Origin of the sequence: Corynebacterium vitaeruminis DSM 20294, assembly GCF_000550805.1 — a bacterium.
GTDB lineage: Bacteria > Actinomycetota > Actinomycetes > Mycobacteriales > Mycobacteriaceae > Corynebacterium > Corynebacterium vitaeruminis.
In genome coordinates, this window is sequence record NZ_CP004353.1 from 1132334 (window position 1) to 1190004 (window position 57671).

Sequence of the window (57671 nt, forward strand, 5' to 3'; positions counted from 1 at the left end):
CTGGCCGCCGGAAACCTGGATGACGTCCGCTTCGACGTGAGCGTGCGCGGGTATAACCAGGCGCAGGTCGATGCCGTGGTGGAGTACCTGTTCGCGGAGCTGCGCCGGGCGCGGGCGGGCGCGGACCGCGAGCAATAGCCCCGGTTGTGCCGGTGGAAATCGGAGTACACTGGATCTAGTTGGGTCTGGCCCATTGATGGTTCCAGCCCACACCACAACGACACGAGACGCGCCACGTCTTTAGCTTTGAGGAACACGGTGATCTTACATGGCAGCAATGAAGCCCCGCACAGGAAACGGTCCGATGGAAGCGGTCATTGAGTCCCGAAAGATCGTCATGCGCATTCCTACCGACGGCGGCGGAAGGCTCGTCATCGAGCTCAACAAGGAAGAGGCCGCGGAGCTCGGGGCGCTGCTCACCGAGGTGTCGCAGTAGCCCTCCCGTCACCTTTTCATTACCCTCATCGCAAGCCCGCTTGGATGAGGGTGTTGCTCGTCTTAAGCTAGTTGCAAGCCGCTTTGAAGTTCTACAAGGAGTTCGCCCACGCATGTTGTCGCACGTCATCGATCTGCTCGCCGATCCCATCGACCTGAGCCCGCTCCACGGCGAGGATGACTTTTCCCGCCTCGTCTCGGAGTCCGGCCACAGCTACGACGTGGCCCGCCAGGGCTACGTCACCCTCGCGGGGGGCGCCGGGCTTCGCTACGGCGGCGATGACACGCAGATGATCAACGACCGCGAGACCTTCCTCGGCCGCGGCCACTACGCGCCCTTCGTCGAGGCGGTCACGGAGGCCGTGGGCGAGGTCATCGATGAGGCCGGAATCCCCGACGACGCCGAGCCCGCCATCTGCGAGGTCGGCGCCGGCACCGGCTACTATCTCTCGCACATGCTCGACTCCATCGACGGCTCCCGCGGCATCGGGCTGGACGTGTCCATCCCCTCGGCGAAGAAGCTGGCCAAGTGCCACCCCCGCGTCGGCGCGGTGGTGGCCGACGCGTGGGCGACTCTGCCCATCCGCGACAACTGCATCGACGCCATCGCCGTCGTCTTCGCCCCGCGCAACGCCAGCGAGTTCGCGCGTGTGCTCAAGCCGGGCGGGCAGGTCGTGGTGCTCACCGCCGACACCGGCCACCTCGACGAGCTGCGCGAGCCGCTCGGCATCATCGGCGTAGAGAAAGGCAAGGTCCAGCGCATGATCGACCAGGCGCGCGACCACCTCGTGCCCGTGGGACCCAGCGAGCCGGTGCAGTTTAAGATGCAGCTGGATCAGGGCTCGATCGCCACCCAGATCGGCATGAGCCCGTCCGCGCGCCACATCCACCCGGACGTGCTCGCCGAGCGCATCGCCACGCTGCCGACGACCATGGAGGTCACGGCCAGGGCGATGATCACGCGGTTTAAGAAGGTCGGGGCCTAGGCGCCGAGCTTCGACTCGGGGAACAGGCTGTCCTCGCGCAGGATGGTCGCGCCCTTGCTGGCGGTGCCCACGAACTCCTCGCACTGGCCGTTGAAGTAGACGCGGCTGGCCATGGCCGCCTGGCCGCCGTCGGCAAAGACCTCCACCGTCGAGCCGTCGACGATGATGGTGACGGCGTCGGTGTCGTCCTCGTGCAGGGGAGCCACGGCCACCGGGTCGCCCGAGTGGAAGGCGTTCATCGAGCGGTCGAGCTCGAGGCGATCGCCGCGGTGCGTGATGACGGCCGCCACCTGGCCGATGGAGTCGACGAGCTCCACGCGCAGGTACTCGCCGGTGGGGACGTCGCCCATGCCCACCCACATGCTTGCGGCATCCGAGTGCATGATGGCGGTCGGGATGCCCGCGATGGGCGTCTGGTAGAGCTGCCCGCCCTCGAGGGTCACGCGCCGGGGCAGGGAGAGGCAGTTGGCCCAGTCCTCCTTGATGAAGCTTTCGTGCTTCGAGCCGTCGTCAAGCCTGCCGATGCCGTTCATCAGCCCGAAGAGCGTGGCGGCGTCGTAGCGGTGGTCGGGATCGATGGCGCTGGACGGGCGGTTGGTGTTGCGGGGCCGGGTGAAGTCGTGGCCGTAGTCGATGCGGGTGAACGGGGTGGTGACGGCGAACTCGTTGCCCACGAGCGAGCCGACCAGGTAGCCGGAGATGTCGATGCCGTCGCGCTCGACCGTGACGATGAGGACGTCGTAGATCTCGCCGTCGACCTCGTCGCGCAGGCGGACGATGCGCGGGGAGACCAGCCGGGCGTCGGTGATTCCCATGTCGCCGGTGATGACCAGCGGCCCCAACAGCGCCCAGTCGCGGCCGTTGTGGGACTGCGCGATGACCAGCCGGGGAGCCTCAGAGTCGCCGGTGACCGCCAGCATGATCCAGCCCTCGTGCCCGTCCTCGCGGGCGTCGTCGAGCTTCCAGTCGGGCACCACGCACGGCGAGCGGAAGCGGGTGAACCCGTCCTGGTCGCCGAGGATCTCGCCCGCGCGGTGGACGTGCGGGTCGACGCTCGAGCCCTTGTCGTTGACGTCCTCGGTGGTGGCATCGAGGTCGTCGATCGTGGCCAGGTGGATGGAGGCCGAGTCCGCGGTCACCGAGGTGAAGTACAGCGCCGCCTCGTCGCCCACCGCGGTCACCGCGCCCGCGCGCAGCCTGGTCTCGCGCGTCAGCGGGGCGAGCACGTCGTCGCAGATCTCCCAGCTAAACGGCGTGCCGTGGGAGACCTGGTGCGCCCAGCGCGCACCCGCCTCGGGGGTCGGGCGGAACTGGTGGAAGACGTGCCAGCTGTAGCCGTCGTACAGCGCGCCGGCGGGGGCGTCGAGGATTCCCTTCTCGGGGGTGACGTGGAGTTCGGGGCGGAAAGTCATGGGGAGTGAGGATTCCTTTGGTGAGTTCGCGGCTAGCTTTTGACTTCGGTGGCGTGGATCTGGCGGTCGAGGTCCTCCGGCGCGAGCTGCGCGCGGGAGAAGTCGTGCGTGAGCGGCAGCTTGAGGTTCAGATCGGTGCCGGGGCACACCTCGACCTTGCCCTGATGCAGGACGAAGTCGAGCACGTGCCCGCCCGAGGTGCGCTTGTCGTCGATGAAGTGGACGTGGCAGCCCGGCACGCCGATGCCCTTCTCGTAGACCGGGGTCCTAAACCCCGCGATGACGCCGGTGACGTCGTGGAAGACGAGCTCCGCGTCGTCGCCGGTGGCCTCCATCATGGGCCGGTAGGGGCGCTGCTGCTTGGTGACGGTGCGCACCGTGACCTCGCTGAACACACCGGAGATGCGCACGGCGTACATGTAGTTCTCGCTGGGCAGCAGGGAGGAGATGAACTCGGAAAGCTCCGCGCGGCGCATGCCCTCCGGGGCTTGGGCGACGATGCGCGGGACGAAGTTGGTGGCCACCGCGAACGGGCTGCGCTGCTCGAGCGAGGCGACCTCGGCGGTGCCGTCGCCGCGGACCTGGTAGGCGACGCCGTCGACGATGATCATCTCGCCGTCGAGGGCGTCGAAGGTGCCGATGCCGAAATTGCCGTGCCCGAGGATCTCGCCGACGGAGATCTCCCCGTCATAGATGCCGTCGAGCAGGGCGGTCATGAGTGAACTTTGGAAAATCGTGTGGCGTTCGATGGGTAAGACATGCTCCTCGTTCATGTCCGCCCAGAATAGTCGCGCGCGCCGGTTCCTGCAGGCAGGCTTCCCCCCCGCGCTTTGCGCTTGCCGACGACAAGCCTTCGGCGCGGGAGGGAGGGTGCCTAGATGAGCGAGGAGTAAATGTCGACGGTCTGCTGGGCGATGGTGACCCAGGAGAAGGAATCCACCGCGCGCTGGCGCCCGGCCATGCCGAACTTCTTGGCGCGCTCGCGGTCGGCGACCATCGCGTTGACGGCCGCGGCGAGGTCGCGCTCGAAGGCCTCCGGGTCGTTTTCGTCGTAGTGGACGAGGTTGCCGGTGGTGCCGTCGACGACGACCTCCGGGATGCCACCGACGTCCGAGGCGACCACGGCGGTGCCGCAGGCCATGGCCTCGAGGTTGACGATGCCGAGCGGCTCGTAGATGGACGGGCACACGAAGGTGTCCGCGGCGGTGAGGATCTCCTGGATCTTCGGCTTGTCCAGCATCTCCTGGACCCAGACGATGCCGTCGCGCTCGGCCTGGAGGTCGTGGACGAGCTTCTCGGTGCGGGCCGCGATCTCCGGGGTGTCCGGCGCGCCGGCGCACAGCACCAGCTGGACGTCCTTGTCGAAGCTGCGGGCGGCCTTGACTAGGTGCTCCACGCCCTTCTGGCGGGTGATGCGGCCGACGAAGGCGACGATCGGGCGGTCCGGGTCGATGCCCAGCTTCTTGAGCACCGAGTCCTCGGCCTCGTCGAAGGTGGGGCGCGGCTGCCAGAGCTCGGTGTCGATGCCGTTGAGGACCACGTGCACCTTGTCGGCGTCGATGCGCGGGTAGGCCGCCAGGACGGCGTCCTTCATCTTGGCGGACACGGCGATGACGGCGTCCGCGTACTCCATGGCGTTCTTCTCGGACCAGGATGAGATGTCGTAGCCGCCGCCGAGCTGCTCGCGCTTCCACGGGCGGTCGGGCTCGAGCGAGTGCGCGGTGGCCACGTGCGGGATGCCGTGGAGGCGGGCGGCGAGGTGGCCGCCCAGGCCTGCGTACCAGGTGTGGGAGTGGACCACGTCGACGTTGGTGGCGGCCTCTGCCATGCGCAGGCCGGTGGACAGTGTCTTGATGGCGGGGTTGGCGTTGGCCAGGGCCTCGTCGACGCCGTGGACGTAGACGTTGGCCTCGTCGCGCGGGGCGCCCATGCAGTGAACGTCGACGGGGACGATCTCGCGCATGTATCGGGTCAGTTCGGTCACATGAACACCGGCGCCTCCGTAGATCTCCGGCGGGTATTCCTTGGTCATCATCGCAACTCTCATAACCCAAACCTTAACGCGTATTTTCCCTCCGCGTGTGGGTGTTGAACGGGTGTCATTCGTCGCAATCATCACCAATGCCAAGCAAACATTGTGCAAAGCATATAAATTGGGCGGGGTGAGGAGTCAAAGTAATGTTCTAGCAATCGTGCTCGCCGGTGGCGAAGGAAAGCGCCTGTTTCCTTTGACCGAAGACCGTGCGAAGCCGGCCGTCCCGTTTGGTGGCACCTACCGTCTGATCGACTTCGTGCTGTCGAACCTCGTCAACGCGGGTTACATGAAGATCTGTGTGCTCACGCAGTACAAGTCTCATTCCCTCGACCGCCACATTTCCCAGGCGTGGAACTTCAGCGGCTCGACCAGCCAGTACATCGCCTCCGTGCCCGCCCAGCAGCGCCTCGGTAAGCGCTGGTACCAGGGCTCGGCGGACGCGATCCTGCAGTCGCTGAACCTGATCTACGACGAGAACCCCGACTACGTCATCGTTTTCGGCGCGGACCACGTCTACCGCATGGATCCCTCCCAGATGGTGGAGGAGCACATCAAGTCGGGCGCGTCGGTGTCGGTTGCGGGCATCCGCGTCCCGCGCTCCGAGGCGAGCGCGTTCGGCTGCATCCAGTCGGACGACGAGGGCAACATCACCGAGTTCCTCGAGAAGCCCGCGGACCCGCCGGGTACCCCCGACGACCCGAACATGACCTACGCCTCCATGGGCAACTACGTCTTCACCACCAAGGACCTCATTCAGGCCCTGAAGGAGGACGAGGTTAACGAGGCCTCCGCGCACGACATGGGCGGGGATATCATTCCCTACTTCGTGGCCAAGGGCGCGGCCCACGTCTACGACTTCAACGACAACCAGGTCCCCGGCTCCACCGACCGCGACCGCGGCTACTGGCGCGACGTGGGTACGATCGACGCCTTCTACGAGGCCCACATGGACCTCATCTCGGTGCACCCGATCTTCAACCTGTACAACCAGCAGTGGCCGATCCGCTCCACCGACTTGGGCGAGCTGCCCCCGGCCAAGTTCGTCCAGGGCGGCATCGCGCAGTCCTCGATGGTCGCCCAGGGCTCGATCATCTCGGCGGCGACCGTGCGCAACTCCGTGCTGTCCACCGACGTGGTCGTCGAGGAGGGCGCGACCGTGGAGGGCTCCGTCCTCATGCCGAGCGTGCGCATCGGCAAGGGCGCGGTCGTGCGCCACGCGATCCTCGACAAGAACGTGGTGATCTCCGACGGCACCCTCATCGGCGTGGACCGCGAGCGCGACGCGCAGCGCTTCGCCATCAGCGCCGGCGGCGTGGTCGTCGTGGGCAAGAACACCGTGGTGTAGCGGCGTAACAGGCGCGAAAAAGGGGCCCTCGGGCCCCTTTTTTCATGCCTTGCGCGCCTAGAGCTTGGTGATCATGGTCAGCCCCGCGCCCAGCGGCAGGCGGGAGACGATGACCCCGTCGAGGGAACGGATGTACTCGTCGGCCTCGCGGGCGGCCACCGTGTCGCGGTCCTTGCGCGAGAGGTCGGCCAGGGTGCCGTCGAGAAGCGCGTCCGCGAGTACCAGCACGCCGCCGGCGCTGAGCAGCGGGAGCGCGGCGTCGACGAACGCCTTGAGCTCGAGCGGGGAGACCTCGCCGTAGACCAGCTGGTAGGAGGCGTTGGCCAGGCGCCCCATGACGTCGAGCGGGCGCGAAGGGAGAAAGCGGATGCGGGAGGGGGAGTAGCCCGCCTCGCGGAAGGTGACCTTCGCGCGCTTCTGGTGCTCCGGCTCCGGGTCGATGCAGCTGATGATGGCGTTGTCGCCGAGACCCGCGAGCAGGTAGAGCCCAACCACCCCGGCGGCCGGGGTGACGGCGATGACGCCCTGGGCCTTGGTGGCGGCGGCCAGCGTGGACAACAGCTGCCCGGTCATGGCGTCGGGAATGGTGAGACCAAATTCGGAGGCGTCCTCGCACGCTGCGGTGAGCGCTGCGGACGCGACGGTGGTCTCCTCTACGTAGGAGCTGAGGGCGGAAACAGAAGAATCGGTCACAAACGCCTATGTTAGGCGATCAGCGCGCCTTCTAGACCTGCCAACACCAAGTTGTGAAATCTGTGGTCAAAGTGGCACGAGTTTATTCGTACATCGCCCCGCCGGCGACGGAGTAGAACCAGTGGATGTGCTCGCGCACGGCGTCGGCGGCCTCGGCGGGCTGCCGGTTGCGCACGGCCTCTAAAATGCGGCGGTGCTGCTGTTGCAGGTGGAGGCGGATCTCGCCCCAGTCGTTGCGCTCGGCGATGGCCTCGCGGACGTAGCTCATGGTCGCCTCGCGCAGCGATTCCATGATGGTGTCCACCACGAGGTTTCCGGCCATGGAGGTGATGAGGATGTGGAACTCGGTGTCGAGCGAGTGGTACTCCTCGGACGGCAGCGCCGGGTCGTCCATCATTTCGATGAGCGCGTCGGCCTTCTCGATCGCCGCGTCGCGGTCGGGGGAGTTCTGCGTCAGGGCCGCGGCCGAGGCGGCCTGGGACTCGATGACCACGCGGGTGGCGACGATGTCGCCCATCGGCAGTGCCTTGGTGTAGACGTGCATGCGCAGCGCCCACTTGAGCGCCGAGGAGGGCTCGGCGACGACGATGGCGCCCGCGTTGGGGCCGGAGCCGGTGGAGGAGCGGACGAGCCCCATCGCGTCGGCCACCTTGATGGCCTCGCGGACCGAGGAGCGCGAGATCTCGAACTGCTCAGCCAGCGCGCGCTCGCCGGGGAGCTTGTCGCCCACCGTGATCGTGCCCTTGCGCAGCTGCTCTTCGAGCCAGTCGAGCACCAGGTTGTAGGTACGTGCGTGTGAGGCGGGCATGAGGGCCGTGCTCCTTCGCGAGATTCCGAGCGCCCGTATGAATGTATAAATAAGGCGCGAACGGGTTCATTATTCCATGAACGCGCCCGCGCCTTGGGAAAAAGGGGCTATCCCGGCAGCATTCCGGCCAGCAGGTTGGACTGGAGGAACACGAGGGTGCACAGCACCACGAGCATGCCCACGGACCACTTGACCACGCTGCGGAAGATGTCGGACTCCTTGCCCTCCAGCCCCACGGCGGTGGCGGCGATCGCCAGCGACTGCGGGGAGATCATCTTGCCCACCACGCCGCCGGAGGTGTTGGCGGCGACGGTGAGGCTCGGGTCGATGCCGATGTGCGTCGCCGCGGTCTTCTGCAGGTTGGCGAACAGCGCGTTGGCGGAGGTGTCCGAGCCGGTCACCGCGGTGCCCAGCCAGCCGAGAACGGGGGAGAAGAAGGCGAAGGCGCTGCCGATGCCGGCCACCCAGGTGCCGATGGAGACGGTCTGTCCGGAGGAGTCCATGACGTAGGCCAGGGACAAAACGCTCGCGATGGTGAGCGCGGAGTAGCGCATCTTCCAGAAGCAGCTGCCCAGTTCGGCGACGGCGGCCGCCGGAGTGAGCGCGAAGCGCCCGCGGCCGTCGAAGATCGAGTAGATGATCGTCAGGAGGATGCCGGAGATCAGAAGGAGCGTGCCCGGGCTGGACAGCCACTGGAACTTGTACACGGTGTTGGTGCGCGGCGTGCCCGCTTCGGTGAGCAGGTGCCCGTCGAGCCCCGGCCACGGAACCTTCACGTCGGTGGCGCCGAGAGCCGCGGGCACGTCGACGCCGAGCGTCCAGAGCTTGGCCACACCGAAGACGGCCACGACGAGGATGTAGGGCAGCACTGCCATCCATACGCGGGCGGGGCCCAGCTCGGTCTTTTCCCGCTTTTCGACGCCCAGGCGGGCGGCCGCCTCTGCGGCGCCCTTCGGGCGCCAGAAGCGCAGGAGCACCACGGCCGCGGCCAGTCCGACCAGCGAGGCGACGACGTCGGTCAGCTCGTAGGAGAAGTGGGTGGCCGACCACCACTGGGCGACGGCGAAGGAAAGGCCCACGACGAGCGCGGCCAGCCACGCCTCCTTGATGCCGCGCCAGCCGTCGATGATGAGCAGCAGGATGAACGGCACGAAGACGGCGAAGAACGGGGCCTGGTGGCCGACGATGGCGCCAATGTGGGCGGCGTCCAGGCCGGTGAGGTTGCCCGCGGTGGTGATCGGGATGGCGACGGCGCCGAAGGCGACCGGCGCGGTGTTGGCGATGAGGGTGACGGTGGCGGTCTTGAGCGGCTTGATGCCGAGCGCCAGGATCATCGTGGCGGTGATCGCCACCGGCGCGCCGAAGCCCGCGAGCGCCTCGAGCAGGCCGCCGAAGCAGAAGGCGATGAGGATGGCCTGGATGCGCAGGTCGCCGCCGCCGATGGCGTCGAAAAGCGAGCGCATGTCCTCGAAGCGGCCGCTGCGGACGGTGATCTGGTAGAACCACAGCGCGAGAACCACGATCCAGACGATGGGGAAGAGTCCGAAGACGGCGCCCTGGCTCGCGGTGAGCAGGGCCAGGTCCCACGGCATGTGGAATCCGATGACGGCCACCGCGATGGCGGTGGCGAGTGCGACGAGGCCCGAGACGTGGGCGCGGGCCTTGACGGCCAGGAGCATGACGAAGAAGGCGGCCAGCGGTAGTGCGGCCACGAGCGCGCTGAGCGCGAGGCTGCCGCCGACGGCGTCTACGTGTGCGGTGAAGTTGTGCATGCGCGTAGAGGTCTCCAACGAGTAGGTGTGACAGGGGAGAGGTGACTACCCAACAATGGGTCCTGGTCAGACCATAGTGGTAGGTCCACATGAAGATATATGGCGCAGCTCACAAAAGTCAACCCGTTGTTGCCTGCGGAACCCCAAGATATGTGACTAGCGGCATATTTGCGGTCGGGGGCCGTAGGCGTCGGAAAGCGGAAACCGCCCTCATTACGAAACCGCAACGATTGTTCACTGACAGCAATCTTTCAGCCTGCTCGCTGGCAATCCCAACCGATATCAGGCAGAATTGGCCACATGAAACGTTCGGCACATGAAAGCGCACTCGCACCGACAGAGGATCAGCTCGACCTCACCGGTACCGCGGCGTTTGACGCTGGAACCGGGGACATGCCCTCCTGGGGTGAGCTGGTGGAGGAGCACGCGGACAGCGTGTACCGCCTGGCCTACCGCCTGTCGGGCAATCAGCACGACGCGGAGGATCTCACGCAGGAGACCTTCATGCGCGTGTTCCGTTCGCTGAAGAACTATCAGCCCGGCACCTTCGAGGGCTGGCTGCACCGCATCACCACCAACCTCTTCCTCGACATGGTCCGCCACCGCAGCAAGATCCGCATGGAGGCGCTGCCGGAGGACTACGAGCGGGTACCTGGCACGGACATGACCCCGGAGCAGGCCTACTCGGTGGCCAACCTTGACCCGGCGCTCCAGGCGGCCCTCGACGGGCTCAGCCCCGACTTCCGCGTCGCGGTCGTGCTCTGTGACGTGGTCGGCATGAGCTATGACGAGATCGCTGACACCCTCGGTGTGAAGATGGGCACGGTGCGCTCCCGCATCCACCGCGGCCGCTCGCAGCTGCGCGCGGCGCTCGAGGCCGCGGCCCAGACCGATGAGGGCGCCTCGCTGCTCATCCCGGCCCAGCACTAGACTTTTAAGACCGCAACCCTTCGTCGCTTCTCACGGCTTCGGAGGGTTGCCCCATCTCCGGGGAACTTCGCTCTACACTGGGACGTTAGGAGCGTGTACCTCAGAAACTGAGCTGCCCGTGACGATGCCGAGTGAGAAGGAGGTTGAGGCACCGTGAATCAAGCCACCGGACCGTCCGACCCGCGCTCGGATTCTCCGCGGCATATGCGCTTCGACCGCGACTACCTGCGCGCCGAGGCCACCAAGCTCAAACAGCGCGCCGCGAGCCGCAAGAGCGCGGCCAAGGAGTTCGCCTCGGTAGAGCACCTCAACCCCGAGGCCGTGGCGGCCTTCGTGGACAACGAGCTCAGCCCCATGGCCGCCCACCGCGCGCGCATCCACATGGTCCACTGCGAGGAGTGCCGCGAGGAGGTCGCCCGCCAGCGCGTCGCCTCCGAGCGCCTGCGCTCCGCCACCTGCCGGGAGGTGCACGCCTCCTCCGACCTAGTGGCCAAGCTCACCCAGATCGCCCAGTCCTGCCCGACGGGACCGTCCGCCGAGGAGCTGGAGGAAAAGAGCAAGTCCTTCCTCGCCAAGCTGGACGCCATGACGCGCACCAAGCCCAAGGTGCGGGGGAAGAAAAAGAAGCACGGGAAGTAGGCCCTTAGCGCGGGGCACCAACGACGGAAAGGGTCTAGAGTAGATCTGTGTTTGACTCCATTGGTTGGCCGGAGATCTTCGCCATCGTCGTCGTTGGCATCATCGTCATCGGCCCTGAAAAAATGCCGCGCGTCATCGAGGACGTGCGCGCCGCCATCTTCGCCGCGCGCAAGGCCATCAACAACGCCAAGGCCGAGCTGAACGGGGAGTTCGGCGAGGACTTCGACGAGTTCAAGAAGCCGCTGTCGCAGATCGCGAACATCCAGCGCATGGGCCCGCGCGGCGTGCTCAGCAAGGCGCTGTTCGACGGCGACGACGAGTTCATGGAGTCCTTTAGCCCGAAGAAGCTCTTGGGCGACGAGAAGCCGGGTTCCGCCCAGGGAACGGCACGCCCCGCGAGGGCGTCGGAGACCGGAACCCCGCAGCCGGCGCGGCCGACCTTCAACTACGCCGAGATCTATTCGGATAACAAGAAGAAGCAGCAGCCGGCCCAGCCCGAACAGCCCCCGGAGGGCGGCAGCTACAAGGACATCACCTAGAATCGCACAACCCCCAGCACCGAGGCCGGTGCCGGGGGTTGTTGAGTAATTTGGGGCTAGTGGCGGGTCACGCCGAGACCCAGGGACTTGCCCGCGAGCGACTCCTTGCGCACGACCAGCTGGTCGGCGATGGCGCGGATGGCCTTGCCCGTGGGGGAGTCCGGCGCACCGATCGCGATCGGGGTGCCCTCGTCGCCGCCCTCGCGCAGCTTGGGGTCGAGCGGGACGCTGCCCAGGAGCTTCACCGGGGTGCCGGTGAGCGCGGTGAGCCGGTCGGTGACGGCCTGGCCGCCGCCGGAGCCGAAGACGTCGACGACGGTGCCGTCGGGCATGACCATGGCGGCCATGTTCTCGATGACGCCCGCGATCTTCTGGTGGGTCTGCATCGAGATGGTGCCCGCGCGTTCGGCGACCTCGGCCGCCGCCGCCTGCGGGGTGGTGACGATGAGCAGCTCCGCGTTGGGCACGAGCTGCGCCACCGAGATCGCGATGTCGCCGGTTCCCGGCGGGAGGTCGAGCAGGAGGATGTCGAGGTCGCCCCAGAATACGTCCGCCAGGAACTGCTGGATGGCGCGGTGGAGCATCGGGCCGCGCCAGACGACCGGCGCGTTGCCCTCGACGAAGTGGGCGATGGAGATGAGCTTCACGCCGTGCGCCTGCGGCGGCATGATCATGTCGTCGACGGCATGGGGGCGCTCGGTGGAGCCGAGCATGCCGGGCACGGAGTGGCCGTAGATGTCGGCGTCGAGGACGCCGACCTTCAGGCCGCGGGCGGCCAGCGCGGTGGCGAGGTTGACCGTCATGGAGGACTTGCCCACGCCGCCCTTGCCGGAGGCCACCGCGAACACGCGGGTGGTCGATCCCGGCTGGGCGAAGGGGATGACCGGCTCGGCGTCGCCGCCGCGCAGGCTCTGGCGCAGCTCGCGGCGCTGCTCGTCGCTCATGACGTCGGTATTGACGGTGACGGCGCCCACGCCCTCGATGTCCTCGATGGCGGCCTTCGAGTTGTCCACCAGGGTGTTCTTCATGGGGCAGCCGGCGATGGTGAGGTAGATCTCCACCTCGACGTCGTTGCCGCTGAGGCTAATGGACTTGACCATGCCGAGCTCGGTGATGGGTTTGCCGATCTCGGGGTCCTCCACCCGCGAGAGCGCGGAGCGGACTTGTGCTTCGGTGATGTTGTCAGTGCTCATTGCTAATCAACTTTACGCCTTACGCGCCCGCCGCTTCCAACGGGCGAGTACCTGCTGTTTCGGCGGCGGCAAGGCTATGCGTACAGGGCTAATCGTCGTGTCGGTGTTCCTCGACGACGTCGCCCTGGATCGGGTCGGACAGCTGCTCGACGGCGGACTCGTCGAGTTGGTGGCGGGCGGCGATGCGCGCCGCGGCCTCGTCGTCGAGCTTGGCCTCGATGCGCTCGAGCAGGTTTTGCAGGTCGTCGAGCTCGTGGCGCAGGTAGTCGCGGGAGACCATGTCGCCCACGGCCAGGCGCAGGCCCGCGAGCTCGCGGGTGATGAACTCGGTGTCGGCCTTCGTCTCGAAGGCCCGGCGGCGGTCCTCGTTGAGCGAGATGCGGTCCCGGTCCTCCTGGCGATTCTGCGCGAGCAGGATGAGCGGCGCCGCGTAGGCGGCTTGCGTGGAAAACGCCAGGTTCAGCAGGATGAACGGGTACTCGTCCCAGCTGAACCACCAGCCGCCGACGTTGAGCAGGATCCACACGGCCACGAAAACCGTCTGCCACATGAGGTAGCGGCCGGTGCCGAAGAACCGAGCGATGCGCTCGGCGTAGGCGCCGACGGTGTCGTCATCGATTCTGATGAAGCGCCGCCGCTGCTGGATAAAGGGGGTGTCGAGCTGGGAGCGGTTGTAGTCTGCCATGGGCTAGGCCTCCTTTCGCTTGTGATCGTGCGGGCGGATGCCGGCGTCGCGCCAGTCGTCGGGGAGCAGGTGGTCCAGGAGGTCGTCGACGGCGACGGCGCCGAGAAGGTGGCCGTCATCGTCGAGGACGGGGCCGCACACCAGGTTGTAGGTGGCGAAGAAGCGCGCCGCCGTCTCCTGGGAATCGTCGGCGTACAGCGGCGGAAGGTCGGGGTCGAGGATGCCCGAGACCAGCGAGCTCGGGGGCTCGCGCAGCATCTTCTGCAGGTGCACGCAGCCCAAGTACTTGCCGGTCGGCGTGGCCGTCGGCGGGCGCACGACGAAGACCATCGACGCCAGCGAGGTGGGCAGGTCGGGGTTGCGCGCGAGCGCCAGGGCCTCGGCCACCGTGGTCTGCGGGGACAGGATGAGCGGCTCCGGGGTCATGAGCGCGCCCACGGTGTCGGGGCTGAAGCTCATGAGTCGGCGGACCGGGGCGGACTCCTCGGGGTCCATGAGCTCGAGGAGGACGTCGGCCTTGGCCTCGTCGAGCTCGCCGAGCAGGTCGGCGGCGTCGTCCGGATCCATCTCCTCGAGGACGTCGGCCGCGCGCTCGATGTCGAGGGTCTCCAGAAGCTCGGCCTGGCGGTCCTCGCTCATCTCCTGCAGGACGTCCGCGAGCCGCTCGTCGTCGAGCTCGCTGGCCACGCTCACGCGCTGGTTCTCCGGCAGCCGGTAGAGCACCGTGGCCACGTCGGCCGGGCGCATGTCCTCGAACTCGGCCAGCAGCTCGGCGGCCTCGTCGGGCAGCCCCGTGCCGCCCGCATAGAGCCCGTGCACGTGGTTCCACGGGATGGTGTGGAGGTCGGGGCGTCGGCCGAACTTCGGGCGCTCGCCAATGACGGCCACGCGCGAGATCGCCCAGTCGCGGGTGCGGGTGCGCTCGATCTCGATGTCCGCGATCTCCAGCGGTTTGGAGTGCAGGTGGTCGAGCTCGGGGTCGTCGACGTGGACCTTCGAGCCGATGATCTCGCCCAAGACGGCGACCTCGCCCGCGCGGGGCTTGAAACTTCGCAGCGACACGCTACCCGAGACGAGGTTGATCTCCTGCGGTTCGATGGTGCCGATGCGCAGCATGGGCAGGAAGATTCGTCGCTTGTTGGTCATTTCCACGACGACGCCGAGCACGCGGGAGGTGTGGTGCGCCGGGCGCACGTTGACGATCACGTCGCGCACGCGGCCGATCACGTCGGTATCCGGCCCGCGAACGACCATGCCAGCCAGCCGACCAGCGTAAACACGGGTAACTTCGCTCATAGGGCTTTAGTTTACGACAAAATCGGTTTTTGCCTTTGCTTGCCGACGATCACCTTCGGCGAGCGTCGAGAAGCGAAGCGGAAACAATCGGCGGCGACGGGGCGTTGGGTAAGTAGAAACGAATAACAAAAAGGATGATGCCCGATGAGCTTTTCTCTGAATTCCACCCCTGCCAACCAGACCGGCCAGCGAGCCGGGCTGGGGCAGGAGCGCAAGAAGCCCGAGGGGTGGCCGGTGGGTAGCTTCGAGACCTACGCGGAGGCGCAGGAGGCGGTGGACATGCTCTCCGACGCGCAGTTCCCCGTCGAGGAGCTCACCATCGTCGGCGTCGACCTCATGGAGGTGGAGAAGGTCATGGGGCGGCTGACGTGGGGGCGCGTGCTGCTCGGCGGCGCGGCCTCGGGCGCGTGGCTGGGTCTCTTCTTCGGCATGCTGCTGGGCATCATGTCGAGCCAGTGGCTCTCGGCGATCGCGACCGGCGTGGTCATGGGCGTCATCTTCGGCACCGTCATGGCGGCCGTGCAGTACGCGATGACCGGCGGCCGGCGCGACTTCAGCTCCCAGACGCAGATCGTGGCCGGGCGCTACGACGTCCTGTGCCTGCCTTCCCGCGCGCGCGAGGCCCGCGACAAGATCGCCGAATTCACCCAGCGCAAGCGCCTGGGCTAGGGGCGCTGGGTTAGACTGGTCACGGCAATTCGTTGGGGCTAGACGCGACAAGGGGTCGACACATCGTGAAGAGTAGGTTCATTCAGCTGGGCGCGCTCTGTGGCGCCGCAGCGCTCCTGGCCGCCTGCTCCTCGCAGATCCCCGCCAACGACGAGGTTCCCGACCGCACCGAGCTGCTCACCATCGCGATCGCCCCGAACAGCTACGAGCAGGTCATCCTGGGCGAGGTCTACAAGCAGGTGCTCCAGCGCAAGGGGCGCGATGCGACGGTGGTGACGATGGCCGCGAGCGAGGACTCCCTGCTCTACACCTTGGGGCGCAGCTCCAACGACATCGTCATCGGCTGCTCCGGACGGCTCCTCCACGACACCAACCCGTCCAAGGCCGCCGAGCTCGCGGCGCAGTACCCGGACTTTAGGAACCCCACGCCGGAGCAGCAGGACGAGCGGCGCGAGGCCACCTACAAGGCGATGGTCAGCGGACTGAGCAACGGCCTCGACGCCGCCGACCCCTCCAACGCCTCCGGCTGCGCCGACGCCACCGACGGGCTCGCCGAGAACTTCGTTCCCATCTTCCGCTCCGCCGCCGTCCCCCGCGAGACCCGGCTCATGCTCAACAACGCCTCGGGCGCGATGACCACCAAGGAGGTCGCGGAGCTGGTTTCCGAGGCCCAGGCGGGGGAGTCGCCCAAGGACCTGGTCTCGGAGTACTTGGATTCCAAGGACGTCTAGGCGCGCGGACCGGCTCGTGGCGCAAAAACCCGCTTTCTTGACGGGGCCCTGCTTGGGGGCACAGGCGCGCGGATTTCGGCAAGGTGTGGCCTAGATCCGCGCGTTTGTGGGTTTTCCGGGATCGCGAGCTGCGGAAATTCCTCGCCGCGATGCACAGATGCGCGGCCTTTCGCCGTACTGATCCCACAATCCGCGCGTTTGCAACGCAAAAGGCGGGGCGTACCCCGGTTGGGTGCGCCCCGCCTTCGGCTTCGGCGGCTAGCTGTTAGTCAGCGAATGCGTCGTTAAGCAGCTGCGCCTGCTCCACGGCGTGGACCTTGGACAGGCCGGTCGCGGTGGACGCCTGGGCGCGGCGAGAGACGCGCTTGAGCGGGAGCAGGCCCGGAATGAGTTCGCGCAGGTGCTCGTTGAGGAACGGCCACGGACCCTGGTTTGCCGGCTCGTCCTGGCAGAAACGGATCTCCTCTGCGTTGGCGTAGAGGTCGAAGGTTTCCTTCAAGCGGTTGAACGGGATCGGGTGGAGCATCTCGATGCGGACGATGGCGATGTCGTCGCGCTTCTCCTTCTCTGCGCGCTTGGTGAGCTCGTAGTAGAGCTTGCCGGAGACCAGCAGGATCTTCTTCACACCGGCGCGGTCCTTGCCGCCGGTGACGAAGCGAGGATCGTCGATGACGGACTGGAACTTCTCCACCTGGGTGAAGTCCTCCACCGAGGAGGTGGCGGCCTTCATGCGCAGCATCGACTTCGGGGTGAAGACGACCAGCGGGCGGCGCAGGTTGCTCAGCGCGTGGCGGCGCAGCAGGTGGAAGTAGTTAGCCGGGGTGGACGGCTGGGCGACGGTCATCGTGCCCTCGGCGCACAGCTGCAGGTAGCGCTCGATACGCGCGGAGGAGTGATCCGGGCCCTGGCCCTCGTAACCGTGCGGCAGGAGGAGGATGACCGAGGAGGTCTGGCCCCACTTGGCCTCGCCGGAGGAGACGTACTCGTCGATGATGGTCTGGGCGCCGTTGGCGAAGTCACCGAACTGAGCCTCCCAGGCGACCACGGCGTCGGGGTTGCCGACGGAGTAGCCGTACTCGAAGCCCATGCCCGCGTACTCGGTCAGTGCGGAGTTGTAGACCAGGAACTTGCCGCCGTTGCCCTTGCGGTCGGCCAGGTCGTTGAGCCCGTTGAACTCGGCGCCGGTGTGCGGATCGTAAACGACGGCGTGGCGCTGGGTGAAGGTACCGCGGCGGGAGTCCTCGCCCGCGAGGCGGACGGTCTTGCCGGTGTTAGCCAGCGAGGAGAAGGCGATGAGCTCGCCCCAGCCCCAGTCGATGCCGCCGTTCTTGACGGCCTCCATGCGCTTCTCGGCGACCGGCGCCACGCGTTGGTGGAACTCGAAGCCCTGCGGCGGGGTGGAGTAGGCCTGGCCGATCTCGACCAGTTCCTCCCGGGTGATGTTGGTCTTCAGTCCGTGCGGGACTTCCTGGGCCTTGGTGATGCCCTCCTGCAGTGCGAACGGGGCCTTCTCAGTCTCCTTGACCTCGTTGAACACGGACTCCATCTGGTCGTGGAAGTCGCGCTCGGCGGCCTCGGCCTCGGAGGCGGTCAGCTCGCCACGGCCGATGAGGTCGAGGGTGTACTGCTCACGGACGGTCTTGCGGCCGTCGATCAGCTCGTACATCTTCGGCTGGGTCATCGACGGGTCGTCGGCCTCGTTGTGGCCGCGCTTGCGGTAGGAGATCATGTCGATGAAGACGTCCTTGCCGAAGCGGCGGCGGTACTCGGTGGCCAGCTGGCCGACCCACACGACGGCCTCCGGATCCTCGCCGTTGACGTGGAAGACCGGGCAGCCATAGGCCTTGGCCAGGTCGGTGGCGTAGTGGCTGGAGCGGCCGGAGTCCGGGGTGGTGGTGAAGCCGATCTGGTTGTTGACCACGATGTGGACGGTGCCGCCCACGGTGTAGCCGCGCAGCTGGGCGAGGTTGATGGTCTCCGGGACGATGCCCAAGCCAGCGAAGGCGGCGTCGCCGTGGAGCAGCAGCGGCATGACGGTGTAGCCGTCCTTGCCCTTGTCCAGCATGTCCTGCTTCGCGCGGGCGATGCCCTCCATGACCGGGTTGACGGCCTCGAGGTGGGACGGGTTGGCGGTCAGGGTCACCTTGATCTCGCCGTCACCGAACATCTGCAGGTGGGTGCCCTCGGAACCGAGGTGGTACTTCACGTCGCCGGATCCACCGGCTGCCTTCGGGGTGATGTGGCCCTCGAACTCGGTGAAGATGGTCTCCAGCGGCTTGTTCACGATGTTGAACAGCACGTTGAGGCGGCCGCGGTGCGGCATGCCGATGACGACCTCGTCGAGACCCTGGCCAGCGGCGGTGTCGATGGCAGAGTCCATGAGCGGGATGAGCGCCTCGGCGCCCTCCAGGGAGAAGCGCTTCTGGCCGACGTACTTGGTCTGCAGGAACATCTCGAAGGCCTCGGCGGCGTTGAGCTGCTGCAGGATGTACTTCTGCTCGGCGTTGGTCGGCTTGGGCATACCGGCCTCGAGGCGGTCCTGCAGCCACAGGCGCTCCTCGCGGTCAAGGATGTGGGTGTACTCGGAACCGACCTTGAGGGTGTAGGCAGCGCGCAGGCGGGAGAGCACCTCGCGCAGGGTCATGGTCTCCTTGCCGCCGAAGCCACCGACGTGGAAGCTACGGTCCAGGTCCCACAGGGTCAGGCCGTGGGTGCCGAGCTCGAGGTCGGAGTGGTCCGGAACCGGCATGCCCGGCTGAACCCACTTGAGCGGGTTGGTGTCGGCGATGAGGTGGCCGCGGGAGCGGTAGGCCTCGATCAGCTGCATGACGCGGGTGTTCTTGTCCAGGCCGGTGTTCGGCAGATCCTGCGCCCAACGCATCGGGGAGTAGGGGATCTGCATGGACTCGAAGATGTCGTCCCAGAAGGCGTCGTCCACGAACAGTTGGCTCATGGTGCGCAGGAACTCGCCGGACTCCGCGCCCTGGATGATGCGGTGGTCGTAGGTCGAGGTGATGGTGACGAGCTTGCCCACGCCGAGCTCGGCGAGGCGGTCGACGGAGGCACCGGCGAACTCGGCCGGGTAGTCCATCGAGCCGACGCCGATGATGGTGCCTTGGCCCTTGGTCAGGCGCGGGACGGAGTGGCGGGTGCCGATGCCGCCCGGGTTGGTCAGCGAGATGGTCACGCCGTTGTAGTCGTCCATCGTCAGTTTGCCGACGCGGGAGCGCTTGACGATGTCCTCGTACTTCGCCACGAACTGGGAGAAGGTGAGGGTCTCGCACTCCTTGATGGCGGCGACGACGAGCGCGCGGGTGCCGTCCTTCTGCGGGAGGTCGATGGCCAAGCCGAGGTTAATGTGCTCCGGGGTGTGAACGGTGGGCTTGCCGTCGACGACGGAGTAGCTGTTGTTCATGTCCGGGTGGGCCATGACGGCCTTGACCATGGCGTAGCCGATGATGTGGGTGAAGGAGACCTTGCCACCATGGGTGCGCTGCATGTGTTCGTTGATCATGGCGCGGTTCTCGAACATGAGCTTGACCGGCATGTCGCGCACGGAGGTCGCGGTCGGGATCTCGAGCGACTCGTCCATGTTCTTGGCGATGGCCTTGTAAATGCCCTTGAGGGCCTTGGAACCGGACTCGGGGAGCTCGCCTGCGCGCGTCATCGGCGACGGGGCCTTCTTCTTGGCGGGTGCCGGCTTCTCTGCGGGGGCTGCCTTGTCCGCTACGGTCTGGGGTGCCCGGGTGGCAGCCTTCTCCGGCTTGCTCGGGGCCACGGTCTTGGCAGGTGTTGGCTGCGAAGCGGTAGTGGCCGAGCTCGGTGCGCCTTGCTTCTCAAAAAGCTCACGCCACTCTGCATCTACAGACTGGGGATCCTTTTGGAACTGCTGGAACATCTCGTCAACCAGCCACTGATTCTGGCCGAAAGTACTAGCGCTGCTCACGGCAGGTGCTCGCCTCATTTCTTTGTGAGATTTCTAACTTCTATACACAACGTATTTCACATCGTAATAGCTCTTTACAGGCTAACTGCTTAGACCCCGCCAATGTAATCTTTCCCGCCCATAAATGGGGTATTTGGGGATCCTTCTCAAAGTTTCGTGAGCGTGCCTTTATTGTCCTGCGAAAACGGGATCACTTGCTACCCCACAGTGTTGCGTACCTACCCCCAAAAGTAAGTAACGATTGGTGATCTCCGTCCTCGACGATCGTGCCCTTTTCGATGACGAGGATGCGGTCCGCGCGGGCCGCCGTCGCGAGCCTGTGGGCGACGATCACCGAGGTACGAGCCTTGGTCACGCGCTCTGCGGCGGAGAGGATCGTGGCCTCGGTGGCCGGGTCGAGCGTCGCCGTGGCCTCGTCGAGAAGCATGATGCGGGGCTGGCACATCTCCGCGCGCGCGAGCGCCACGAGCTGCCGCTGCCCGGAGCTCAGTCCCTGCCCGCGCTCGCCGATGCACGCTCGGAATCCGCCAGGGATGGCGGAGATCGCGCCGAGCGCGCCCACTCGTCGGGCGGCGTCGGTGATCTCCTCGGGGGTAGAACCCGCGCGGCCGTAGGCGATGTTGTCCGCGATGCTGCCCGCGAACAGGTGGGATTCCTGCGGCACGAAGCCGATGGTCGAGCGCCAGCCGCGCACGGGCAGCTCGTCGAGGGCGACGCCGCTGGCGGTCACGCGTCCCCGTGCCGGGTCGTAGAAGCGCTCGATGAGCTTGATGAACGTCGACTTTCCGGCGCCGGTGGGGCCGACCACCGCGACCGTGCTGCCCGCGGCGATCGTGACCGACAGGTCCTCGGTGATGAGCGGCTGGCCCGGCCCGTAGGAGAAGGCGACGTCCTCGAAGCGCAGGTCGCCCGTGGCCAGCGCCGCGATCTCCTTCTGGCTGTGCCGCCTTTCGCTTTCTTGCTTATCGACGATAAGCGGCGGGGTGGACAAGAGGTCGGTGATCCGCCGGAATCCCACCTGAGCCTGCTGGTAGGAATCGAAGACCTGGGAGAGCTGCTGGATCGGGGAGTAGAGCCGGTCGAGGTAGAGCAGGAAGGCGACGAGCACACCGGTGCCGAGGTGCCCGTCGGTGACCAACCCCACGCCCACGGCCAGCACGGCGGCCTGGGCGAGCTCGCTTATGGCGTTGATGCCGGGGAAGTAGATGGCCACCGCCGTCTGCGTCTTGATGCGAGTGTTGCGGAACTTCAGGGCCTTGGCCTCGAACTCACGAAGCCGGTGCTCCTGCATCCCGTAGAGCTGCATGGCCTTGAGCCCCGCGATCGACTCGTGGAAGTAGGCGTTGACCCCAGAGACCTCCTCGCGGGCGCGGGTGTACAGCCGGGTGGAGATGCGCCGGAAGTAGAAGGTCGCAAGGGCGATGATCGGGATGCCCACGAGCGCAATGAACGAGAGCTGGGGCGAGGTCACCGCGAGCAGCACGAGGATGCCCACCAGCGTCGTGAGCGCCACGACGGTGTTTGCCAGGCCCGTCTGCAGGAAGGTGTTGAGCGCGTCGATGTCCGTGGTCATGCGGGTAAGGATGGTGCCCGACATCGTGCGCTCGTAATAGTCCATGCCCAGCCGCTGCAGGTGGGAGTAGCTGCGGATGCGCAGCTCGTAGAGCAGGCGTTCGCCGGTGGTCGTGGTGAGGATCGTCGAGGCGACCGACACCAGCCACGCGACGGCGACGATGGCCGCGCCGAGCGCGCTGACCTCCCAGAGGATCCGCTCGTCGGCCAGCTCCACGCCCTTGTCGATCGCGACTCGGGTCAGGCTCGGCACCGCCAGCCCCGCCGCGACGCCAACGATGTACAAGACGATGACGCCGGCGATGAGCCAGCGCACGTGTGAGAACATCGTGTGGGCCGTGACCTTCGCCATCGGGCGCCGGAACATCGCCGGGTCGCCCGGCGGGACCGCGCTCGCCGGGGGAAGCGCGGCGACGCGCTCGAGCAGCTCCTTGGTCGCGGGCATGGAGGCGGCGGCCGCCATGCCGCCGCGCCCGCCCCGACCGCCGCCACCCATCGGGTTCATGCCTGCCGCGGAGCTGGCGCTGCGGCTCGCGTGGGCGGACATCGTCGCACCCGCGGCCTGCTGGACCTCGTCGGGCCACAGCTCCTCCCACGCGGGCTCGCACCCGGCCTCGTCGAGGGCGAGCACCGGCTCGCTGGTCTCGGGAGCCTTGAGGTCCATGAGGTGGGCGAACGCGGGGTTGGCCCGCATCTGGTCGAGGCTTCCGTGGGCGACGACGCGGCCGCGATCGACCAAGGCAACCGAGTCGGCCAGCTCGAGGGTCGAGTGCCGGTGGGCCACCGAGACGATGGTGGTCTCCGAGAAGTGCTCGCGCAGGTGGGCGTAGATCCGGCGCTCGGTCTCGGCGTCGATGGCGCTGGTCGCGTCGTCGAGAAGCAGGACCTGGGGCGCGCGCAGCAGGGCGCGGGCGAGCGCGATGCGCTGGCGTTGCCCGCCGCTCAAGGTCAGGCCGCGCTCGCCGACGACCTCCTCGTACCCGCCCGGCAGCTCGGAGATGAAGGCGTGCGCCTGCGCGCCGCGCGCGGCGGCGATGACCTCCTCCTCGCTGTAGGGCGCGCCCATGGTGATGTTCTCGCGGATGCTCGCGGAGAACAGGAAGGGCTCGTCGCTGACGTAGCCGAGCGCGCCGCGGATCTCGGCGCGGGACAGGTCGGCGTAGGAAACGTGATCGCCCGCGGCGTTGTAGAACTCGATGCTTCCCGCCTGCGGCCGGTAGAAGGCGGTGAGCAGGTTCATCGCCATCGACTTGCCCGCCCCCGCGGGCCCCACCAAGGCCACCGTCTCACCCGGGCGGACGTCGAGGCTGAAGCCGCTTAAGATCGGGCGCTCGTGGCCGCCGGGGCGCGGAAGAAGGAAATCCACCTCAGCCATGCGCACACCGAGCTGCCCTGGGAGCATGTCCGCAGGCGACTGAGGGTCTGGGAGCGCGGGTTCAAGGTCGATGACCTCGAACACGCGGGAGGCCGAGGCGTAGCCGAGCTGCATCTGCACGATCATTCCCGCCACCATGGACGCCACCGCTGTCAAGGATGAGAGGTAGACGCTGAAGGCGAGGAAGGTACCCACCGTGATGTGGCCGTGCAGGGCGAGCCAGCCGCCCAGTCCGATGCCCGCGACGTTGGCAAAAGCGGGGAGCTGCTGAACCGCGGGCTGGAACCTGGCCTGGAGCTTGCCCTGCCGGATCATCTTGGCGTAGATGTCGCGCGCGATGGCCTCCAGCTTGGTGATCTCCCGCTCCTCCTGGGCGAACGCCTTGACCACGCGCACGCCGGTGGTGGTTTCCTCGACCTGGGTTGCGAGATCCGAGACCGCCTGCTGCGCCGACCACGTGGCCGCGAACAGCGTTCGGCGCGAATAGAAGGTGAGTAACACCAGCGCGGGCATGACCGCCAGCGCGATGAGGCTCAAGACCGGGGAGATCCACAGCAGCACCGCGATGGTGGCCACGACCTTGAGCATGTGGCCCACGATGAGCGGGAGCATGGCCACCATCGCCTGGGTGAGGTTGAGGTCGGAGATCGAGCGGGAGACGATCTGCCCGGAGCGCAGCGAATCCTGTCCCGGCCCGTCGAGCCGGAGCAGCGAGCGCATGATCTGCACCCTGAGCGTGTGCTGGAGGCTGTTGGACAAAAGGCCCGCGGTGAACCTGCGCCCGAACTGGAAGAGATACCGACCCAGCGCGACCGCCACCAGGGTGAGCACCACCGCGCGCAGCGAGCGGGAGGACTGCCCGGTGGCCACGTCGACCGCGGAGCCGGAGAGCATCGGGATGGCCACGTCGAAGACGGTGACCATGATGGTGGACACCAGCGCGGCCAGGAACGCGGCCTTGGTCAGCCACATCGTGGCAATCAGCCTGCGCAGCGGGCGCACGCCTTTCCCCGCGGCGGCGCCGCGCGAAACCGTCGATGGCGTGGTCATCACGGTCATCACAGCCCCCTCTCTTCAGCGATCGCTCTATCGCCACCTACCTTAGGGCACCGCCCCGACACGCCCCCAAACCGGCGAAACTAACTAGGAGGTAATCTCGCTCGGCTCCTCGACGAACTCCGGCGCGGGCTCGCTAAACCGCTGGGGAAGCGGGCCCAGCGAGGTGTGCACGTGCTCGGCCACACCCTCGGCGATGCGGCGGTTGGCCAGCGAGCCCACGACCGCGCCGATGCCCAGCGGGAGCAGCTTGCCGATCCACGCCGAGCGCACCGACTTGGTCACCCGCTTGAGCGCGATCTTCAGCATCCGATTGTTGATCTCGGAAAGGTTAGTCATTGACAGGCGCGATATGAGGGCGGCGGGGGAGGAGCCACCGATGGAGGCGTCGACCAGCGCGGTGCCCGAGGACCCGAGCAGGGCGATGAGGATGAGCGCCTTGCGCCGCTCGGGCTCCTTGATGTCGGCGCCGCGCAGGTGCGCGGAGGCCAGCGCGTAGACGGTCGCTGCGTCGAGGAAGAGCAGGCTCTCCGCGCCGACCGTCAGCGCGCCGGTGATGAACCCGATGCCGGGGATCGCCGAGGAGGCGCCCGCGCCCGCGCCGGAGCCGGTGACCACGGAGAGGAAGTGCTTGTCCAGCAGCCGCTGGATGTCCGCCGGGCTGGCGTCCTTGTTGCGGGAGCGCAGCCAGTCGACGTACCTGATGATCACCGAGGACTGCATGTGCGCCGCCTTGTCGAGGGCGAGGATGAGCGCCTTGCCCACGGGGCCGGACTCTTCGGCGAGCCGGCTCGGGTCGGAGCCCTGCACGTCGACGATGGCGTCCTCGTAGCCGTCGCGGACCGTGGCGGAGAAGGGAAGGAAGCGGTCCTTGAGACCCATGGTTGCACCTCTTACTGGGGTAACTAATGACAAGACAACTGTATCGAAGCGTCATGCTCCCCAACGGGCCATGGCGAAAAAGGATTCCCCCCACGAGGGTTCGTGCGGAATTTGTGTCCAGACCGTTATGGATCGTGACAAAGGCACGCGTAAACCCCCTTCCGCGGGCCGGCCGTGAAGGGGGTGGGCGTCGATAAGCGAAAAGCTACTGCTGTGCGTACTCTTCCGCCGCGGCGACGTCCTCCGGGGAGGGGCGAACGCCGGTGTAGAGCTCGAACTGCTCCGCGGCCTGGAGCGCTACGACCTCGCCGCCGTTGATGGTGGGCTTGCCCGCGGCCTTCGCGGCCTTGATCAGCGGGGTCTCGACGGGGAAGGCGACCACGTCGAAGATGACCTCGGCGCGGGCGATCTGCTCGTCGCTGAACGACTGCACGTCCTCCGCGTCGCCGTGCATGCCCAGCGGGGTGACGTTGACCAGCAGCTTCGCGTCCTCGGGAACGTCGGAAGAGAACTCCCAGCCGTAACGCTTGGCCAGCGCCGGACCCGTGGACTGGTTGCGCGCGACGACGGTGCCGCTCATGCCGTAGTCCGCGATCGCCGCGACGACCGCGTTGGCCATGCCGCCGGAGCCGCGAACGGCCACCTTCAGCGACGGATCCACCCCGTGGGACTCAAGCAGCGAGGCGACCGCGACGTAATCGGTGTTGTAGCCGGTGAGCACGCCGTCGTCGTTGACGATCGTGTTGACGGCGTTGATGCGCTCGGCGGAGGGATCCACCTTGTCGATGAGCGCGATGACGTCCTGCTTGTACGGCATGGACACCCCGGCGCCGCGGATGGCAAGGCCGCGCATGCCCGCGATCGCCTGGGTGATATCGGTGGGTGCAACCGCCTTGTACAGGTAGTTGAGCCCCAGCTTGGCGTAGAGCCAGTTGTGGAAGCGCACCCCGTGATTGGAGGGACGTGCGGCAAGGGAGACGCACAAAACTGTTTCTCGGTCGACGATGTTCACCATGGTTATTACTGTAGTTGTTAGCGGGGCGCCTGCGGAAGGCTTTTGACCCGAAATCGGAAATAAACACAGGCATTCGGGCATCTTCGCTCCCGCCGTGCCCACCTTAAGACTCACCCCACAGATATGGCCAAAGACACCTCCTACCACGACGACCTCCCCGCCCAGCGCGAAGGCGCCACTACCCGCGTCGGCTCCCGCCGCAAGGGCACGGTCCACCCCGCGCAGCTGGCGGCCTTCGCCGTGGATTCCTCCGGCACCGTGGTCGTCATCGAGGAGAACTTTGAGGCTTCCCGCTTATCGACGTCTATAGCCGGCGACCGGGCGGCCGCGGCGAAGACGGAGAAGACCCGGAAGTCCAAGAAGCGGCGCCGCAAGAAGGACAAGAAGGCGGCGCGCGACAAGAAGGCGGAGAAACGCCGCCAGAAGCGCCGGGAGAAGAAGCACCTCGCTGAGGTCGCGGCCCAGCAGCCGCCCACCCCGCCGGGCGCCCAGCGCCTGCAGGGCCCGGTCGTGGAGACCACCCTGGGCAAGGCCGAGGGCATCGTCCTCATGGGGGTGCGCACCTGGCGCGGCCTCCCGTTCGGCGCCGACACCGGCGGACACCAGCGTTTCCGTGCCCCGCACCCGGCCGACGGCTGGTCCGGCGTGCGCGAGGCCCAGCGCTACGGGCAGGTGGCCACCCAGCCCACCTACGGCCTCAACGACGCCATCCGCGGCGGCGAGGACTGCCTCAACCTGGACGTGGTGCGCCCCGACACCGACGAGGTCCTGCCCGTGGTGGTCTACTTCCACGGCGGCTCCTTCATCTACGGCTCCTCGCACGAGCAGCTGCTGCGCGGGCACTACCTGGCCGAGTCGATGAACGTGGTCTACGTGTCCATCAACTTCCGCCTCGGCGCGCTCGGCTACCTCGACATGCGCACCTTCGGCGACGACTGCGTGGCCAACCCCGCGGTCTTAGACCAGGTGCTCGCCCTGCGCTGGGTGAGAAAGAACATCGCGGCCTTCGGCGGCGACCCCGGCAACGTCACGGTCATGGGGGAGTCCGCGGGCGGGGCCGCCGTGCTCACACTCATGTGCGTGCCCGCCGCGAAGGGGCTCTTCCACAAGGCGATCGCCCAGTCGCCGCCGATCGCCACCATTCACTCCCAGGCGCAGTCGACCTTCTGGGCGCAGCAGATCGCCGCCCGCCTCGAGCTCGACCCGGCCTGCACCCTGCGCGACTTCCGCGCGCTGGCCGCGCCTGAGGTGGTCCGCGCCGGGCAGTCGATGCTCTGGCGCACCCGGGAGCTGCTGCACCTGAACTCGTGCTACGCGCCCACCGTCGACAAGCGAACGCTGTTCGGGCACCCGCTCGACGTCTTCGAGGCGGGCCAGCAGCACAAGGTGCCGCTGCTGGTGGGCACCAACTTCGACGAGGCCTCGTTTGCCAAGGGCTTCTACCTGCGGCAGACCGCCCGCGCCCGCGCCGCCGACCGCATGCTCACCGCCTTCGACCCCCACGGCGCGCCGGGGGTGTTGCAGGCCTACGGCGGCGCCGAGCAGCGAGGTGATTTCGCCTCCCTGCTCACCGACGCGGTGTTCTGGGCGCCCACGATGAGCGCGGCCAACGCCCACGCCAAGGTCGCCGAAACCTGGATGTACCGCTTCGACTTCGCGCCTTCGATCTTGAAGTGGATGGGGCTAGGCGCGATGCACTCCATGGAGCTCACGCCGGTCTTCGGCGATCTCAACGCCTCGCGCATGTCCTCGCTCAACCGCTTCGGCGCTAAGGACGAGCTGGTGGCGCTGCGCGACCTCATGCAGTACCACTGGTCGCACTTCATCCACCACGGCAACCCCGGTGAGAACTGGCCCCGCTACGTCACCCCGAGCGACCACCACCCGGGCCGGGCGACGAAGGTCTTTGACCGCACGAGCCAGATCGTCTACGACCCGCACCGTCACCGCCGCCGCGCCTGGCGGAATTACAACATGCGCGAGTGGGGCACCGGCCGCCCCGAGCTGCTGGCCGAGCTGGGGCTAATGGGAGAGCTGTAGGGTCATACTGAAAGAACCGACCAAGGAGAACCCGTGAGCACCCTCGACCACGCCTTCGACCGCCTCGCTGCCCGCCACCCGCGCTTTTCGCCCAGCGTCACCGCGCCCGATCACGCTTGCGAGGAGATCGCTGGCACCGGCACGCTTTCGCTTGTCGACGCCTGTCGGCCCGAGTCCCTCCGCGCCGCGATCGAGGCCGGGAAGCGGCTTTTTGCCCTCGAATCCGACAAGCACGCGGCCCAGCTGTGGCTGTACACCCTGCTCGGCGACATCGTGGCCCCCTCCATGACGCTCATGGTCGAGTCCGAGGTGTTTCCCGTCCTCGACCTAGGTGCGGGGACCTTGTTCAAGCGGGAGCCGGGCGGGTACTGGTACGGGCTGCGGCCCAGCGCCCAGGCCTCGGATGCCTTCGGGGTGGGCGCGTCGCTCGGGCGGGGGCTTGCGCCGCTGGTCGAGGCCTTGAGCGAGTGCGCGGGAATGCGCCCGGCGCCGCTGTGGGCGGTGGTCGCCGACGGGTTCATCCAGCCGCTCATGGGCGCAGGCAACCAGGAGTTCGCCACCTCGCAGGCCCTTGGCCTTGCCTGCCAGGTGTGGGCGGGGCTGAAGAAGGAGACCGGCGCGCCGCTGCCGCTGCCGCGCTTCGAGCAGATCCTCGACGGCGAGGTGCTCCCCATCGAGGGATCCGGGCAGCTTCTCGACGCCCTGCGTGCAGACGTGTTTGACGACCTCGAGTTTTCCGGCGAGCAGCCGGAGTTCATCTTTTCCCACCGGGTCAGCTGCTGCATGATCTACCACTCGCCGAACGCCGGTTTGTGCACGTCGTGCCCCCACCAGGACCGCGAGGAGCGGCTGGCGGGGCTCATCGCCGCGGCCGAAAGCTACTAGGGGGCTTGCGGGAACCTGCGGGCTTCGTGGCGAGAGGATGGGTTTTCCATTTTTGGGCGGCGCACGGGCGGGATACTGGCTAGGCTAGTGCCTAGGCTGCACACGGCGGCTCGACTTCAATAGACACCTGGGAAGGCTGTGCGTGAAAAGATCATGAGCTTTTTCGAAGACATCGCAACCGCACTCGACGACGCCGGAATCGAATCGCGCGTCAACGAAGACATGATGTTCGTTCCCATCACCTCTGACCTGGAAATTCAGTTCGTAGAAATCGACCCGCACCTGCCGGCCGCCAACGTCTACATCGCCGCCGCCGACGTCGACGAGGACGACGAAAGCTTCGAATCCGCGCTGGTCTCGGTGGTGTTCTCCGTCGAGGACGCCGTCAAGGCCGTCGTGGAGCACATCGCCACCGACCAGGTGGTCACGGTCCTGCGTGACCTGCTCGAGGGCACCGACGAGCGCATCGCCGACCTCGAGTTTTTCCAGGACCCCACCCTCGCCAACATCGTGCACGCGGAGGTCACCGATACCTCCGAGCTGCAGGTCGAGATCGAGGCCGTCGGCGGCGTGCCCACCGCCCGGGTGACCTTCGTGGCCTTCGGAGAGACCTTCGACGACATCGTCGACCAGGTCATCGACGAGCTCTGGGACGAGGACGAGGAGGACACCCTCACCGACGAGGACCGCGAGCGCCTCTTCTACGACGTTGCCGGCGAGATGGGCGACTTCACCGACGAGGTGCTGGAGCTGGGCTCCTTCACCGACTTCGACCGGCTCTTCGACATCCTCTCCCTCGCCGCCGACCAGGCCGAGGACTGGGAGGCCCAGCTCGTGCCGCTGGAGGACGACCTCGACGACGAGCCCGACGTCTACGACATCTTCGGCGAGGATGACGACGACGAGTACGAGGCCCTCGGCGACGATGAGGATGAGGAGGACGAAGACGAGGACGAGAAGTAGGCGGCGGTAGGGTAGTGGACCTATGACCACCCCTTCCGTCCTCATCGACTGCGACACCGGCATCGACGACGCCGTTGCACTCATCTACCTCGCAGCCCTCCACCGGGAGGGCCTCATCGATCTGCGCGCCGTGACCACCACCGCGGGCAACGTCGACGCGCGCCAGACGGCCATCAACACCCGCTACGTCCTCGACCTCTGCGGGCTTCCCGACATCCCCGTCGCCGCGGGCGAGGCTCGCCCCCTCGTGGTCGACCTGGTCACCACGCCCGAAACCCACGGGCCCACCGGGCTGGGTTATGCTACCGCGCCGAAGGACGTCGACAAGCGGGTGCGAAGCGACTGGCAAGCCTTGTGGGAGAGACAACTCGGCGACGAGACCCGGCTCATCGTCACCGGCCCCGCGACCAACCTCGCCGCCTACGCGCGCGGGCATCGCTTCCCGCCTGGCGTCACGCTCATGGGCGGCGCCTACCTCTACCCGGGAAACACCACGCCCACCGCCGAGTGGAACTCCTGGGTCGACCCGCACGCGGCGAAGGAGGCGTTCGCCGCAGCGACCAGCCCGATCACCGTCTGCTCGCTGGGGGTTACCGAGCAGATGCTCATCGATCCCGCCCGCCTAGCCACGCTTGTCGACGCCCTTGGCGGCGCACCCGTGGCCGCCATCCTGCCCCGTGCCCTGCGCTTCTACTTCGAGTTCCACGAAGCCCAGGGCGAGGGCTACCAGGCGCAGATCCACGACCTGCTCACCTGCATGATCGCGCTCGGCCGCGTCGACTACGAGGCGACCGCGACCACCGTCGACGTCGAGTGCGACTCGCCCCTGCTGCGCGGCACCACCGTCGCCGACCTCCGCGGGTACTGGGCCCGCCCAGCGAACGCCCGCCTGGTCACCGCCGCCGACATCGACGGCGCCCACGAGGAGCTGCTGCGCGCCTGGGCCACGTTGGCGCCCTAACCTGTGCGTGGGCTAAGATACCCAACGTTCCCGCCCGCGGAAACGCCCACCCCGAGGTGACATAGGGGAGCGCGCGGGCACCCGACATCCGTTCACTCGTGCGCCGCGCCGGGTGGACATCGACGCACGCGAAAGCATCTCATGTCACGGATTACCCTTTCTCCCGCCCGCAAGGGCATGGCTATCCTCGGCGCCCTCATCATCGCCGCCACCTGGCTCTACCTGGTCATCTCCCGGCCCACCGACTGGGAGTCGATCGGGTCCAGCGGGCCAGCGCTCATCACCTTGGGGGGCTACGTCATCGGCGCGCTCCTGCTGCTCGCGGCGACGCTGCCCGCGCTGCCGCCGCGCACCATCGCCGTCATCCCGCTCGCGCTCGTGCTCAACATCGTCGTCGGCCAGATCGTGGGCTCCATCGGCATCCCGCTCTACCTCGACTCCGTGGGCACGGTCCTCATGGCGGCCCTCACCGGGCCCATCGGCGGGCTGGCCACCGGCGCGCTGAGCTCCGTCGTGTGGGGCCTGTTCAACCCGGCCGCCCTGCCGTTCGCCGCGGTGAGCGCCGCCACCGGCGCGATCTCCGGCTGGATGATCGAGAAGGGCGCCTTCCGCAACGTCGTCACCGCGATCCTGTCTGGCGCCGTGCTGGGCATCGTCTGCGGCATGCTCGCCGCACCCGTGGCCGCCTTCGTCTACGGCGGCACCGCCGGCGTGGGCACCGGCGCCATCGTCTCCGCCTTCCGCGAGATGGGCAACTCGCTGCTCCAGTCCGTGACCCTGCAGTCCTTCATCTCCGACCCGCTGGACAAGGCGCTGGTGATGTTCCTCGTGTGGGCCACCATCAAGGCGCTCCCGCGCAAAACGGTCGAGGCGCTTCGCCCGCAGGGATAGCCCTTGACAACGCCCCAGGCCGATACGACGCCGCAGGTCAATCCGTTTACCGCACTGACCTGCGGCTTTTCGGCGTGGCTACTGGTGCTGGGAATCAACCGCCCGGCAGTGTCGATCGCGGTGGTGGCGGCGTCCTGGCTGGTGGGCGTGTGGGCGACCCGCCGCGCCGCGGTGGTGCTCAACTCGCTCGCCCTCGGGCTACCCGCGGGCGCGTCGATGCTCATCGTGCACGCGCCCTTCGGCCAGCACATGATCGCGCCGCTTATCAGCTCCGACGGGCTGGTGATCGCAGGCGAGCTGGCCCTGCGCTTCCTCGCCCTCATGGCGTCGATCCTGGCGGCCATGTGCTTCTCGCCGATCCCACAGCTAATCAAGGCGATCCAGGGCTCGCGCCTTAACCCGACGATCGGATACATCATCGGCGCGTCGCTGCAGTTCCTGCCCCAGGCCCGCCGGGCGGTCCGGACCGTCCGGGAGGCCAGGATCCTGACCGGCGAGCGGGTCAAAGGCCGGGTGCTCACGAGGCTTGCGATCCCGGTCATGGTGCACACCCTTTCTCTCGGCGCGGACCGCGCCACCGCCGTGGAAGTGGCGGGCGTGGGGCGTCCAGGCAGGCGAACGGTCCTGCGGCCGGTCTACGACAGTGGGTTGCAGAAGTTGGTGCGGATCGTGGTGCCGGTGGCGTGCGCCGTGGTGGTTATTGCGTGGAAGGTGGTGGCGAGGTGAGCTCCCCCTCCGATACCTCCGCGGTGGACTTCTTCCCGACGCGGCGCACCATCGTAGTGGGGCCCTCCGGCTCGGGGCTGAGCAGGCTAGGCGAGCGGGTCTACCGCACGACCGAGGGCGCGGCCATGGTCAGCCAGGACGCGATCAGCCACATCACCTTCCTGAGGGACACCGTCGTAGAGGAGATCGCCTTCGGCCTCGAGCAGCGCGGCATCCCGGTGCCGGAGATGGCCGAGCGCGTGGACGCCCTCGTGGCCCAGCTCGGCCTTGCCGAGGTCGCCGAGCGTAACCCCGCCGAGCTCTCCGGAGGGCAGACCAAGCGCGTGGCCATCGCCTGCGTGGCGGTGCTCGGCGCTGCCACGCTCGTCCTCGACGATCCGTTCGCCGGGCTCGACACGGAGTCGAGGCGGCTGGTCGCCCAGCTCCTTCGCGAGTATCCCGGCGCCGTGCTGGTGCTCGCGCACGAGGACCCGTCCGAACTTGGGTCCGACTTCGAAAGATTCCACCTCAGCGGCGACTCCGTGGGCCCCGGCTTGCCCGAAGCCCGAGCGCTCGCCCTGCCCGGGCGGGTCGCACCCTCCGGCGAGCGGATCGAATTAGGCACCCTCCGAGGAACTCGAGGGGAAGCCTCCCGGCGGTGGTGGCAGCTTCGAGCCAAGGCACCCAGCCGCTTCGTCACCGCGAAGGTCACCCTGCGGCCGCGTCGGGGCGCGGTGCTGTGGCTTCGCGGTGATAACGGCGCGGGCAAGACCACGCTGCTGCGGACGATCGTGGGCTTCGAATCCGAGTACCGCTGCCCGGTGAGTGTGAGCATGCAGTCGCAGCGCGCGAGCGATCAGGTGCTTGGATCGACGGTCGCCGAGCTGCTCCCGGACGTCGAGGCAAGGGATCGCCTCGGGCTCGACGGCGACACCCACCCACTCGACCTCCCGCAGGCTAAGCTGCGGCTCGCGCAGGTGGCGAGCGTTCTGGGGCAGCGCCGCGAGCTGGTGCTGCTCGACGAGCCGGACGTGGGGCTCGACCACGCGCACAGGGCGGCCTTCCACCGGCTGGTGGCCGAGGCACTCGATTGCGGGAAAGCAATCATCATGACCTGCCACGACCCCGCGGTCATGGAGGAGGTGGCTGCCTACGCTGAGGTGGACGAGGTCGCCCTGCCCTCGCCCTCACGCAGCTCCTAGGCCGCCTGAGACAGGCCGGTGAACAGCGACGCGGGCGAGCGCAGGGGCTGGAAGCTGCCGTCCACCACCCACACGAAGGTGGGCGCGGTGGGGGAGTCGAACTCGTGCACGCACTCTCCGTTCTCGGGGCCGACGAGGGAGGCTATCCAACCGGCGGCTAGCTCCGGCGGGACGACGTACCCGGAGGGCATGGAAAGCCGCGCGGTAACGAGGTAGGCGGGCGTGCGCTGCTCGCCGAAACCACGCATGCGCGCCTGGACGCGGGGACCCACGCGGTGGCGGGTGACGGTGATGGAGAGCGCGTCGCGCCCGAAAATAGCCGGAAGTGTGTGCGAAGGCGGCCGCCAGCTAGCAGTGGGCCTAGCGAGGGAGCGGGGATGGGCCATGATGGTGCCTACAGCATCGAGCGCGCTGCGGTGGTGGGTGCGCACGTAGCGGGTAATCTCCGCTGCTGAAGGCAGGGATTCGGCGGACTTGCGGACGGGGAACAACGTAACTTTTTTCATGGGGGCAACCTTAACTAGTGATTGGGACATCAACGTGCCTCAAGTATAGAACAGCTGTTCGAAAATGGGAAGAGTCTTTCGAAAACTAGGTTCGGGTCTAGGCTTGAGGCTTGTGAATACCGTGCGTGATGCGTCCCCAACCGAAGCGAAGATACCTCACGAGGTGTGGGTCCTGGTCTCCGCCGCGTTCATCATCGCCCTCGGTTACGGCCTCGTCGCGCCGATCATCCCGCAGTTCGCCTCCAGCTTCGGCGTGGGCATGGCCGCGGCCGGCGCCGTCGTCAGCGTCTTTGCAGGCACGCGCCTCGTTTTCGCCCCTGCGTCCGGCTCGCTTATCGACGCCTTCGGCTCCCGAAAGGTCTATCTCACCGGGCTCATCACGGTGGCCGTGGCCACGGGCCTCGTGGCGCTCGCCCAGGAGTACTGGCACATGCTGGCCCTGCGCGCGATCGCGGGCTTCGGTTCGACGATGTTCACCGTCTCCGCCGTGGGGCTGGTCATCAGGCTCTCGCCGCCGGAGATCAGGGGCAAGTGCTCCTCGGCCTACGCTTCGGGCTTCCTCTTCGGCAACATCGCGGGCCCGATCCTCGGCGCCGCGCTCTCGGTGCTGGGGATGCGGTGGCCGTTCGCCATCTACGGGGTGATGGTGGCGTTGGCGGCCTTCGTGGTGTGGTGGCGTATGCCGCGCCAGATCGGGGCAGTGGCGGCCAAGGGGACGGGACTGCCGGCCCTTACCGCGCGCGAGGCCTTCCGCGACCACGCCTATCGCGCCTCGCTGAGCGGCGGATTCGCCAACGGCTGGTCCAACTTTGGTGTTCGCGTGGCCACCGTCCCGCTGTTCGCGGCCGCCGCGTTTGAGAACGGCGCGGCCATCGCCGGGCTCGCGATGACCGCCTTCGCCGCCGGAAACGCCGTGGCCCTGCAGTTCTCCGGCAGGCTCTCGGACCGGGTCGGGCGCAAGCCGCTCATCCTCATCGGGCTCGCCCTCAACGCCGCGTTCACCGCGACCTTCGGCTTCTCCCACCACTTCGCCACCCTCATGGCGGTCTCCGTTGGGGCGGGCGTGGGTGCCGGGCTGTTCAACCCCGCGCAGCAGGCCGTGCTCGCCGACATCGTCGGCCCCGGCCGCTCGGGCGGCAAGGTGGTGGCCACCTACCAGATGGCGCAGGATAGCGGCACGATCCTCGGGCCCATCGTCATCGGAACCGTGGCCCACGTGTACGGCTTCGGACCGGCCTTCGCCCTGTGCGCGGCGATCACGCTCGTGGCGTGCCTGCTGTGGGGATTCGGGCGAGAAACCCTCGCCCTCAAGCAGCTGGCGGGCTAGGTCAGCTGCGCGGTGACCTCGCGGTTGAGCCGCCCGAAGTTGTAGTAGGCCGCACACGCGCCCTCGGGGGAGACCATGCAGGTGCCGATGGGGGTGTCCGGCGTGCAGGCGGTGCCGAACACCTTGCACTGCCACGGCTTGATGTGGCCGGTGAGCACCGAGCCGCACTCGCAGGCGACGGGGTCGGCCACGCGCTTGCCGGGCAGGTCGAAGAGCCGCTCGGCGTCGAAGTCGGCGAACTCCTCGGAGATGCCCATGCCCGAGTTGTCGAGCCAGCCCAGGCCGCGCCACTCGAAGGTGTCGCGGATGGTGAACACCCGGTCCAGCAGCGCGCGGGCGGCCGGGTTGCCCTGATCGCGCACGACGCGGGCGTACTGGTTCTCCACGCGCGCCTTGCCCGCCGCGACGTCCCCGGAGACGAACTGCTCGAGCAGCATCGCGATGCCTTGGAGGATGTCGAGCGGCTCGAAGCCGCACACGGCCACCGGCAGGTTGAACTCCGCGGGCAAGAACTCGAAGGCTTGGGTTCCCACGACCGTTGCCACGTGGCCCGGGCCGATGAAGCCGTCCACCTTTGTCTCGCCACCGTCGGCGATCGCTCGCAGCGGCGGCTCGATGGTGACGTGGTTGCTGAACACGCTGAAGTTCTTCAGCCCCTTGTCCTTGGCGTACTTCAAGGTCACGGCGGTCGAGGGCGCGGTGGTCTCGAAGCCGACGGCGAAGAAGATGACCTTCTTATCCGGGTTCTCCTCGGCGATCTTCAGGGAGTCGAGCGGGGAGTAGACGAAGCGGATGTCGCTGCCCTGGGCGCGGGCCTGCATGAGGGAGACGTCGGAGCCCGGCACGCGCATCATGTCGCCGAAGGTGGCGAGGATGACGTCGGGCTGGGAGGCCAGCCACAGGGCGTCGTCGACGCGCCCCATGGGGATCACGCACACGGGGCAGCCGGGGCCGTGGACCAGGTCGATAGAGTCGGGCAGGAGGTTTTCCAGCCCGTAGCGGTAGATGGTGTGGGTGTGCCCGCCGCAGATCTCCATGAGCTTGATCGGGTGATCGAGCTGGGTGGCCATCTGGGAGATGCGCTCGATGAGCTGCTTGGCGGCGTGCGGGTCGCGGAACTCGTCAACGAACTTCATGGGGGTGCGTCCTTTTATTCGATCTCTGACTCGCTAAACGAGGCCAGCTCGCTTTCGAAGGTGTCGCCGCCGAGCTGCTTGATCTGCTGCAGCGTCACCTTCGCCTCCTCCTCGTCGATGGTGCTCAGCGCGAAGCCGACGTGGACCAACACCCAGTCGCCGACGGCGAGCCCCTCGCCGAGGAGAAGATCAGTGGATACCTTGCGGCTCACGCCGTCGATGCTCACGGTGGCGCGGGTGGGGTCGGTCACCTCGACCACCTGGGCTGGAACGCCTAGACACACGGGCAGTCACTCCTTGGGAATCATGTAGGGAAAACTTTACTCCCATCCCCGGCGCTGCCCGCGGCAGGCGCTACCATGGGGCGAGAGCAAGCCCCTGAGAAAAGCGAGGAAACGGTGGAGCCTAAGAACCGACTCAACGAGGACGTCGACCAGGTCAACGACACGATCGCGCGGGTGCGTCGCCGCGGGGGCAGGCTCAAGGACCAGCAGGTCACCCTCGCCCACGGGGCCGGCGGCAAGGCGTCGGCAAGCCTGCTGCAACACGTCTTCTTTGACGAATACGGCAACGACCTGCTCGCCCAGGGCGGCGATTCCACCCTCATGGACCTCGATCTGCAGGGTGGCAAGCTGGCGTTTTCCACCGATTCCTACGTGGTCAACCCCATCGAGTTCCCAGGCGGCTCGATCGGCGAGCTGGCGATCAACGGCACCGTCAACGACCTCGCGGTGGCGGGCGCGGTGCCGAAGTACATCTCGGTCGCGTTCATCCTCGAGGAGGGGCTAGACATCGAGACGCTGCGGCGGATCGTGCTGAGGCTCAAGGAGGCCTCGGACAAGGCAGGCGTGGCGATCGCGACCGGCGACACCAAAGTGGTGCCCAAGGGCAAGGGCGACAAGCTGTATATCACCACCGCGGGCGTGGGCGTGGTCCCCGCCGACCGCGTGCCCGGCTTCGCGCGCGTGGCCCCCGGCGACCGCCTGCTCGTCTCCGGCCCCATCGCCGACCACGGCATGTCCGTCATGATGGCCCGCGGCGACCTCGCCATCGACGCCCCCATCGAGTCGGATTCGCGCGAGGTGGCCTCGCTCGTTGCCGCGCTTCTCGACGCCGTTCCGGATACAAGGTGGATGCGAGACGCGACCCGCGGGGGAGTCGCCACCGTCATGAACGAGCTCGCGGAGACCACGGGGCTGGGCGTCGTGCTGGAGGACGAGGCCATCCCCGTGCGCCCCATGACCCGCGCCGCCTGCGACATGCTGGGCATCGACCCGCTCTACGTGGCCAACGAGGGCACCTTCATCGCGGTCGTGCCGGAGGCGCAGGCGGAGGAGGCGCTGGCCGCGGTGCAGCAGGCGGGCGCCCCCGAGGCGCGGCTCATCGGCCGGATCGTGGAGAAGCCCGAGGCATGCGTGGTGCTGGTGACCGCGTTCGGCGGCACCCGCATGGTGGACAAGCTGGTGGGCGACCCGCTGCCGCGCATCTGCTAGGCGGTTGGTGGGGTGCTGGGCCGCCGTCGGTCGACTTCACTCACTAGACTTCACCCGATTTTGGTACCCGCCCGGGGTATGTTTTGGGGTGAAGTCTTTCGAGTGAAGTCGACCCCGCGGCAAGCCGCAAGCTAGCCCTCCCCGCGAGCGAGCATCGCCCGCCCCAGCACCGCCTGCCCGAGGCTCAGGCCCCCGTCGCCGGGCGGCACCTGCTCGTGCACTACGAGCTCGTAGCCCCGCCCCCGCAGGAACTCCCGCAGGTCCGCCAACAGCAGCCGGTTGAAGGCGCACCCGCCGGTCATCGCCACCACCTGCGCCCCGGACGTCCCCGCAACCTCTGCGGCCCGCGCCCCCAGCACCTGCGCCACATGTCGGTGGAACTGCCGGGCAGCATTCGCGCCGCCCGAACTCGACGCCAGCACGGCAAAGGCCTCCGCGAGGGTGGAGACCCCGTCCCACGAGCAGGCCCCGCCGCGCGCCAGGTGCTCGAATTCCATGGCCGCCTGCGCCTCGTAGCTGACCGCCGTTCCGAAGGTACCGCAGCCGACGAGGCAAGCTGCGGCGTCGAAAAGCCTGCCCAGCGAGCTGGTGGCAACCGTGCCAATCCCGCTGCCTAGCTGGGAGGAGACCAGCCGCAGCTCCCCGGCATCGACCGATGACCTAAGCCGCGAAACCAGCGGCCCGGACACACCCCAAGAAGCGGAAACCCCGAGCACGATCCGCCACGGGTAGGTGACGGCGCGGTCGCCGCCTGCCAGCGGGAACGAGGGCACATGCCACGCCCGCTCAAAAACCAACTCCGGCGAAACGACAAAAATCTCCCCGCCCCAGATCGTCCCGTCGAGCCCGTAGCCGGTGCCGTCGGCCGCGATCACCACCGCGGGGCGCCCCAGCAGCCCGTGCTCGGCCAGGACGCTGGCCGCGTGCGCCTGGTGGTGCTGGACCTGCAACAGCGGCAGCCCCAGGCGATCGGACAGGCGCTCGGCCCACGCGGTCGTGGAGTACCCCGGGTGCATGTCGCACACAATGGCCGACGGCTCCACCCCGCGCAGCGAGCTCATCTGCGCAAACGTGCGCTCGGCAACCTCCTGCGCGCGCAGCGACCCCATGTCCCCGATGTGCGAGGTGAGGTGCGCCAGCCCGCCCGAGGTGAGGCACATGGTGTTCTTCAGCTCCCCGCCGACGGCGAAAACGTCGGGCCCGTCGGGGATTGCGAGCGGCAGGGGAGCAAGCCCCCGCGAGCGCCGCACCGGCACCTCGCCCAAGTACACCGAATCCTCCACGGGCACGAAGATGTCGCGGTCGTGGAAGAGGAACCCGTCGCAGAAGCCGCCCAGCAACTCTCGCGCCTCCGCGATGGAGGCCACCAGGGGCTCGCCGGAGGGGTTTCCGCTGGTCGCCACCACCGGCGAGTCCACCAGCAGCATGTGCAGCGGGGAGTAGGGCAGCACGACCCCCACGTCACCCAGCCCCGGCGCAATGGACTGCGGCAGCACCCCGCGCGAGGGTGCGATGACGATCGGCCGCGCGGGGGAGGTAAGCAGCGCCTCCTGCGCTGGCGTCAGCGCCACCACCGCCCGCGCGTGATCCAGCGAGGGCACCATCACCGCGAACGGCTTGTGCGGCCTGCGCTTGAGCCCCCGCAGCCGCGCGATCGCCGCGGGATCGGTCGCCTGGCACATGAGGTGGAACCCGCCGATGCCGCGCACGGCCAGCACCTTGCCCTCCCTCAGCAACTCTCGAGCCGCGGAAAACGCGTCTTGGCCCGCCACCACGCGCTCGCCCTCCTCGAACCACACCTTCGGCCCGCAGTTCGGGCAGGAGATGGGCTGCGCGTGGTACCTGCGATCGTTCACATCCGTGTACTCGCGCTCGCAGTCGGGGCACAGCGGGAACACCTTCAGCGTCGTGTTCGGCCGGTCGTAGGGCAGCTCCTCGATGATCGTCAGCCGCGGTCCGCAGTGCGTACAGGTGATAAACGGGTAGTGGTAGCGGCGGTTGGTGGGGTCGTTGAACTCGGCGATGCAGTCCTCGCACGGCGCCACGTCCGGCGGGATGAGCGTTCGCGCGCCGGGCAGGTGCGTCGAGGCCACAATCGTGAATCCGGTTTCCTCGCGCACAGGTTTTTCTTGCTTGTCGACGCTCACCACTCGCGCCAGCGGAGGCAACGAAGAGAGCACGTCGCGAAGGAACTCCTCGAGCACGCCCGGCGTGCCCTGGGCCTCGATGAACACCTCGATGTCGTTGTTGCCGCACCAGCCGGTGACCTCGTGGTTGGCGGCGACCTTCGCGATGTGCGGGCGCATGCCCACCCCCTGCACCACGCCGGTCAAGGTGATGGCCAGTCGTTGAAGGTCGGTGATGCTCATAATCCCCAAGCTTAGCGGGGGTGCACCGGCCAGCCAGCGCGGGGAATCGGAGTACCTTGGGGAGGCGTGCACGAGGTGGCATTGAGTACGGAGCTCGCGCGGGTCGTCGCCCGCGCGGCCAAGGGCAGAAGGGTTCGTCAGGTGAACCTTCGCATCGGGGCGTTGCGGCAAGTCGTGCCCAGCTCGATGGAGTACGCCTGGGGCTTCGTCACCGCCGCCACGCCGCTCGAGGGGGCAAGGCTTCACATCGATTGGATCGACGCGGTCATCGAGTGCGAGCAGGGACACCGCACGGTCCTCGACGCCTCCTCCTACCTCGACTTATCCTGCCCACGCTGCGATGCGCCGACGAGGGTCGTCGCGGGCGAGGAGTTCCAGGTCGTCGACCTCGAGGTCGAAGCCGCCTAATCACCACGGAAGAAAGCGAAGACATCATGGGTCGTTTCCACCGCCACGCCGACGGCACCGTCCACTCCCACGGTGATCATGTCCACGGACACGAGCACCACCACCACGACCACGACCACGAGGTCGGCGACCACTCCGGCTACGAGACCGGCCGCGAGCGCATCGACGTCCTTGAGGACATCTTCAGCGAGAACGACCGCCGCGCCGCCAGCAACCGCGCCGCCTTCGAGGAGCACGGCGTGGTCTCCATCAACGTCATGAGCTCGCCGGGCGCGGGCAAGACCACCCTGCTGGAGAAGACGCTCGAGCACTTCAAGGGTGCGATCCGCTTCGGCGTGGTCGAGGGCGACATCGAGACCGCCATCGACGCCGACCGGCTGCGCGGCTTCGGCGCCCAGGTGTCCCTGCTCAACACGGGCAACGGCTTCGGCGGTGAGTGCCACCTCGACGCCCCGATGGTCTCCCGCGCGCTCGAGGGGCTCGACCTTTCCGCCCTCGACACCGTGCTCATCGAGAACGTCGGCAACCTCGTGTGCCCGGCGGAGTTCGAGGTGGGCGAGCACAAGAAGGTCATGATCGCCTCGGTCACCGAGGGCGAGGACAAGCCGCTGAAATATCCGGTCATGTTCCGCAGCGTGGAGGTCGTGGTGATCAACAAGATCGACCTTCTGCCGTACCTCGACTTCGACCTCGAGCTGTTTAAGAAGAACATCCGCCAGGTCAACCCCGGGGCGACCATCTTCGAGGTGTCCACCAAGACCGGGGAGGGGCTCGACGGGTGGTACGAGTGGGTGGCAGCCCAATCCGGGGGTACCCAGGGTGTTTAACACCATAGTCGGGCAGGAGCCCGCGCCCGAATGTCGCCTCCCAGAGTAACGTGGATTTATATCTGGGAAGCGTCAGGTGACACCCCGGGCCACGGATTCTTAAGGTCCAGAACCCGCAGGTCACGGCCCTTAAGAGATAAGCGCCCGCGGTGCGGGTGCCCGTCGTATGCGGGGCGCAACTTCGCTTCCTCACAACGTGGATATCGAGTGAGAAAACTTACAGAGGAAAGCGAAGTTCAATGGATATTCCGGGAACCTGGGGCAACGGAACTCTCATCGAGAATCTGGAGCGCAAGGGGGTCAGCCGCCGCGACTTCATGAAGATGTGTTCGGGGCTCGCCGCGATCTTCGCGGTCGGCGCCCCGCTGGCCTCCAAGGCGGAGGCCCAGGAGGCCACCAAGATCGCCGACGCGCTCGGCAGCGTCACCAAGCCCAACGTCGCCTGGCTCCAGCTGCAGGAGTGCACCGGCTGCATGGAGTCGGTTCTGCGCTCCGGCGCCAGCACCATCGAGGACCTCGTCCTCAACCAGCTCTCGGTGAACTACAACGAGCTGGTCATGGCCGCCTCCGGCGAGGCCGCCGAGCAGGCGCTCAAGGAGCTCAACGAGCAGCCGCACATCCTCGTAGTCAACGGCTCGGTCTCCCTGGCCGAGGACGGCGTCTACTGCATGATCGGCGGCAAGACCTCCAAGGAGGTCCTCGAGGAGGCGGCCAAGAACGCCACCGCCATCCTCGCTGTCGGCGCCTGCGCCGTCTACGGTTCGGTCCAGGCGGCCCGCCCTAACCCCACCCACGCGGTCGGCGTGGACGAGATCATCAAGGACAAGCCGGTCATCAACGTCTCCGGCTGCCCGCCGATCGGCGAGGTCATCACCGCCACCATCAGCTACATCCTCACCCACGGAGACACCCCCGACGTGGATGCCGAGGGTCGTCCGCTGTTCGCCTACGACCAGCGCATTCACGACTCCTGCCCGCGCCGCGCCCACTTCGACGCCGGCCAGTTCGTCCGCACCTTCGACGACGAGGGCGCCCGCAACGGCTGGTGCCTCTACGAGGTTGGCTGCAAGGGTCCGTCGACGTTTAGCCCGTGCCCGATCATCCAGTGGAACATGAAGACGGGCTGGCCGATCGGCGCGGGCCACCCGTGCATCGGCTGCACCGAGAAGGACTTCTTCGACCGGTTCACGCCCTTCTACTCCGAGCTGCCGGACGTGCGCGGCTTCGGCGTGGAGTCCACGGTGAAGAAGGTCGGCTGGGGCTTGGTCGGCGTGGCGGCCGCGGGCGTGGCCGCCCACGGCGGGCTCACCATGCTCAACGAGATCAAGGTGCGAAAGGCCAACGGCGACCTCGAGACACTCGAGGCCTACGCGGGCAACGAAAGCGACCATCCCACCCCTCCGACGAAGGCGACAGAGCAGTAACCCCTGGCGTCGACAAGCGAAACGAAAGTAGACAAAGATGGCTGAAAGAATTGTTGTCGACCCGCTGACCCGCATCGAGGGGCACCTGCGCATCGAAATGGAGGTCGACGGCGGAGAGATCAAGGAGGCGTGGAGCGAGGCCACGCAGTTCCGCGGGATCGAGACGATCGTCCAGGACCGCGACCCGCGCGACGTGTGGGCCTTCGTCGGACGCATCTGCGGCGTGTGCACCGCGACCCACTCGGTGGCGTCGATCATCGCGGTCGAGGACGCGATCGACACGCAGATCCCCAAGCAGGCGCAGCTCGTGCGCGACCTGCTGCTAGCCGCCCAGGAGGTCCACGACCACGTCGTGCACTTCTACCACCTGCACGCCCTCGACTGGGTGAACGTGGCCTCGGCCGCGAAGGCGGACCCGCAGAAGGCCGTGGACTTCGCGCACTCGATCGGCTCGACGTGGAAGGGCAACAGCCTCGAGAACTTCACCAAGGTCAAGGAGACGGTGCAGGGCATCCTCGACTCCGGCCAGCTGTCGATCTTCACCGGCGGCTACTGGGATCACCCCGACTACCGGCTCCCACCGGAGGCCAACCTCATGGCCGTGAGCCATTACCTCGACGCGCTGCAGTTCCAACGCTCGATCATCCGCATCACCACGGTCTTCGGCGGCAAGAACCCGCACCCGAACTTCCTGGTCGGCGGCATGGCCTGCTCGATCGACCCGGAGAAGTCCGAGACCGTCAACCAGGTTCGCTTGGACGAGATCCAGGGCTGGGCCGAGGAGATCGAGAACTTCGTCACCGGCTGCTACCTACCCGACGCGCTGGCAATCATGGGTGTGTACAAGGACTACTTCGAGATCGGCAAGTCGGCTGACACCTTCCTCGCGGTGGGCATGGCCGGCGCGGCCATCCGCGGCGACAACCTCGAGCGCTCCATGTCCTACGGCCACCCGGAGGTCACCCCGGGCGTCATCCTCGACGGCGACTACACGCAGCTGCACCCGCTGGAGGCGGACAAGATCAAGGAGTTCGTCGCCTCCTCGTGGCTCGACTACTCGGTCGGCAACGACGAGGGGCTTGAGCCCAGCCAGGGCGAGACCACCCCGAACTACACCGGCCCGAAGCCGCCGGTGACGTGGCTGGCAGACAACAAGGAATACACCTGGTCCAAGGCCCCGCGCTACGACGGCCGCCCCACCCAGGTCGGCCCCGTCGCCCGCGTCCTTCTGGCCTACCTGCAAAACGAACCGGAGACCAAGAAGATCGTCGACGACGCCTTCGCCAAGCTCGGCATCACCGTGGAGAAGATGAACTCCACCGGCGGCCGCACGCTCGCCCGCGCGGTCGAGGCCGCGACGGCGTCGACGAACCTTCTCAACACGCTGCTGCCGGAGTTCATCAAGGGCATCAAGGAGGGCGACTTCGACGTCTTCAACCCGAAGAAGTGGGAGCCGGGGTCCTGGCCGAAGGAGTCCAGCGGCTTCTCCATGATCGAGGTCGCCCGCGGCACGCTCAGCCACTACGTGACCATCAAGGACGAGAAGGTCGCCCGCTACCAGGCCGTGGTTCCGTCCACCTGGCTATCTGGCGGACGCGACGCCGAGGGCAAGCGCGGCCCCTACGAGGAGGCGCTGGCCGGCGGCGGGCACCCGCTGGAAAACCCCAAGGAGCCCCTGGAAGTCCTGCGAACCATCCACTCCTTCGATCCATGCATGTCGTGCGCCGTGCACCTTATGGATACGGAGGGCGAGGAGCTGTTTAAGGTGATGACACAATGACCACCCAGGTACCCGCCCCGCAAGGCGCGCCCAATAACCCGCCCAACCAACCGCCCAAAGACCAACCCGTCCTCTCCGTCATCTCCAGCTTCCCGGTCGACGTCTACGGCCAGGAGACCCTCATCCGGCTCGCCTCGATGAGCCCCGAGGGCTCCACCGACCCGATCGACCTCGCGCTGCGGCGGACCACGGACCAGACGCTCGTCCCGGAGTCCTTCGACCCGGGCTCCGCGCAGCGCCCGTTCTCGATCGCCGCGGTGCTCAACGCCTACGTGCGCTCCGGCCGCCTCAACCTGTCGGTCATGCGCGGCGACCTCGATGCCGTCATCGCCGCGTCGAAGTCGACCCGCGAGCAGAAGGTGCTGGCGAGAAAGCACGCCAAGTCAATGGAGAAGGTCGGGCGCCGCACGGTGGCCGTGGCCATCGCGGACCTCGACTCCGAGGAGCCCGGCCAGTACCAGCTCGCCGGGGTCTTGAGCTTCGGCGTCTGCGAGCGCCGCACCCGCCTCGCGCCCACGCACCCCGGCTACACCCGCGTGGAGCTGTGGCCGCGCGCCCTGCGCTTCCAGCACTGGCTGAACGTGCTGCTGATCATCGCCTTGTCCTTTACGGGCTACTACATCATGGACCCGTTCTTCGGGCCCAACGCCTCCCAGGACACCGGCTTCCTCATGGGCACCATCCGCTTCATCCACATCGCCTCCGGCATCGGCTGGATCGCGCTCGGGCTGTGGCGCCTGTCGCTGACGGTCTTCGCCAAGGAGCGGCAGATGCGCTGGCGCTCGCTGTGGCCGATCTACAACAAGCAGGACCTCAAGAACCTGCTGGGCACGGCGCAGTTCTACATGTTCATCAAGCGTGAGGGCCCGCAGTACGTCGGCCACAACGGCCTGCAGCAGCTGACCTACACGGGCATCTACGCCCTCTGCATCGTGCAGATGCTCACCGGCCTTGCCCTCTACGGCCTTTACGAGCAGGGCAACTGGTTCTTCCACCTGGTCAGCTACCCGGTCCACTGGTTCGGTATCCCCGGCATCCGCCTCTTCCACGCCGTTGTCATGTTCATCATCTGGGCGTTCGTGGTCATCCACGTCTACCTCGCCTTCCGCGCCGACAACCTGGAAGATCACGGCGGCGTGTCCTCCATGATCAACGGCGCCGTCTGGCTGCCCACCGGTTCCATGCCCGTCGACGCGTCCGAGATCGAATAGCGTGGACGGCATCACAGTCATCGGCATCGGCAACCCCATCATGACCGACGATGGGGTTGGCCTTGCCGTTTTAGCCAAGCTTGTCGACGCCAAGGTGCCCGGCGTGAAGTACATCGACGGCGGCACATCCGGCATGGAGATCCTGCCTGACATCCAGGACGCCACCAGGCTGCTGGTCTTGGACGGCATCAAAGACCCCGACGAGCCCCCGGGCACCGTCTTGGTCCTCGAGGGTGACCAGCTCCCGCGCCTGCGCAAGAGCGCGCTCTCGCCGCACCAGGTGGGCCTTCTGGACCTGCTGTCCACGGCGCGCCTTCTCGGCTCGGAGCCCGAGGAGGTCGTGGTCGTGGGCGTGGTGGCACAGGACGTGGAGCTCCACGTGGGCATGACTGAGAAGGTTGCGGCCGCGGTGCCTGTGGCCGTCGATAAGGCAAAAAAGGTACTGGCCAGCTGGACGAGCTAGAAAGACGCGAAAACGCCCCTCTACCTGCGCGGTAGGAGGGGCGTTCGGCGTTTTTGCCTAGCGGCGGCGGGCGACGCGACCGATCATGGTGGCGAGGCCTGCGAGGATAAACAGGGCGGCTAGCAGGACCAGGGACCAGACGTTGGCGCCGGTGTTGGCCAGGCGCTTGGCGACGCTAGTGGAAGCCGGCGCGGAGGCAGCCTGTGCGGCGGCGGCCTGAGTGGTGCCAGCTGCAGGAGCGGCGGCTGCAGCGGCAGCGACCGGGGTGGTGGTGCCGGCGGTGGTGCCGGTTGCGGTCTGTGCACCGGTTGCGGTGGTGGCGTTCGTTCCGGTGGTGTCGGTGGTGTTACCGGAGGAGGTCGAGGACGCCGAGGAAGCGGAGGAGCCAGCGAGGGCGGCGAGCACGCCACCGACGACGGCAGCACCCACGACCAGCTTCGCGGCATCAGCGGCACTGGAACCGGAAGAACCGGCGCTGGAGCCGGACGACAGAGCGGCGGAACCGAGGGCAGAAGACGCCAGCGGGGCGCTGGAGCCGGAAGAACCGTTGCTGGAGCCGGAGGACAGCGGCAGGACGGAGGAGCCGTCGCTGGACTCGGCTGCGTGCTTCGGGGTGTAAGAAGATCCGTCGGAAGAGCCGGAGGACAGCGCAGACGAGAGGGCAACCGGACCCAGAATGGAGGAGCTAGCGTTAGAGTCGGCGAGGTGCTTCGGGGTCGAGGAGCTATCGCTCGAGCCGGAGGACAGCGGCAGGACGGAGGAGCCGACGCTGGACTCAGCCAGGTGCTTCGGGGAAGAAGAACCGTCGCTAGGGCCGGAGGACAGCGCGGAAGAGCCGAGCGCGGAAGACAACCCGAGCGGCAGAAGAGCGTCGGAGGACCCGTCGCTCGACGTGGAGGAGTTGCTCGACACGGAAGGAACGGAGCTGCCCGCGTGAGTGCCCTCGGAGCTGCCCACGGAGGACAACGGCGCGGAGGAACCCTCAGCAGAGCCCTTATCGGCGCTGCTGGAGCCCGAGGAGAGAGCCGAAGAACCGGGGAGCGCGGAGGAGCCATCGCTGGAACCAGACGAAAGCGCGCTCGAACCCAGGGCAGAGGAGCCCACGGCGGAAGACAGCGCGAGCGGCACGGCCACAGCTGCGGCGCCAGAGGACAGGGCAGCACCCGGTAGCGCGGAGGACAGAGCCGAGCTCGAGGCGCCGGAAGACAGCACGCCATCGGCAGCGGCAGAAGCAACGGAGGAGAGCGCGGCGTCAGCGGCGCTGGATCCGAGGTCAGAGGAAAGCGCGCTCGAGCCAAGATCAGAAGACAATGCGGGGGCAGCAGCGGAGGCGGCGCCGTCGCTCGACAGCGCGGACGAGCCGGAGGAGAGCGCGGCATAAGCGGCAGTATCGGAGGAAAGGCCGAGCTCAGAGGAGAGGCCAGACTCAGAAGACGGGCCCGACTCGGAAGAAAGACCGGAGTCCGAAGACAGACCCAGCTCGGAAGACGCCTGGACAGAATCGTTGGTGTCGGAGGAAAAGTCCTTCAGATCCGAGGAGAGGTTGATCGCGTCGACGGCCTTGTCAGTGTCGGAATCCTGGCCGGAGGTCGTCGTTTCTCCCGTGTTCGATTCATAGGTGGACCCATCGGAGGTCGAGGTGCCCGTGGACTCCGAGCCCGTGGACTCTGAACCAGTCGTGTCCGTACCGGTGGTGTCGGTCGGGGTGCAGTGCGGGTTTCCGTTTACGGTGTTGCCGTTGCCGCTGTTGTTGCACACGGAGTTGGTAGACGTGTCATTGTGCGTCGCGCTGTCTTGCTCGGTGTTGGTGATCGTGTTATCGCCGCTCGGGGTCGCGCTGGCGACACCAGTGATGAAGGGCGTAACCATGAGGCCGGTACCGAGGGAAATCGACAAGAAAGCTGAACCAACCCGAGATCGGGTTTTTCGGGGATACATGTGCATTCCTCCAAGAAGACAAACATTACATAGGTAGCTCGACGTCCCCGCTGTCCGCCCAAAAAGCAAAAACAGGAAAACTTGCGCAACCCCGTATGACCGGCATCGCTTCGCAAATGTCGAGGTTGCTTAAGTATTCTAGCAGCCTTTCTTAAGGTAGGGGAGCCTTACTATTAGCTCGTTATGTTGGAGTGTGCTGGTAGAATGCTGTATTTGTTGAGAATATATTCCTACTTATTCAAAATATCTAGCACGAAATGGGCGCTATGTTAAGAATGGTTTTTAGCCTGGTTTGCTATGGGCATGCGCCAGATTTTCATGTTGGCGGGATTGAAGGTTGACATTTCTTGGATTTGTGTCTGGTTTGCAGCATGCTTTTCGACGCTTCGCTGAACGTCAAAATTACAAGGTGAAGCCGCCCCCCTGCCTTGCCAACTTCTCGGTTAGCGCGTTGCAAAGATCTGATAGTGGACGCGAAAGGTGGGCATCAGTTCGAAACGAGACGTGGAGGCATAAACGAAATTCGATTCTCGCAGCGCGCAAATCGGGGCACGGGGCTATGGATCGGAACCGATTCATAGTTTGAATTTCCCTGTGAGCGCAGTCTGTTGGGTGGCGAAAAGAATTGACAGAAAGTTGACAGGCTCTGGGGGTGGTGAAGTGAGCAGAACCACCAAAAGATTGACGCAACCTATAATTTTGGGGGCAAAATCAGGTTTAGAGCGTCCGAAACCTTGGAAGTTTCCTTGGCTACTTACTCGACATCGATCCACGCTAATGAGAACTCTTGTCCCCTTCTCAGATCGGCGGTGGGGGTGCCACACACGGGGCAGGTCAGGGCGAAATACTCGTCGATTTCCTGCTCGCTATCGCAGGTGGGGCACCACACGGTGGCTTCAACCTCTTCGATGTCGAGGCTCGCACCGTCACAGACCGTCCCTGCCTGCGCGATTGGCCACGATGCCTCTAGCGCGTCGACAAGCACCCCAGATCGCTTCCCGACGATCAAGCCTACGGCCCGAACCGATCGACCCTGAGCAACCTCATCGACCTTGGAGACGACCCCGTTGAGAAGCGACAATTCGTGCATACCACCAGTGTATGCCCTGCTGGTAAGCCCCAGTAATCGAGTCCTAGCTGGAGATAGGCGAGCTTCATGTACGTCCACATCGAGGCCGATGGACGCGGGGTAGTGATCATCGGTTAAGCAGATTATCGACGCGGAAATTGTGGCTGGATTCTCTTGAGCGGCAGCGAGAAGCCCGAGTAGTACTCAGAAAACAAAAATTCGGTGTGAGCACAATTTGTGCTCACACCGAATGAAGAGATTCTAGGCGATTGCCCAGAAACTAGTTATGCCTTGCGGGACGCAAAAAGGGCAGCGCCACCGGCGGCTGCGATCAGCGCGCCGAGCAGGATGATCATCCAAGCGTCGACACCGGTGTTGGCCAGCTTCTTCGGAGCGCTCTTGGCGTCCGCAGCAGGCTTTGCGTCGGCGGCCTTTGCGCCAGCAGCAGGCTTGGAAGCAGCAGCCTTGCCATCAGCGGCAGGCTTTCCACCCTGCGCTGCTGCGCCAGCGTTGTCGCCGGCCGGGGCCTGGTTGCCGTTAGCGGCCGGGGCCTGGTTGCCGTTGCCCTCAGCAGGCGCTGCCGGGTTCTGGGTGGCAGCGCCAGCCTGGGAAGAAGTCGAGGAAGCGGAGGAGCCTGCGATGGCTGCGAGAACGCCACCGATAACTGCGGCACCAATGACGAGCCCGGCAACGTCGGAGGAGCCAACGCCGCTGCTCAGCGTAGCGCTGCCGAGGCCAGAGCCAAGGGCACTGCCGTCGGAGGAACTGCTACTCAGTGCGCTGCTGATGAGGTTTGATCCTATTTTCTTTTCTAGGGCCCCGAAGTGTGGGCAATTGGATAAATAGGATTGGGAGTTTGGGGGTAAGGATTGGGGGTAAATATTTTGATCCCAAAAATGGAATGACGTTCCACTTAGCAAACGATAGAGCCCAAAATGCCCGGCGTCGCACATTATTAGTGTGATGCCGGGCTTGGAGGCGGGTTATTTATGCACGCCTGCGCGCGATCGCGAGCGATGCGCCACCTGCCAGGGTGAGCATGACGGCCAGAAGGAGAAGGTCGGAGGCTTCAACGCCAGTGTTGGCCAGCTTCTTCGGTGCCTGGGCCGCTGTCGGAGCGGTGGCGGCAGCGGCAGGCTTGGCCGGGGCTGCCTTCGCCGGAGCTTCGGCGGCAGGGGCTGGCTTCTCGGCAGCTGGCTTTTCAGCGGCGGGCTGTGCCGGAGCCTGCTGGGCAGGCGCTTGCTGAGCCGGGGCCTGCTGGGCGGGAGCCTGCTGCGAAGAATTCGAGCTGGCGGAGCTTGCGGCGGAGCCAGCAATGAGGGCGGAACCGACCACCAGGGGAACGATGAGGCCGCTCGAGCCGGAGCTGGAACCTTCAGAGCTCAGCTCGGAGCTGGTTCCCACTGCGGAGCCAACGGTGGAGCTGGTGTCGTCATCGGAGCTCAGGTTGGAGCTGATGACGGAGCTGGAATCGTCGAAGGAGCTGGAGCTGGAGTCGATGGGGATGTCGGGAACGACGTCCGGCTCGTCGAGGCACTTGTCCACGAGCCCATCGGGCATGGGGTTCTTCAGGTGCCACTTGCCATCGTTGCCGTTGTGCTCGTAGCAGTACGGCTTAAGTGATACGGGGGCTCCCGGCTTTGCGGCGTTCGCGCTCGGGGCCAAGAGCAGGCCAGCGCCGAGTGCGAGGGCGGCGGCCGAAGCGCCAATGCGGCGGCTCATCTTCTTGGTGGACATTTCATTACTCCTGGTTTGAGTGGGAAATGTCGACTACCTTCGCTGCCGTCCTCAGGTGAACTCAGGTGCGGCCGAAAAGCGGTCGACGAGGGGAATAGGGATCCGTTAACAACTCAAGCGCTTGCCCTCAACTTAGCAAGGTTGAGGTGCGAAAAGGGCTGTCGCGGAAGATTGTGAAAATTGCGACGATCTGGGAAGGGATTGAGAAACTGATAGCGGTAACGCCCATCCGCTATCGAAAATTTGGCACAAAGCCCGTGTTAAGGGGGCGAATTGATGAAAATGAATAGCTAAGAGAGTTCTTAAAGAAGGGGCGAAAATGCCCATCATTAGGGGGTGATTTTGTGAAAGTAGCAATGTTTATAAGATTCGATATAGGGGTGACGATTGGGGGTGAGTCTTGTTGACGTGTCGTCAGAAAAGTGCAGTTCAGGGCCGTAAAATTTAACATTGTTCAACAAGTAAGGAAGTGTAGATTTTTCGCTACTCAGCTTCGTGTGGTAGGGCTGAATGGATTTGGACGGGGTGCTACCCGTGGCGGTGTAGCGTGGAAGAAAAGCGCCTAAACATAAGGGAGTCGGCCGTGGCGAGAGAAAAGCTCCTCATCAACGAGATCGTCGACCCGCTGGCGGCGCGCGTCATCGTCGACGAGGGGGCGGGGGATCCCGACTTGGTGGCGCGCTTCGACGTTGCGGGCGTACCCAGGGTGGATGGGTTCTTGGTCGGCAAGCAGGCCGCGGCGGTGCCCACGATGGTGACGCGGCTGTGCGGGCTGTGCCCGGTCACGCATCATCTGGCCGGCATCGGGGCGCTCGACCAGCTGGTTGGGGTGGCACCCGATGCGGGGGCGCGGCAGGTGCGGCTGCTCATGCATCACGGCAGCGTGCTCGACGTCATGGGGCCGAGGCTCGCGGCGCCGCGGGGTCGCGCGGACGCGGTGGCGCTGCGGATGCTCGGCAAGAAGGTGCTGGCGCTCGCGGGCGTGCCGGGGCACTTTCCGTCCGTGGCAACGCCCGGCGGCGTACGCGTGGCGGCGCTGCCTGGCAACCAGGAGGAGCTGCGGGAGGAGATAAGGCAGGCGCTGCCGGCCGCGCGCGGCATCGTGGAGGGGTTGCTCGCGGCGGCGGGGGAGGACCCGCAGGGGTGGCAGGCCTACGAGGGGGCCGACGTCGTCGTCGCGAACGAGCGCGGCGAGTGGGATCCGCTCGGCGGGTATATCCGCGTGACCTACAACGGTAAGGCCGAACTCGTCCCCGCCGCGGCGGTGCCCGCGCGGATCAGGGAGACAGTGCTCGGTTCGATCACCCCGCGCCCGCAGCTGCTTTTCGACGGCCAATGGCTCGCCTACCGCGTGGGCCCGGCCGCGCGTTACCCGGGCTTAGCAGTAGCGAAGGCGCAGGCCCAGAGTCTGCTCGATTCCCTCGGCGCGATAGGCGAGCTGCTCAAGGAGCCTCTGCCGAAGCCGGGCGAGGGGGTTGCGCTCGATGCGACCCACGACGGATCGGGTGTGGGCCTGGTCGACGGACCCCGCGGCCTGCTTATCCATCACTACACGGTGGAAGACGGCGTGCTCTTTAGATGCGAGATCTTAAGCCCCACGGCGCAGAACGAGCCGTGGTTGGCGGCGATGCTCAGCCGCGCGTACCGGGAGGGCGCGGGCACGGAGGCGATGGAGCTGGCCGTGCGCGCGGCAGACCCCTGCCTGCCGTGCACCCAGGCGCCGCCGGGGATGATGAACATCCAGGTCGTGCGGGCGGGGGAGTAGGCTTTCAAGAGGTAAGCGCGGAAGAAAAGGAGCAGGCCATGTGTCTCGGAATCCCGGCCAGGGTGGTTGATCCGGGCAGCCCGGATGACGCCTTCCCCATGGGGGAGATCGACGTCGCGGGCGAGCGCCGGCCCTGCTGCTTCGCCTACGTGCCGGAGGCACAGGTAGGTGACTGGGTGCTCATCCAGAACAGCTTCGCCATGACGATCGTCGACGAGGCCTCGGCGGCGGAGTCGATGGCCGCGATCGACGAGTTCGACCTGCTCCCGCCGTCACCGCAGTAGCCTGAGCTGAATTTGCCCCCGAAAGGGGGCTTTTTTCGTGCCTGAGACCATCGCCACGTTGCGCCCTCAACGCCGCAAAGCGTCCAATGTGAACGTTCACTTATTCTCCATGGTCAACGCCGGAACGGCCGAACCGGTGCCAACGAAAACCAAACACAAACGGCCCCGCGCAGGCGAAAACGGGGCCCGCCTCGCCCGAAAATCGCCTGAATCGGGAAAGTTGCCTATTGAAGGTGCCCGATTTCGCTCATACACTGGGGAAGTGCAAACGATTGCTGTGCGTTCACAACGCACCACTTCAACCAAGAGGTGACCCCATGACACAGACAGTCACCGGCACCGGCATCCCGGCACCGGCGGGCACGCGAACCCTCGCCATCGAGCACGGCGACTACCGCGCCGAGCTCAGCACCCTCGGCGCCGGGCTCAAGTCGCTTACCTTCCAGGGCAGGCCCCTCGTCGAGGACTACCCCGACGGCGAGGTCCCGCCGCTGACGGCCGGGCTCGTCCTGGCCCCCTGGCCCAACCGCACCGCGGACGGCCGCTTCACCTTCGACGGCGCCACCCACCAGCTCGAGATCACCGAGCCCGAGCGCAACAACGCTATCCACGGCCTCGTCCTCGGCAAGGTCTGGGAGGTAACCGGGCACGAGCCCGGCCAGGTAAAGCTCCACACCACCATCGAACCAGCCCCCGGCTGGCCGTGGCCCATCGAGCTTTCCGCCACCTACCGGCTCACCGACGAGGGGCTTTTAGCCACCTTCGACGCCGAGACCCGCGAGGACCGCCCCGTTCCCTTCGCCTTCGGGTGGCACACCTACCTCCAGGCCCAGGGCGCGCACGTGGACTCGTGCCGGCTGACCATGGCCGTCGATAAGCACCTGCCACTGGAACCGACGCGCAACCTGCCGCGTGGTGAGGCGACCTGCGACGAGACCACCACGGCGATGCAAGAAGGCATCGCTATGGCAGGCCGCGTCTTCGACGACTGCTTTGGTTCCGCAGGCGCCTCGCGCACGCTGCTTGTCGACGCCTACGGCAACGGAACCGAAATGACTTGCTCGGACAACCTGCGCTGGTTCCAGGTGTTCACGCCCGACGACACCATCGACGTGCCGTTCCCGGGCAAGGAACGCGGACGCGCGCTCGCGGTGGAGCCCATGAGCGCGCCACCGAACGCGCTGGCCAGCGGCACCGACATCGTCGACCTCCACGGCAACCCGCAGCGCTACGAGGTACGCATCGCCGCGGTGACCGCACAGACTTCATAACTGCATAAGACGCTTTCGGGCCCGCCACGATGGGCCCCGCAGACACACTTTTTTCGTCACTAACAGCAAAAGGATGCCCCATGAATTCGGCATTAAGACTCGACGCCACCTGGGTGGACTACCTCCTCGTGGCCCTGTACTTCGTCTTCGTCCTCGGTATCGGCTGGGCGGCCAAGGCGAAGGTCTCCTCCTCCATCGACTTCTTCCTCTCCGGCCGCGGCCTGCCCTCGTGGGTGACCGGCCTGGCGTTCATCTCCGCCAACCTCGGCGCGGTCGAGATCATCGGCATGTCGGCCAACGGCGTGCAGTACGGCTTCCAGACGATGCACTACTTCTGGATTGGCGCCGTGCCCGCCATGGTCTTCCTCGGCATCGTCATGATGCCTTTCTACTACGGCTCGAAGGTCCGCTCGGTGCCTGAGTTCATGCGCAAGCGCTTCGGCACCGGCGCGCACCTGGTCAACGCGATCTCCTTCGCGCTCGCCCAGCTGCTCATCGCCGGCGTGAACCTGCTGCTTTTGGCCAAGATCGTCAACGCCCTGCTCGGCTGGCCGCTGTGGGTCGCGCTCGTCCTCGCCGCCGTCATCGTCTTGTCCTACATCACCCTGGGTGGCCTGTCTGCCGCCATCTACAACGAGGTGCTGCAGTTCTTCGTCATCGTCGCGGCCCTGCTGCCGCTCACGCTCATCGGCATGCACCGCGTCGGCGGCTGGGACGGCCTGAAGGAGCGCGTGGCCATCGAGGCCAACTTCCACACCTGGCCCGGCATGGGGCTGTCCGGCTTCACCAGCCCGGTGCTCTCGGTCATCGGCATCACCTTCGGCCTGGGCTTCGTCCTCTCCTTCGGCTACTGGACCACCAACTTCGTCGAGGTGCAGCGCGCCATGGCCTCCGAGTCCATCTCGGCCGCCCGCAAGACCCCGATCATCGGCGCCTTCCCGAAGATGTTCATCCCGTTCCTCGTCGTCCTTCCCGGCATGGTCGCCTCCGTGCTGGTCAGCGAGCTGGCGGGCGATAACCCGACGGCCAAGCCGAACGACGCCATCCTCCTGCTCATGCGCGACCTGCTCCCGAACGGCCTGCTGGGCGTGGCCATCGCAGGCCTCCTGGCCTCCTTCATGGCCGGCATGGCGGCCAACATCTCCGCCTTCAACACCGTCATCAGCTACGACATCTGGCAGCAGTACGTGGTCAAGGACCGCGAGGACGACTACTACCTGAAGTTCGGCCGCATCGCCACCGTCGTGGCCACCCTCATCGCCGTGTTCACCGCGCTCATCGCCCGCAACTTCGGCAACGTGATGGACTACCTGCAAACCCTCTTCGGCTTCTTCAACGCCCCGCTGTTCGCCACCTTCATCCTGGGCATGTTCTGGAAGCGCATGACCCCGCACGCAGGCTGGTCCGGCCTGGTCTCCGGCACCGCGGCGGCCGTCATCTTCTGGGCGCTCTCGCTCGGCTCCGACCCGATCGTCAACCTGCCCGGCCAGGGCACCGCCTTCGTCGCCGCGACGCTCGCCTTCGTCGCCGACATTCTGGTTTCGCTCATCGTCAGCTCGTTCACCAAGCCGAAGCCGGACGAGGAGCTGGTGGGCTTCGTCAAGTCCGTCACCCCGAAGAGCCACTTCGCCGACGACACCGAGGCCGCGCTGCCGTGGTACCGCCGCACCGTCCCGCTCGGCATGCTGTGCCTGGCCATGGTCATCACGCTCAACGTCATCTTCGCTTAACCCGGCCGGAAACTTCTGTAAGGAACACTCATCATGAGCACGAAAAACACCTCTACTCAGTCCCCGCGGAGTGCCGGCGCGTTCGACATCCGCAACGTCATCGGAGCGCTCATCGGCATCTACGGCATCGTCCTGCTGATCTGCAGCTTCGCCATCGACCCGGGCACCAACCCCGACACCGGCGCTCTCAAGTCCTCCCAGGACAACCTCTGGGCGGGCCTGGCCATGCTGGTAGTCGGCGTCGTCTTCGCCGCGTGGGCACGCCTGCGCCCGATCACCGTGACAACTTCCGCAGCACCTGCTACCCCCACAGCATCCGAAGGAAACTAGGCGAGACACATGAGCAACAGCCACCACGTCGAAGTCACCTCCTCGCACCTGGCCGACGGCCGCGAGATCATCTACTTCGATGACACGCCCAAGGCCGAGGGGGAGCGGGTGCTCACCGACTCCCGCGACCTGCCTCAGGCCCACACGATGAGCGAGATGCGCCGCGACCCGCTCACCGGCCACTGGGTCGCGTACGCCGCACACCGCATGAACCGCACTTTCATGCCGCCAGCCAACGAGAACCCGCTGGCGCCCACCAAGCCCGGCCAGCTGCCCACCGAGATCCCGTCGCCCACCTACGACGTCGTCGTCTTCGAGAACCGCTTCCCGAGCTTCTCCATGAACATCGACGCCACTGGCTGGGAGGACACCGTCGACGGCCTCGACCTTTACCCGCGCAAGCCAGCCCGCGCCCGCTGCGAGGTGGTCTGCTTCACCGAGGACGTGACCAAGTCCTTCAAGGACCTGCCGGTATCCCGCATCCGCACCGTCATCGAGGCGTGGGCGCACCGCACGGCCGCGCTCTCCGCGATCGAGGGCGTGGCCCAGGTCTTCCCCTTCGAAAACCGCGGCGCCGAGATCGGCGTGACCCTCCAGCACCCGCACGGGCAGATCTACTCCTACCCGTTCTTGAGCCCGCGCCTGGAATCCATCGTCGCCTCCTCCCAGGCGTTTGCCGCGGCCAACCCCGGCAAGGAGCTCTTTGAGCAGTTGCTTGCCGACGAGCGTACCGCCGGCACCCGCATCATCGAGGAGACCGAGCACTTCACCGTCTTCGTCCCGGCTGCCGCAAAGTGGCCGGTGGAGGTCATGGTCTGGCCCCACCGCCACGTGGCCGACTTCACCGAGCTCACCGACGACGAGCGCGCCGACCTCGCCCCGCTGCTCAAGCGCCTGTACACGGCGGTGGACCGCTTCTTCGACGGGGTGGAGAAGACCCCG

At 66.7% G+C, this 57671-nt stretch carries 51 protein-coding genes (2 of these 51 running past the window's edge); 30 read left to right on the forward strand and 21 right to left on the reverse strand.

Features of this window, described 5'->3' with window-relative positions; all coding sequences use genetic code 11:
* From B843_RS05355 to B843_RS05360, 3 genes are all read left to right on the forward strand, one after another.
* Window positions 1–138, forward strand: partial view of a DivIVA domain-containing protein gene (locus B843_RS05355; protein ID WP_025252489.1) — the 3' portion only. It extends 144 nt beyond the left edge of the window; the window shows 138 of its 282 coding nt (coding positions 145–282); its start codon lies off the left edge, out of view; the stop codon is at window positions 136–138.
* 130 nt (window positions 139–268) lie between these two features.
* Entirely contained in the window at window positions 269–436 is a 168-nt protein-coding gene (locus tag B843_RS13470) for a DUF3117 domain-containing protein (protein ID WP_081751501.1), read from the forward strand.
* A 112-nt stretch (window positions 437–548) separates the two neighbouring features.
* Window positions 549–1421: a methyltransferase domain-containing protein gene (locus B843_RS05360; protein WP_025252490.1), complete on the forward strand. Its 873-nt coding sequence runs from the start codon at window positions 549–551 to the stop codon at window positions 1419–1421.
* Here the strand turns inward: B843_RS05360 and B843_RS05365 are convergent.
* The 3 genes from B843_RS05365 to glgA form a co-directional block, all read right to left on the reverse strand.
* Complete coding sequence (locus B843_RS05365) at window positions 1418–2833, reverse strand: GH32 C-terminal domain-containing protein (protein ID WP_025252491.1); 1416 nt, start codon at window positions 2831–2833, stop codon at window positions 1418–1420. The two genes, B843_RS05360 and B843_RS05365, sit on opposite strands and share 4 nt — an antisense overlap.
* Before the next feature lie 32 nt (window positions 2834–2865).
* The gene (gene budA / locus B843_RS05370) at window positions 2866–3606 is read right to left on the reverse strand and encodes an acetolactate decarboxylase (protein WP_025252492.1); all 741 of its coding nucleotides are present in this window, start codon (window positions 3604–3606) and stop codon (window positions 2866–2868) included.
* Window positions 3607–3707: 101 nt separating this feature from the next.
* Entirely contained in the window at window positions 3708–4880 is a 1173-nt protein-coding gene (gene glgA, locus B843_RS05375; protein ID WP_025252493.1) for a glycogen synthase, read from the reverse strand.
* A gap of 106 nt (window positions 4881–4986) precedes the next feature.
* Here glgA and glgC point away from each other — a divergent pair, with 106 nt between their 5' ends.
* Window positions 4987–6213 (forward strand): glucose-1-phosphate adenylyltransferase, encoded by a 1227-nt coding sequence (gene glgC / locus B843_RS05380; RefSeq protein WP_081751502.1) that lies wholly within the window; start codon window positions 4987–4989, stop codon window positions 6211–6213.
* Window positions 6214–6270: 57 nt separating this feature from the next.
* Here the strand turns inward: glgC and B843_RS05385 are convergent, their stop codons facing one another.
* The 3 genes from B843_RS05385 to B843_RS05395 all read right to left on the reverse strand — a co-directional run bounded on the left by B843_RS05385 (window position 6271) and on the right by B843_RS05395 (window position 9486).
* Window positions 6271–6906, reverse strand: a complete 636-nt coding sequence (locus tag B843_RS05385; RefSeq protein ID WP_025252495.1) for an O-methyltransferase — start codon at window positions 6904–6906, stop codon at window positions 6271–6273.
* 82 nt (window positions 6907–6988) lie between these two features.
* Window positions 6989–7714, reverse strand: coding sequence for a FadR/GntR family transcriptional regulator (locus tag B843_RS05390; RefSeq protein WP_025252496.1), 726 nt, complete (start codon window positions 7712–7714; stop codon window positions 6989–6991).
* Between the two features lie 107 nt (window positions 7715–7821).
* Window positions 7822–9486 (reverse strand): L-lactate permease, encoded by a 1665-nt coding sequence (locus B843_RS05395; RefSeq protein WP_025252497.1) that lies wholly within the window; start codon window positions 9484–9486, stop codon window positions 7822–7824.
* A gap of 300 nt (window positions 9487–9786) precedes the next feature.
* Here B843_RS05395 and sigE point away from each other — a divergent pair, with 300 nt between their 5' ends.
* The 3 genes from sigE (at window position 9787) to tatB (ending at window position 11594) form a co-directional block, all read left to right on the forward strand.
* Complete coding sequence (gene sigE, locus B843_RS05400) at window positions 9787–10416, forward strand: RNA polymerase sigma factor SigE (RefSeq protein ID WP_034649988.1); 630 nt, start codon at window positions 9787–9789, stop codon at window positions 10414–10416.
* Window positions 10417–10620: 204 nt separating this feature from the next.
* Window positions 10621–11055: an anti-sigma factor family protein gene (locus B843_RS05405; protein ID WP_025252499.1), complete on the forward strand. Its 435-nt coding sequence runs from the start codon at window positions 10621–10623 to the stop codon at window positions 11053–11055.
* A gap of 47 nt (window positions 11056–11102) precedes the next feature.
* Window positions 11103–11594, forward strand: coding sequence for a Sec-independent protein translocase family protein (gene tatB / locus B843_RS05410; protein WP_025252500.1), 492 nt, complete (start codon window positions 11103–11105; stop codon window positions 11592–11594).
* Between the two features lie 56 nt (window positions 11595–11650).
* On the opposite strand, the gene B843_RS05415 is transcribed toward tatB, so the two are convergent.
* The 3 genes from B843_RS05415 to B843_RS05425 form a co-directional block, all read right to left on the reverse strand.
* Complete coding sequence (locus tag B843_RS05415; RefSeq protein WP_025252501.1) at window positions 11651–12787, reverse strand: Mrp/NBP35 family ATP-binding protein; 1137 nt, start codon at window positions 12785–12787, stop codon at window positions 11651–11653.
* Between the two features lie 88 nt (window positions 12788–12875).
* The gene (locus tag B843_RS05420; protein ID WP_025252502.1) at window positions 12876–13472 is read right to left on the reverse strand and encodes a DUF1003 domain-containing protein; all 597 of its coding nucleotides are present in this window, start codon (window positions 13470–13472) and stop codon (window positions 12876–12878) included.
* Window positions 13473–13475: 3 nt separating this feature from the next.
* On the reverse strand, window positions 13476–14768 hold the full coding sequence (locus B843_RS05425; protein ID WP_025252503.1) for a magnesium transporter MgtE N-terminal domain-containing protein: 1293 nt from the start codon (window positions 14766–14768) through the stop codon (window positions 13476–13478).
* Window positions 14769–14912: 144 nt separating this feature from the next.
* Between B843_RS05425 and B843_RS05430 the strand changes: the two genes are divergently transcribed.
* Window positions 14913–15437 carry a general stress protein gene (locus B843_RS05430; RefSeq protein WP_025252504.1) on the forward strand — a complete coding sequence of 175 codons (525 nt, stop codon included), beginning with the start codon at window positions 14913–14915 and terminating at the stop codon, window positions 15435–15437.
* A 65-nt stretch (window positions 15438–15502) separates the two neighbouring features.
* Window positions 15503–16168: a type 2 periplasmic-binding domain-containing protein gene (locus tag B843_RS05435; protein ID WP_025252505.1), complete on the forward strand. Its 666-nt coding sequence runs from the start codon at window positions 15503–15505 to the stop codon at window positions 16166–16168.
* A 265-nt stretch (window positions 16169–16433) separates the two neighbouring features.
* Here the strand turns inward: B843_RS05435 and B843_RS05440 are convergent, their stop codons facing one another.
* From B843_RS05440 to B843_RS05455, 4 genes are all read right to left on the reverse strand, one after another.
* Complete coding sequence (locus B843_RS05440; protein WP_025252506.1) at window positions 16434–20114, reverse strand: multifunctional oxoglutarate decarboxylase/oxoglutarate dehydrogenase thiamine pyrophosphate-binding subunit/dihydrolipoyllysine-residue succinyltransferase subunit; 3681 nt, start codon at window positions 20112–20114, stop codon at window positions 16434–16436.
* Between the two features lie 190 nt (window positions 20115–20304).
* Window positions 20305–24033, reverse strand: coding sequence for an ABC transporter ATP-binding protein (locus B843_RS05445; RefSeq protein WP_051483556.1), 3729 nt, complete (start codon window positions 24031–24033; stop codon window positions 20305–20307).
* 171 nt (window positions 24034–24204) lie between these two features.
* Window positions 24205–24999, reverse strand: coding sequence for a hypothetical protein (locus B843_RS05450; protein WP_025252508.1), 795 nt, complete (start codon window positions 24997–24999; stop codon window positions 24205–24207).
* A 205-nt stretch (window positions 25000–25204) separates the two neighbouring features.
* Window positions 25205–26014, reverse strand: a complete 810-nt coding sequence (locus B843_RS05455; protein ID WP_025252509.1) for a shikimate 5-dehydrogenase — start codon at window positions 26012–26014, stop codon at window positions 25205–25207.
* Window positions 26015–26563: 549 nt separating this feature from the next.
* On the opposite strand from B843_RS05455, the gene B843_RS05465 reads away from it, so the two are divergent.
* The 7 genes from B843_RS05465 (at window position 26564) to B843_RS05495 (ending at window position 33661) form a co-directional block, all read left to right on the forward strand.
* Window positions 26564–28054 (forward strand): carboxylesterase/lipase family protein, encoded by a 1491-nt coding sequence (locus B843_RS05465; protein WP_231494008.1) that lies wholly within the window; start codon window positions 26564–26566, stop codon window positions 28052–28054.
* 33 nt (window positions 28055–28087) lie between these two features.
* Window positions 28088–28939 carry a (2Fe-2S)-binding protein gene (locus tag B843_RS05470; RefSeq protein WP_025252511.1) on the forward strand — a complete coding sequence of 284 codons (852 nt, stop codon included), beginning with the start codon at window positions 28088–28090 and terminating at the stop codon, window positions 28937–28939.
* A 153-nt stretch (window positions 28940–29092) separates the two neighbouring features.
* Window positions 29093–29902, forward strand: a complete 810-nt coding sequence (locus B843_RS05475) for a hypothetical protein (RefSeq protein WP_025252512.1) — start codon at window positions 29093–29095, stop codon at window positions 29900–29902.
* Window positions 29903–29924: 22 nt separating this feature from the next.
* Window positions 29925–30863: a nucleoside hydrolase gene (locus tag B843_RS05480; RefSeq protein ID WP_025252513.1), complete on the forward strand. Its 939-nt coding sequence runs from the start codon at window positions 29925–29927 to the stop codon at window positions 30861–30863.
* A gap of 141 nt (window positions 30864–31004) precedes the next feature.
* Window positions 31005–31754, forward strand: coding sequence for a hypothetical protein (locus B843_RS05485; RefSeq protein WP_025252514.1), 750 nt, complete (start codon window positions 31005–31007; stop codon window positions 31752–31754).
* 3 nt (window positions 31755–31757) lie between these two features.
* Window positions 31758–32480 (forward strand): energy-coupling factor transporter transmembrane component T family protein, encoded by a 723-nt coding sequence (locus B843_RS05490; protein ID WP_025252515.1) that lies wholly within the window; start codon window positions 31758–31760, stop codon window positions 32478–32480.
* The gene (locus B843_RS05495; protein ID WP_025252516.1) at window positions 32477–33661 is read left to right on the forward strand and encodes an ATP-binding cassette domain-containing protein; all 1185 of its coding nucleotides are present in this window, start codon (window positions 32477–32479) and stop codon (window positions 33659–33661) included. The genes B843_RS05490 and B843_RS05495 overlap by 4 nt, the downstream gene beginning before the upstream one ends.
* On the opposite strand, the gene B843_RS05500 is transcribed toward B843_RS05495, so the two are convergent.
* Entirely contained in the window at window positions 33658–34167 is a 510-nt protein-coding gene (locus tag B843_RS05500) for a hypothetical protein (RefSeq protein WP_051483459.1), read from the reverse strand. The genes B843_RS05495 and B843_RS05500 overlap by 4 nt on opposite strands.
* A gap of 112 nt (window positions 34168–34279) precedes the next feature.
* On the opposite strand from B843_RS05500, the gene B843_RS05505 reads away from it, so the two are divergent.
* On the forward strand, window positions 34280–35494 hold the full coding sequence (locus B843_RS05505) for an MFS transporter (RefSeq protein WP_025252518.1): 1215 nt from the start codon (window positions 34280–34282) through the stop codon (window positions 35492–35494).
* Here B843_RS05505 and hypD read toward each other — a convergent pair.
* The gene (gene hypD, locus B843_RS05510; RefSeq protein ID WP_025252519.1) at window positions 35491–36630 is read right to left on the reverse strand and encodes a hydrogenase formation protein HypD; all 1140 of its coding nucleotides are present in this window, start codon (window positions 36628–36630) and stop codon (window positions 35491–35493) included. The genes B843_RS05505 and hypD overlap by 4 nt on opposite strands.
* 14 nt (window positions 36631–36644) lie before the next feature.
* Window positions 36645–36914 (reverse strand): HypC/HybG/HupF family hydrogenase formation chaperone, encoded by a 270-nt coding sequence (locus B843_RS05515; RefSeq protein ID WP_025252520.1) that lies wholly within the window; start codon window positions 36912–36914, stop codon window positions 36645–36647.
* Window positions 36915–37028: 114 nt separating this feature from the next.
* Between B843_RS05515 and hypE the strand changes: the two genes are divergently transcribed.
* Window positions 37029–38123 carry a hydrogenase expression/formation protein HypE gene (gene hypE / locus B843_RS05520; RefSeq protein WP_025252521.1) on the forward strand — a complete coding sequence of 365 codons (1095 nt, stop codon included), beginning with the start codon at window positions 37029–37031 and terminating at the stop codon, window positions 38121–38123.
* A gap of 131 nt (window positions 38124–38254) precedes the next feature.
* Here the strand turns inward: hypE and hypF are convergent, their stop codons facing one another.
* Complete coding sequence (hypF, locus tag B843_RS05525) at window positions 38255–40492, reverse strand: carbamoyltransferase HypF (RefSeq protein ID WP_025252522.1); 2238 nt, start codon at window positions 40490–40492, stop codon at window positions 38255–38257.
* 66 nt (window positions 40493–40558) lie between these two features.
* On the opposite strand from hypF, the gene B843_RS05530 reads away from it, so the two are divergent.
* The 6 genes from B843_RS05530 to B843_RS05555 all read left to right on the forward strand — a co-directional run bounded on the left by B843_RS05530 (window position 40559) and on the right by B843_RS05555 (window position 46605).
* Window positions 40559–40900, forward strand: a complete 342-nt coding sequence (locus tag B843_RS05530) for a hydrogenase maturation nickel metallochaperone HypA/HybF (RefSeq protein WP_025252523.1) — start codon at window positions 40559–40561, stop codon at window positions 40898–40900.
* Between the two features lie 26 nt (window positions 40901–40926).
* Window positions 40927–41727: a hydrogenase nickel incorporation protein HypB gene (gene hypB, locus B843_RS05535; protein WP_025252524.1), complete on the forward strand. Its 801-nt coding sequence runs from the start codon at window positions 40927–40929 to the stop codon at window positions 41725–41727.
* A gap of 239 nt (window positions 41728–41966) precedes the next feature.
* Window positions 41967–43151, forward strand: a complete 1185-nt coding sequence (locus B843_RS05540; protein WP_038595324.1) for a hydrogenase small subunit — start codon at window positions 41967–41969, stop codon at window positions 43149–43151.
* A 37-nt stretch (window positions 43152–43188) separates the two neighbouring features.
* Complete coding sequence (locus B843_RS05545) at window positions 43189–44931, forward strand: nickel-dependent hydrogenase large subunit (protein WP_025252525.1); 1743 nt, start codon at window positions 43189–43191, stop codon at window positions 44929–44931.
* Entirely contained in the window at window positions 44928–46142 is a 1215-nt protein-coding gene (gene cybH / locus B843_RS05550) for a Ni/Fe-hydrogenase, b-type cytochrome subunit (RefSeq protein ID WP_025252526.1), read from the forward strand. Before B843_RS05545 ends, cybH begins: the two co-directional genes overlap by 4 nt.
* A 40-nt stretch (window positions 46143–46182) precedes the next feature.
* On the forward strand, window positions 46183–46605 hold the full coding sequence (locus B843_RS05555; protein ID WP_038595925.1) for a hydrogenase maturation protease: 423 nt from the start codon (window positions 46183–46185) through the stop codon (window positions 46603–46605).
* A 57-nt stretch (window positions 46606–46662) separates the two neighbouring features.
* Here the strand turns inward: B843_RS05555 and B843_RS13230 are convergent, their stop codons facing one another.
* The 4 genes from B843_RS13230 to B843_RS13235 all read right to left on the reverse strand — a co-directional run bounded on the left by B843_RS13230 (window position 46663) and on the right by B843_RS13235 (window position 51349).
* Window positions 46663–48501: a hypothetical protein gene (locus B843_RS13230; protein ID WP_025252528.1), complete on the reverse strand. Its 1839-nt coding sequence runs from the start codon at window positions 48499–48501 to the stop codon at window positions 46663–46665.
* Window positions 48502–49297: 796 nt separating this feature from the next.
* Window positions 49298–49633 carry a hydrogenase maturation nickel metallochaperone HypA/HybF gene (locus B843_RS05565; protein WP_025252529.1) on the reverse strand — a complete coding sequence of 112 codons (336 nt, stop codon included), beginning with the start codon at window positions 49631–49633 and terminating at the stop codon, window positions 49298–49300.
* A gap of 263 nt (window positions 49634–49896) precedes the next feature.
* On the reverse strand, window positions 49897–50565 hold the full coding sequence (locus B843_RS13785) for a hypothetical protein (RefSeq protein ID WP_155895110.1): 669 nt from the start codon (window positions 50563–50565) through the stop codon (window positions 49897–49899).
* 34 nt (window positions 50566–50599) lie between these two features.
* Complete coding sequence (locus B843_RS13235) at window positions 50600–51349, reverse strand: LPXTG cell wall anchor domain-containing protein (protein ID WP_025252530.1); 750 nt, start codon at window positions 51347–51349, stop codon at window positions 50600–50602.
* 583 nt (window positions 51350–51932) lie between these two features.
* Here B843_RS13235 and B843_RS05575 point away from each other — a divergent pair.
* The 6 genes from B843_RS05575 to galT form a co-directional block, all read left to right on the forward strand.
* Window positions 51933–53114 (forward strand): nickel-dependent hydrogenase large subunit, encoded by a 1182-nt coding sequence (locus tag B843_RS05575; protein WP_025252531.1) that lies wholly within the window; start codon window positions 51933–51935, stop codon window positions 53112–53114.
* 38 nt (window positions 53115–53152) lie between these two features.
* Window positions 53153–53398 carry a HypC/HybG/HupF family hydrogenase formation chaperone gene (locus B843_RS05580; RefSeq protein ID WP_025252532.1) on the forward strand — a complete coding sequence of 82 codons (246 nt, stop codon included), beginning with the start codon at window positions 53153–53155 and terminating at the stop codon, window positions 53396–53398.
* A gap of 317 nt (window positions 53399–53715) precedes the next feature.
* Window positions 53716–54669, forward strand: coding sequence for an aldose 1-epimerase family protein (locus B843_RS05585; protein WP_025252533.1), 954 nt, complete (start codon window positions 53716–53718; stop codon window positions 54667–54669).
* 80 nt (window positions 54670–54749) lie between these two features.
* Window positions 54750–56399 (forward strand): sodium:solute symporter family protein, encoded by a 1650-nt coding sequence (locus B843_RS05590; RefSeq protein ID WP_025252534.1) that lies wholly within the window; start codon window positions 54750–54752, stop codon window positions 56397–56399.
* A 33-nt stretch (window positions 56400–56432) separates the two neighbouring features.
* The gene (locus tag B843_RS05595; protein ID WP_025252535.1) at window positions 56433–56729 is read left to right on the forward strand and encodes a hypothetical protein; all 297 of its coding nucleotides are present in this window, start codon (window positions 56433–56435) and stop codon (window positions 56727–56729) included.
* A gap of 9 nt (window positions 56730–56738) precedes the next feature.
* On the forward strand, window positions 56739–57671 hold the 5' portion of the coding sequence (gene galT, locus B843_RS05600; protein WP_025252536.1) for a galactose-1-phosphate uridylyltransferase. The gene runs 198 nt beyond the window's last position; the window shows 933 of its 1131 coding nt (coding positions 1–933); it begins with the start codon at window positions 56739–56741; its stop codon lies beyond the right edge, outside the window.

Bases quoted from the DNA above. Each gene is read 5' to 3' on its own strand.
- B843_RS13470 (WP_081751501.1), top strand. From the start codon at position 269: ATGGCAGCAATGAAGCCCCGCACAGGAAACGGTCCGATGGAAGCGGTC.
- B843_RS05360 (WP_025252490.1), top strand. From the start codon at position 549: ATGTTGTCGCACGTCATCGATCTGCTCGCCGATCCCATCGACCTGAGC.
- B843_RS05365 (WP_025252491.1), bottom strand. From the start codon at position 2,833: ATGACTTTCCGCCCCGAACTCCACGTCACCCCCGAGAAGGGAATCCTC.
- budA (WP_025252492.1), bottom strand. From the start codon at position 3,606: ATGAACGAGGAGCATGTCTTACCCATCGAACGCCACACGATTTTCCAA.
- glgA (WP_025252493.1), bottom strand. From the start codon at position 4,880: ATGAGAGTTGCGATGATGACCAAGGAATACCCGCCGGAGATCTACGGA.
- B843_RS05390 (WP_025252496.1), bottom strand. From the start codon at position 7,714: ATGCCCGCCTCACACGCACGTACCTACAACCTGGTGCTCGACTGGCTC.
- B843_RS05395 (WP_025252497.1), bottom strand. From the start codon at position 9,486: ATGCACAACTTCACCGCACACGTAGACGCCGTCGGCGGCAGCCTCGCG.
- sigE (WP_034649988.1), top strand. From the start codon at position 9,787: ATGAAACGTTCGGCACATGAAAGCGCACTCGCACCGACAGAGGATCAG.
- B843_RS05405 (WP_025252499.1), top strand. From the start codon at position 10,621: ATGCGCTTCGACCGCGACTACCTGCGCGCCGAGGCCACCAAGCTCAAA.
- B843_RS05415 (WP_025252501.1), bottom strand. From the start codon at position 12,787: ATGAGCACTGACAACATCACCGAAGCACAAGTCCGCTCCGCGCTCTCG.
- B843_RS05420 (WP_025252502.1), bottom strand. From the start codon at position 13,472: ATGGCAGACTACAACCGCTCCCAGCTCGACACCCCCTTTATCCAGCAG.
- B843_RS05425 (WP_025252503.1), bottom strand. From the start codon at position 14,768: ATGAGCGAAGTTACCCGTGTTTACGCTGGTCGGCTGGCTGGCATGGTC.
- B843_RS05430 (WP_025252504.1), top strand. From the start codon at position 14,913: ATGAGCTTTTCTCTGAATTCCACCCCTGCCAACCAGACCGGCCAGCGA.
- B843_RS05445 (WP_051483556.1), bottom strand. From the start codon at position 24,033: ATGTGGCTGACCAAGGCCGCGTTCCTGGCCGCGCTGGTGTCCACCATC.
- B843_RS05450 (WP_025252508.1), bottom strand. From the start codon at position 24,999: ATGGGTCTCAAGGACCGCTTCCTTCCCTTCTCCGCCACGGTCCGCGAC.
- B843_RS05455 (WP_025252509.1), bottom strand. From the start codon at position 26,014: ATGGTGAACATCGTCGACCGAGAAACAGTTTTGTGCGTCTCCCTTGCC.
- B843_RS05465 (WP_231494008.1), top strand. From the start codon at position 26,564: ATGGGGGTGCGCACCTGGCGCGGCCTCCCGTTCGGCGCCGACACCGGC.
- B843_RS05475 (WP_025252512.1), top strand. From the start codon at position 29,093: ATGAGCTTTTTCGAAGACATCGCAACCGCACTCGACGACGCCGGAATC.
- B843_RS05480 (WP_025252513.1), top strand. From the start codon at position 29,925: ATGACCACCCCTTCCGTCCTCATCGACTGCGACACCGGCATCGACGAC.
- B843_RS05485 (WP_025252514.1), top strand. From the start codon at position 31,005: ATGTCACGGATTACCCTTTCTCCCGCCCGCAAGGGCATGGCTATCCTC.
- B843_RS05500 (WP_051483459.1), bottom strand. From the start codon at position 34,167: ATGAAAAAAGTTACGTTGTTCCCCGTCCGCAAGTCCGCCGAATCCCTG.
- hypD (WP_025252519.1), bottom strand. From the start codon at position 36,630: ATGAAGTTCGTTGACGAGTTCCGCGACCCGCACGCCGCCAAGCAGCTC.
- hypF (WP_025252522.1), bottom strand. From the start codon at position 40,492: ATGAGCATCACCGACCTTCAACGACTGGCCATCACCTTGACCGGCGTG.
- hypB (WP_025252524.1), top strand. From the start codon at position 40,927: ATGGGTCGTTTCCACCGCCACGCCGACGGCACCGTCCACTCCCACGGT.
- B843_RS05540 (WP_038595324.1), top strand. From the start codon at position 41,967: ATGGATATTCCGGGAACCTGGGGCAACGGAACTCTCATCGAGAATCTG.
- B843_RS05545 (WP_025252525.1), top strand. From the start codon at position 43,189: ATGGCTGAAAGAATTGTTGTCGACCCGCTGACCCGCATCGAGGGGCAC.
- cybH (WP_025252526.1), top strand. From the start codon at position 44,928: ATGACCACCCAGGTACCCGCCCCGCAAGGCGCGCCCAATAACCCGCCC.
- B843_RS05555 (WP_038595925.1), top strand. From the start codon at position 46,183: ATGACCGACGATGGGGTTGGCCTTGCCGTTTTAGCCAAGCTTGTCGAC.
- B843_RS05565 (WP_025252529.1), bottom strand. From the start codon at position 49,633: ATGCACGAATTGTCGCTTCTCAACGGGGTCGTCTCCAAGGTCGATGAG.
- B843_RS13785 (WP_155895110.1), bottom strand. From the start codon at position 50,565: ATGTGCGACGCCGGGCATTTTGGGCTCTATCGTTTGCTAAGTGGAACG.
- B843_RS13235 (WP_025252530.1), bottom strand. From the start codon at position 51,349: ATGTCCACCAAGAAGATGAGCCGCCGCATTGGCGCTTCGGCCGCCGCC.
- B843_RS05580 (WP_025252532.1), top strand. From the start codon at position 53,153: ATGTGTCTCGGAATCCCGGCCAGGGTGGTTGATCCGGGCAGCCCGGAT.
- B843_RS05585 (WP_025252533.1), top strand. From the start codon at position 53,716: ATGACACAGACAGTCACCGGCACCGGCATCCCGGCACCGGCGGGCACG.
- B843_RS05590 (WP_025252534.1), top strand. From the start codon at position 54,750: ATGAATTCGGCATTAAGACTCGACGCCACCTGGGTGGACTACCTCCTC.
- B843_RS05595 (WP_025252535.1), top strand. From the start codon at position 56,433: ATGAGCACGAAAAACACCTCTACTCAGTCCCCGCGGAGTGCCGGCGCG.